The 56,876-nt window shown below is 62.7% G+C and carries 50 protein-coding genes (2 of these 50 cut by a window edge); 23 read left to right on the top strand and 27 right to left on the bottom strand.

Annotated features, from left to right (window positions below; genetic code table 11):
* The 7 genes from ACMTA2_RS00510 to ACMTA2_RS00480 form a co-directional block, all read left to right on the top strand.
* A protein-coding gene (locus ACMTA2_RS00510; RefSeq protein ID WP_413793264.1) for a phosphate ABC transporter substrate-binding protein PstS crosses the window boundary here: on the top strand, positions 1-92 show its final stretch. Its footprint begins 907 nt before the window's first position; only the last 92 of its 999 coding nucleotides appear in the window; its start codon lies off the left edge, out of view; its stop codon occupies positions 90-92.
* Positions 93-500: 408 nt separating this feature from the next.
* Positions 501-2,534: an ABC transporter permease subunit gene (locus tag ACMTA2_RS00505; RefSeq protein ID WP_413795759.1), complete on the top strand. Its 2,034-nt coding sequence runs from the start codon at positions 501-503 to the stop codon at positions 2,532-2,534.
* A 15-nt stretch (positions 2,535-2,549) separates the two neighbouring features.
* Complete coding sequence (gene pstA / locus ACMTA2_RS00500) at positions 2,550-4,220, top strand: phosphate ABC transporter permease PstA (RefSeq protein WP_413793263.1); 1,671 nt, start codon at positions 2,550-2,552, stop codon at positions 4,218-4,220.
* A 167-nt stretch (positions 4,221-4,387) separates the two neighbouring features.
* A complete protein-coding gene (gene pstB, locus ACMTA2_RS00495; RefSeq protein ID WP_072411200.1) occupies positions 4,388-5,221 on the top strand; it encodes a phosphate ABC transporter ATP-binding protein PstB in 834 nt (277 codons plus the stop codon).
* A 78-nt stretch (positions 5,222-5,299) separates the two neighbouring features.
* Positions 5,300-6,061, top strand: a complete 762-nt coding sequence (gene phoU, locus ACMTA2_RS00490) for a phosphate signaling complex protein PhoU (protein ID WP_413793262.1) — start codon at positions 5,300-5,302, stop codon at positions 6,059-6,061.
* 170 nt (positions 6,062-6,231) lie between these two features.
* Positions 6,232-7,149: a response regulator gene (locus ACMTA2_RS00485; RefSeq protein ID WP_413793261.1), complete on the top strand. Its 918-nt coding sequence runs from the start codon at positions 6,232-6,234 to the stop codon at positions 7,147-7,149.
* 221 nt (positions 7,150-7,370) lie between these two features.
* Positions 7,371-8,267, top strand: a complete 897-nt coding sequence (locus tag ACMTA2_RS00480) for a peptidoglycan DD-metalloendopeptidase family protein (protein ID WP_413793260.1) — start codon at positions 7,371-7,373, stop codon at positions 8,265-8,267.
* A gap of 187 nt (positions 8,268-8,454) precedes the next feature.
* Here ACMTA2_RS00480 and ACMTA2_RS00475 read toward each other — a convergent pair whose 3' ends face one another.
* From ACMTA2_RS00475 to phoB, 3 genes are all read right to left on the bottom strand, one after another.
* Positions 8,455-9,795 carry a hemolysin family protein gene (locus ACMTA2_RS00475; protein WP_030138217.1) on the bottom strand — a complete coding sequence of 447 codons (1,341 nt, stop codon included), beginning with the start codon at positions 9,793-9,795 and terminating at the stop codon, positions 8,455-8,457.
* Between the two features lie 111 nt (positions 9,796-9,906).
* Positions 9,907-11,193 (bottom strand): phosphate regulon sensor histidine kinase PhoR, encoded by a 1,287-nt coding sequence (phoR, locus tag ACMTA2_RS00470; protein ID WP_413795758.1) that lies wholly within the window; start codon positions 11,191-11,193, stop codon positions 9,907-9,909.
* A gap of 80 nt (positions 11,194-11,273) precedes the next feature.
* A complete protein-coding gene (gene phoB / locus ACMTA2_RS00465; protein WP_003177195.1) occupies positions 11,274-11,963 on the bottom strand; it encodes a phosphate regulon transcriptional regulator PhoB in 690 nt (229 codons plus the stop codon).
* Between the two features lie 152 nt (positions 11,964-12,115).
* On the opposite strand from phoB, the gene ACMTA2_RS00460 reads away from it, so the two are divergent.
* Positions 12,116-12,499 carry a COG4315 family predicted lipoprotein gene (locus ACMTA2_RS00460; RefSeq protein WP_413793259.1) on the top strand — a complete coding sequence of 128 codons (384 nt, stop codon included), beginning with the start codon at positions 12,116-12,118 and terminating at the stop codon, positions 12,497-12,499.
* A gap of 165 nt (positions 12,500-12,664) precedes the next feature.
* On the opposite strand, the gene ubiA is transcribed toward ACMTA2_RS00460, so the two are convergent.
* On the bottom strand, positions 12,665-13,555 hold the full coding sequence (ubiA, locus tag ACMTA2_RS00455) for a 4-hydroxybenzoate octaprenyltransferase (protein WP_413793258.1): 891 nt from the start codon (positions 13,553-13,555) through the stop codon (positions 12,665-12,667).
* On the bottom strand, positions 13,555-14,118 hold the full coding sequence (locus ACMTA2_RS00450) for a chorismate--pyruvate lyase family protein (RefSeq protein ID WP_413793257.1): 564 nt from the start codon (positions 14,116-14,118) through the stop codon (positions 13,555-13,557). The genes ubiA and ACMTA2_RS00450 overlap by 1 nt, the downstream gene beginning before the upstream one ends.
* Before the next feature lie 175 nt (positions 14,119-14,293).
* Here ACMTA2_RS00450 and ACMTA2_RS00445 point away from each other — a divergent pair, with 175 nt between their 5' ends.
* The 3 genes from ACMTA2_RS00445 (at position 14,294) to ACMTA2_RS00435 (ending at position 16,101) form a co-directional block, all read left to right on the top strand.
* A complete protein-coding gene (locus tag ACMTA2_RS00445) occupies positions 14,294-14,461 on the top strand; it encodes a rubredoxin (RefSeq protein WP_003177199.1) in 168 nt (55 codons plus the stop codon).
* Between the two features lie 24 nt (positions 14,462-14,485).
* Positions 14,486-15,634 (top strand): NAD(P)/FAD-dependent oxidoreductase, encoded by a 1,149-nt coding sequence (locus tag ACMTA2_RS00440; RefSeq protein ID WP_413793256.1) that lies wholly within the window; start codon positions 14,486-14,488, stop codon positions 15,632-15,634.
* A gap of 191 nt (positions 15,635-15,825) precedes the next feature.
* Complete coding sequence (locus ACMTA2_RS00435) at positions 15,826-16,101, top strand: HU family DNA-binding protein (protein WP_060739802.1); 276 nt, start codon at positions 15,826-15,828, stop codon at positions 16,099-16,101.
* Positions 16,102-16,379: 278 nt separating this feature from the next.
* Here ACMTA2_RS00435 and ACMTA2_RS00430 read toward each other — a convergent pair whose 3' ends face one another.
* Entirely contained in the window at positions 16,380-17,471 is a 1,092-nt protein-coding gene (locus ACMTA2_RS00430; RefSeq protein ID WP_413793255.1) for an aminopeptidase, read from the bottom strand.
* Positions 17,472-17,529: 58 nt separating this feature from the next.
* On the opposite strand from ACMTA2_RS00430, the gene ACMTA2_RS00425 reads away from it, so the two are divergent.
* On the top strand, positions 17,530-17,943 hold the full coding sequence (locus tag ACMTA2_RS00425; protein WP_413793254.1) for a PA0061/PA0062 family lipoprotein: 414 nt from the start codon (positions 17,530-17,532) through the stop codon (positions 17,941-17,943).
* A gap of 40 nt (positions 17,944-17,983) precedes the next feature.
* Positions 17,984-18,409 carry a PA0061/PA0062 family lipoprotein gene (locus ACMTA2_RS00420; RefSeq protein WP_413793253.1) on the top strand — a complete coding sequence of 142 codons (426 nt, stop codon included), beginning with the start codon at positions 17,984-17,986 and terminating at the stop codon, positions 18,407-18,409.
* A gap of 6 nt (positions 18,410-18,415) precedes the next feature.
* Here the strand turns inward: ACMTA2_RS00420 and ACMTA2_RS00415 are convergent, their stop codons facing one another.
* Together ACMTA2_RS00415 and ACMTA2_RS00410 are read right to left on the bottom strand one after the other, a co-directional pair.
* A complete protein-coding gene (locus tag ACMTA2_RS00415) occupies positions 18,416-18,649 on the bottom strand; it encodes a DUF1161 domain-containing protein (RefSeq protein ID WP_413793252.1) in 234 nt (77 codons plus the stop codon).
* Between the two features lie 150 nt (positions 18,650-18,799).
* A complete protein-coding gene (locus ACMTA2_RS00410; RefSeq protein ID WP_413793251.1) occupies positions 18,800-19,231 on the bottom strand; it encodes an OsmC family protein in 432 nt (143 codons plus the stop codon).
* 237 nt (positions 19,232-19,468) lie between these two features.
* On the opposite strand from ACMTA2_RS00410, the gene ACMTA2_RS00405 reads away from it, so the two are divergent.
* Complete coding sequence (locus ACMTA2_RS00405) at positions 19,469-20,470, top strand: LLM class flavin-dependent oxidoreductase (protein ID WP_413793250.1); 1,002 nt, start codon at positions 19,469-19,471, stop codon at positions 20,468-20,470.
* A gap of 54 nt (positions 20,471-20,524) precedes the next feature.
* Here ACMTA2_RS00405 and ACMTA2_RS00400 read toward each other — a convergent pair whose 3' ends face one another.
* Together ACMTA2_RS00400 and ACMTA2_RS00395 are read right to left on the bottom strand one after the other, a co-directional pair.
* Positions 20,525-20,746, bottom strand: coding sequence for a DUF1161 domain-containing protein (locus ACMTA2_RS00400; protein ID WP_413793249.1), 222 nt, complete (start codon positions 20,744-20,746; stop codon positions 20,525-20,527).
* 114 nt (positions 20,747-20,860) lie between these two features.
* Complete coding sequence (locus ACMTA2_RS00395) at positions 20,861-21,076, bottom strand: dodecin (protein ID WP_003177209.1); 216 nt, start codon at positions 21,074-21,076, stop codon at positions 20,861-20,863.
* Between the two features lie 157 nt (positions 21,077-21,233).
* On the opposite strand from ACMTA2_RS00395, the gene ACMTA2_RS00390 reads away from it, so the two are divergent.
* Complete coding sequence (locus ACMTA2_RS00390; RefSeq protein ID WP_025211165.1) at positions 21,234-21,560, top strand: ElaB/YgaM/YqjD family protein; 327 nt, start codon at positions 21,234-21,236, stop codon at positions 21,558-21,560.
* Here the strand turns inward: ACMTA2_RS00390 and ACMTA2_RS00385 are convergent.
* On the bottom strand, positions 21,533-22,450 hold the full coding sequence (locus tag ACMTA2_RS00385; RefSeq protein ID WP_413793248.1) for a LysR family transcriptional regulator: 918 nt from the start codon (positions 22,448-22,450) through the stop codon (positions 21,533-21,535). The two genes, ACMTA2_RS00390 and ACMTA2_RS00385, sit on opposite strands and share 28 nt — an antisense overlap.
* Before the next feature lie 112 nt (positions 22,451-22,562).
* Between ACMTA2_RS00385 and trpB the strand changes: the two genes are divergently transcribed.
* Both trpB and trpA read left to right on the top strand, forming a co-directional pair.
* Positions 22,563-23,795 (top strand): tryptophan synthase subunit beta, encoded by a 1,233-nt coding sequence (gene trpB / locus ACMTA2_RS00380; protein WP_413793247.1) that lies wholly within the window; start codon positions 22,563-22,565, stop codon positions 23,793-23,795.
* A complete protein-coding gene (gene trpA / locus ACMTA2_RS00375; RefSeq protein WP_413793246.1) occupies positions 23,795-24,607 on the top strand; it encodes a tryptophan synthase subunit alpha in 813 nt (270 codons plus the stop codon). Before trpB ends, trpA begins: the two co-directional genes overlap by 1 nt.
* A gap of 86 nt (positions 24,608-24,693) precedes the next feature.
* On the opposite strand, the gene ACMTA2_RS00370 is transcribed toward trpA, so the two are convergent.
* The 16 genes from ACMTA2_RS00370 to tssA form a co-directional block, all read right to left on the bottom strand.
* Positions 24,694-25,104: an SMI1/KNR4 family protein gene (locus tag ACMTA2_RS00370; protein WP_413793245.1), complete on the bottom strand. Its 411-nt coding sequence runs from the start codon at positions 25,102-25,104 to the stop codon at positions 24,694-24,696.
* The gene (locus ACMTA2_RS00365; RefSeq protein ID WP_413793244.1) at positions 25,095-29,513 is read right to left on the bottom strand and encodes an RHS repeat-associated core domain-containing protein; all 4,419 of its coding nucleotides are present in this window, start codon (positions 29,511-29,513) and stop codon (positions 25,095-25,097) included. The genes ACMTA2_RS00370 and ACMTA2_RS00365 overlap by 10 nt, the downstream gene beginning before the upstream one ends.
* A 72-nt stretch (positions 29,514-29,585) precedes the next feature.
* Positions 29,586-29,864: a hypothetical protein gene (locus ACMTA2_RS00360; protein WP_413793243.1), complete on the bottom strand. Its 279-nt coding sequence runs from the start codon at positions 29,862-29,864 to the stop codon at positions 29,586-29,588.
* Between the two features lies 1 nt (position 29,865).
* Positions 29,866-34,311, bottom strand: coding sequence for an RHS repeat-associated core domain-containing protein (locus tag ACMTA2_RS00355; RefSeq protein ID WP_413793242.1), 4,446 nt, complete (start codon positions 34,309-34,311; stop codon positions 29,866-29,868).
* Positions 34,312-34,323: 12 nt separating this feature from the next.
* Positions 34,324-34,758 (bottom strand): DcrB-related protein, encoded by a 435-nt coding sequence (locus tag ACMTA2_RS00350; RefSeq protein WP_413793241.1) that lies wholly within the window; start codon positions 34,756-34,758, stop codon positions 34,324-34,326.
* Between the two features lie 17 nt (positions 34,759-34,775).
* Positions 34,776-36,707 carry a type VI secretion system Vgr family protein gene (locus ACMTA2_RS00345; protein WP_413793240.1) on the bottom strand — a complete coding sequence of 644 codons (1,932 nt, stop codon included), beginning with the start codon at positions 36,705-36,707 and terminating at the stop codon, positions 34,776-34,778.
* A 158-nt stretch (positions 36,708-36,865) separates the two neighbouring features.
* Positions 36,866-39,556 carry a type VI secretion system ATPase TssH gene (gene tssH, locus ACMTA2_RS00340; RefSeq protein WP_413793239.1) on the bottom strand — a complete coding sequence of 897 codons (2,691 nt, stop codon included), beginning with the start codon at positions 39,554-39,556 and terminating at the stop codon, positions 36,866-36,868.
* Entirely contained in the window at positions 39,549-40,601 is a 1,053-nt protein-coding gene (gene tssG, locus ACMTA2_RS00335; protein WP_413793238.1) for a type VI secretion system baseplate subunit TssG, read from the bottom strand. The genes tssH and tssG overlap by 8 nt, the downstream gene beginning before the upstream one ends.
* Positions 40,565-42,424, bottom strand: coding sequence for a type VI secretion system baseplate subunit TssF (gene tssF, locus ACMTA2_RS00330; RefSeq protein WP_413793237.1), 1,860 nt, complete (start codon positions 42,422-42,424; stop codon positions 40,565-40,567). The genes tssG and tssF overlap by 37 nt, the downstream gene beginning before the upstream one ends.
* Positions 42,421-42,933 (bottom strand): type VI secretion system baseplate subunit TssE, encoded by a 513-nt coding sequence (gene tssE / locus ACMTA2_RS00325; RefSeq protein ID WP_058542707.1) that lies wholly within the window; start codon positions 42,931-42,933, stop codon positions 42,421-42,423. Before tssE ends, tssF begins: the two co-directional genes overlap by 4 nt.
* Positions 42,927-43,376, bottom strand: coding sequence for a hypothetical protein (locus ACMTA2_RS00320; RefSeq protein WP_413793236.1), 450 nt, complete (start codon positions 43,374-43,376; stop codon positions 42,927-42,929). Before ACMTA2_RS00320 ends, tssE begins: the two co-directional genes overlap by 7 nt.
* Complete coding sequence (locus tag ACMTA2_RS00315) at positions 43,373-43,828, bottom strand: T6SS effector amidase Tae4 family protein (RefSeq protein ID WP_413793235.1); 456 nt, start codon at positions 43,826-43,828, stop codon at positions 43,373-43,375. The genes ACMTA2_RS00320 and ACMTA2_RS00315 overlap by 4 nt, the downstream gene beginning before the upstream one ends.
* A 79-nt stretch (positions 43,829-43,907) precedes the next feature.
* On the bottom strand, positions 43,908-44,396 hold the full coding sequence (locus tag ACMTA2_RS00310; protein WP_003206927.1) for an Hcp family type VI secretion system effector: 489 nt from the start codon (positions 44,394-44,396) through the stop codon (positions 43,908-43,910).
* A 229-nt stretch (positions 44,397-44,625) separates the two neighbouring features.
* Positions 44,626-46,122 carry a type VI secretion system contractile sheath large subunit gene (tssC, locus tag ACMTA2_RS00305; RefSeq protein ID WP_063323773.1) on the bottom strand — a complete coding sequence of 499 codons (1,497 nt, stop codon included), beginning with the start codon at positions 46,120-46,122 and terminating at the stop codon, positions 44,626-44,628.
* A 2-nt stretch (positions 46,123-46,124) separates the two neighbouring features.
* Complete coding sequence (gene tssB, locus ACMTA2_RS00300; RefSeq protein WP_413793234.1) at positions 46,125-46,631, bottom strand: type VI secretion system contractile sheath small subunit; 507 nt, start codon at positions 46,629-46,631, stop codon at positions 46,125-46,127.
* An 81-nt stretch (positions 46,632-46,712) separates the two neighbouring features.
* A complete protein-coding gene (tssA, locus tag ACMTA2_RS00295) occupies positions 46,713-47,750 on the bottom strand; it encodes a type VI secretion system protein TssA (protein WP_413793233.1) in 1,038 nt (345 codons plus the stop codon).
* Positions 47,751-48,156: 406 nt separating this feature from the next.
* Between tssA and tagH the strand changes: the two genes are divergently transcribed.
* The 6 genes from tagH to tagF form a co-directional block, all read left to right on the top strand.
* Positions 48,157-49,632, top strand: coding sequence for a type VI secretion system-associated FHA domain protein TagH (gene tagH, locus ACMTA2_RS00290; protein ID WP_413793232.1), 1,476 nt, complete (start codon positions 48,157-48,159; stop codon positions 49,630-49,632).
* A 65-nt stretch (positions 49,633-49,697) separates the two neighbouring features.
* Positions 49,698-50,204, top strand: a complete 507-nt coding sequence (gene tssJ, locus ACMTA2_RS00285) for a type VI secretion system lipoprotein TssJ (RefSeq protein ID WP_413793231.1) — start codon at positions 49,698-49,700, stop codon at positions 50,202-50,204.
* A 15-nt stretch (positions 50,205-50,219) separates the two neighbouring features.
* The gene (gene tssK / locus ACMTA2_RS00280) at positions 50,220-51,554 is read left to right on the top strand and encodes a type VI secretion system baseplate subunit TssK (RefSeq protein WP_413793230.1); all 1,335 of its coding nucleotides are present in this window, start codon (positions 50,220-50,222) and stop codon (positions 51,552-51,554) included.
* Between the two features lie 6 nt (positions 51,555-51,560).
* The gene (locus tag ACMTA2_RS00275; RefSeq protein WP_413793229.1) at positions 51,561-52,871 is read left to right on the top strand and encodes a DotU family type VI secretion system protein; all 1,311 of its coding nucleotides are present in this window, start codon (positions 51,561-51,563) and stop codon (positions 52,869-52,871) included.
* Positions 52,868-56,368 carry a type VI secretion system membrane subunit TssM gene (gene tssM / locus ACMTA2_RS00270; protein WP_413793228.1) on the top strand — a complete coding sequence of 1,167 codons (3,501 nt, stop codon included), beginning with the start codon at positions 52,868-52,870 and terminating at the stop codon, positions 56,366-56,368. The genes ACMTA2_RS00275 and tssM overlap by 4 nt, the downstream gene beginning before the upstream one ends.
* Positions 56,365-56,876: the 5' portion of a type VI secretion system-associated protein TagF gene (tagF, locus tag ACMTA2_RS00265; RefSeq protein WP_413793227.1), read on the top strand. 142 nt of this gene lie beyond the right edge of the window; the window shows 512 of its 654 coding nt (coding positions 1-512); its start codon is at positions 56,365-56,367; its stop codon lies off the right edge, out of view. The genes tssM and tagF overlap by 4 nt, the downstream gene beginning before the upstream one ends.

Here is a 56,876-nt window from a genome sequence, read left to right as displayed (position 1 = left end):
AGGACGGTTACATCCCGCTACCTGCCAAAGTCGCCGCCAAGGCACTGGCTGACCTGGGTCTGCAAGAAGGCGGCAACGTCGCCAAGCAGTAAGGTCTGCTGAGCCCGGGCCGACACCCGGGCTGCCGGGGGAGTGGACGCCGCTTCCCCAGGCAAATTTTCCGTCCGCTGCCGCTTCTAGCTGGCGGCGGATTTGTTGCGTCACTTCGCTGTCATCTTTCTGTCATACAGGATCGCTAGGGTGTGCGCATGAATGATCTGGCCAACTCCACAATGACTACGACTTCCCCTCCCAAGCGCATTGACTTCAATACGCCTGAGCTGCAACGCAAGCGCCGCATCCGCGCGCTCAAGGATCGCTTGACCCGCTGGTACGTGCTGGTCGGCGGCCTCGCCGTTCTCGCCGCCATTACCTTGATCTTTTTCTTCCTGGCCTACGTGGTACTGCCCCTGTTCCAGGGCGCGGACCTGACCGCCAAGGACTCGATCACGCCCGCCTGGATGCAAGATGCCGGCAAACCGCTGATGATCTCTATCGAAGAACAGAACCAGGTGGCCCTGCGGGTTTCCGACAAGGGCCAGGCGCTGTTTTTCAACGTTAACAGTGGTGCCGAACTGCGCCGCGTCGACCTGCCGATCCCGGCCGGCGCCAGCGTGACCGCCATTGGCGAGGACCAGCCTGGCAGCCCATTGGTGGCGATCGGTCTGTCCAACGGCCAGGCCCTGGTGTTCCGTCACACTTACAAGGTCAGCTACCCGGACGGCAAGAAGACCATCTCGCCCGCCATCGAATACCCTTATGGCGAGACGCCGATCCCGTTGAACGAACAGGGCGCGGCCCTGGAGCATGTCAGCCTCAACGCCACCGATTCGACGCTGCTGCTGGCCGGCTCCAGCGGCGCTCAGTTGCAGGTGTTGTCGCTCACCAGCGAAGAAAACATGATGACCGGTGAAATCACCAGCGAGCAGACGCGTATCGACCTGCCGCAGATGACCGAGCCGGTGAAGCACATTTTCGTCGACCCGCGCCAGCAATGGTTGTACGTGGTCAACGGACGTGCCCAGGCCGATGTGTTCAGCCTGCGGGACAAGAGCCTCAATGGCCGCTACAAACTACTGGAGAACGGCGACGCCCAAGTCACCGCCGCTGCCCAGCTGGTGGGCGGGATCTCGCTGATCATCGGCGACTCCAAGGGCGGCCTGGCCCAGTGGTTCATGGCCCGTGATCCGGACGGTGAGCTGCGTTTCAAACAGATTCGTACCTTCCAGATGGGCACCGCGCCGATCGTCGAAATCAGCGCCGAAGAACGTCGCAAAGGTTTCGTGGTGCTCGACGCCGCTGGCAAGCTGGGTGTGTTCCACAGCACCGCCCACCGCACCCTGCTGGTGGACCAGGTGGTCGACGGCCAGGGTCTGTTCGGCATGTCGCCACGGGCCAATCGCCTGATCGTCGAACAGGGCGGCAAGTTGCAACCGTTGACCTTGGACAACCCGCATCCGGAAGTGTCGTGGAGCGCGTTGTGGAGCAAGGTCTGGTACGAAAACTACGACGAACCTAAATATGTCTGGCAATCGACCGCCGCCAACACCGACTTCGAGCCCAAGCTGAGCCTCTCGCCGCTGACCTTCGGTACCCTGAAGGCGGCGTTCTACGCGATGCTGCTGGCTGCGCCGCTGGCGGTGGCCGCGGCGATCTACACCGCCTATTTCATGGCCCCGGGCATGCGCCGCAAGGTCAAGCCGGTGATCGAGCTGATGGAAGCGATGCCGACGGTGATCCTCGGCTTCTTCGCCGGCCTGTTCCTGGCGCCATACGTCGAAGGGCACTTGCCGGGCATCTTCAGCCTGTTGATGCTGCTGCCGATCGGCATCCTGGTCGCTGGTTTCGCCTTCAGTCGCCTGCCGGAATCCATCCGCCTGAGAGTGCCGGACGGCTGGGAAAGCGCCCTGTTGATCCCGGTGATCCTGTTCGTGGGCTGGCTCTCGTTGTACATGAGCCCCTACATGGAAGCCTGGTTCTTCGGCGGCGACATGCGCATGTGGATCTCCCATGACCTGGGCATCACCTACGACCAACGCAACGCCCTGGTGGTCGGCCTGGCGATGGGCTTCGCCGTGATCCCGAACATCTACTCCATCGCCGAAGACGCTGTGTTCAGCGTGCCGCGCGGCCTGACCCTGGGCTCGCTGGCCCTCGGCGCCACGCCGTGGCAGACCATGACCCGCGTGGTGATCCTTACCGCCAGCCCGGGCATCTTCTCGGCGTTGATGATCGGCATGGGCCGTGCAGTGGGCGAGACCATGATCGTGCTGATGGCCACCGGTAACACGCCAGTCATGGAAATGAACCTGTTCGAAGGCTTGCGCACCCTGGCGGCCAACGTGGCGGTGGAGATGCCCGAGTCGGAAGTCGGCGGCAGCCATTACCGCGTGCTGTTCCTGTCGGCCCTGGTGCTGCTGTTGTTCACCTTCGTCATGAACACCCTCGCCGAGCTGATCCGTCAGCGTCTGCGCAAGAAATATTCGTCGCTTTAAGAAAGGTAGAAGTCTGTGAAACAGAACTCCCTGAAAGGATGGTTCAAGAGCGGCGCCCCCGGCGTCTGGATCAGCGGTGGCGCGGTGTCCATCGCGGTCATCATGACCATCGGCCTGCTGGCGGTGATTGCCGTGCGCGGCCTGGGCCACTTCTGGCCGGCTGACCTGATCCACGCCAGCTACACCGTGCCGGGCATGCCTGCGCACCTGGTGGTCGGCGAAGTCGTGCAGAAAGAAGAAGTGCCTCGTGAGCGCTTGAAAAGCGCCGGCCTGCCGGTGCCGGACGAAGGCCCCGAGTTCATGACCCGCGAACTGATCAAGGTCGGCAATCGGGACCTCAATGGCACCGACTTCACCTGGATCGTCGGCGATTGGCTGACCAACCAGACCACGCCGCCGCAGCTGATGGCCATCGAGCGTCGTGAGTGGGGCAACTTCTATGGTTACCTGGTCAACGTCAAGGAAAGTGGCAAGGTCATCGCCGAAGGCGAGGCCGCCTGGCCGCAACTGCAGGCTCGCGTAGAGCGCGTCAACCAGTTGGCCGCCGAGCTCAAGACCCTGGAAAAAACCGACATCGGCGCCATCAACGCCGGCCTGGAGCGTATTCGCCTGCACGGTCGCAAACTGGAGCTGGACGGCAAGCTCGACGCTGCCGCCCAGGCCGATCTGGAAAGCGAGCGCGCCGAACTCAACGCCCGTTACAAGGACATCGAAGCACGCCTGGCCGACCTGCATGCGCAGTTCAACCGCGACAGCCTGACGGCCCGGGATGCCAACGGCAAGGAAGTGGAAATCGAAATCGGCAAAGTGGTGCACGCCTACCAGCCAAACGGCATGGGCACGTTCGCCAAGATGGGTTTCTACTTCAGCAAGGTCTGGGAATTCCTCAGCGATGACCCCCGCGAAGCCAACACCGAAGGCGGTATCTTCCCGGCGATTTTCGGCACCGTGATGATGACCCTGATCATGGCAATGATCGTGACGCCGTTTGGCGTGCTGGCGGCGGTCTACCTGCGTGAATATGCCCGCCAAGGCCCGATGACCCGGCTGATCCGCATCGCGGTGAACAACCTCGCGGGCGTTCCGGCCATCGTCTACGGGGTGTTCGGCCTGGGCTTCTTCGTCTACGTGTTGGGTGGCTCGGTCGACCGTTTGTTCTTCCCCGAGGCCCTGCCGGCACCGACCTTCGGCACCCCGGGCCTGCTCTGGGCGTCGCTGACCCTGGCGCTGCTGGCGGTGCCGGTGGTGATCGTGGCCACCGAAGAAGGCCTGGCGCGGATTCCGCGTACCGTGCGTGAAGGCTCCCTGGCCCTCGGCGCGACCAAGGCCGAGACCCTGTGGAAAATCGTCCTGCCCATGGCGAGCCCGGCGATGATGACCGGGATGATCCTCGCCGTGGCCCGGGCCGCCGGTGAAGTGGCGCCGTTGATGCTGGTGGGCGTGGTGAAACTGGCCCCGTCGCTGCCCTTGGACGGCAACTACCCGTACCTGCACCTGGACCAGAAAATCATGCACCTGGGCTTCCACATCTATGACGTCGGCTTCCAGAGCCCGAACGTCGAAGCGGCGCGCCCCTTGGTCTATGCCACGGCGCTGCTGCTGGTGCTGGTGATCGCCACGCTCAACCTGTCGGCGGTGTGGATCCGTAACCACCTGCGCGAGAAGTACAAAGCACTGGACAGTTGATGACACGCTGACCCCCTGTGGGAGCGAGCTTGCTCGCGAAGCTTTTGGCGGCCTTGATGGCCCCTTCGCGAGCAAGCTCGCTCCCACACTGATCGGCGTTCACTGGAATTTAATGGAGCCGCCACTCAGGCGTTCCGAACCGAATTTGTTAGCACAGGGAGCCTCCCATGCAACACGAAGCACATACACACGGCATCAACATGTCGGCCCTGGGCCGCGACAAGCAAAGCCTGGACCTGGCGCAGGAAACCGTCGCCATCGAAGTGCCCGGCCTGAATCTGTTCTATGGCGAGAAGCAGGCGCTGTATGACGTCAGCCTGAATATCCCGAAACAGCGTGTCACCGCGTTCATCGGCCCGTCGGGCTGCGGCAAGTCAACCTTGCTGCGCACCTTCAACCGCATGAATGACCTGGTGGACGGCTGCCGCGTTGAAGGTGAAATCAACCTCTACGGCAACAACATCTACCGCAAGGGCGAGGATGTGGCCGAGCTGCGTCGTCGCGTCGGCATGGTGTTCCAGAAACCCAACCCGTTTCCGAAAACCATCTACGAGAACGTGGTCTACGGCTTGCGCATCCAGGGCATCAACAAGAAGCGCATCCTCGACGAAGCCGTGGAGTGGGCCCTCAAGGGCGCGGCGCTGTGGGATGAGGTCAAGGACCGCCTGCACGAATCGGCCCTGGGTCTGTCCGGCGGCCAGCAGCAACGCCTGGTGATCGCCCGCACGATCGCCGTTGAGCCGGAAGTGCTGCTGCTCGACGAACCCTGCTCGGCCCTCGACCCGATCTCGACACTGAAGGTCGAAGAGCTGATCTATGAGCTCAAGTCCAAGTTCACCATCGTCATCGTGACCCACAACATGCAACAGGCGGCGCGGGTGTCCGACTACACCGCGTTCATGTACATGGGCAAACTGGTGGAATTCGGCGATACCGATACGCTGTTCACCAATCCGGCCAAGAAACAGACTGAAGACTACATCACCGGTCGTTACGGCTAGTCGGTGCGCTCTCAGGATCAACATTTAACTGCTTGAAGCTTGCAGCTTGAAGCTTGCAACTTTCGCGGAGCGAACAAGATGATTTCGAAGGAAGGCCTTACTCACCACATTTCCGCACAGTTCAACGCCGAGCTGGAGGAAGTGCGCAGTCACTTGCTGGCCATGGGCGGGCTGGTGGAAAAGCAGGTCAACGACGCGGTGACCGCGCTGATCGAGGCCGACTCCGGCCTGGCCCAGCAGGTGCGCGAAATCGACGACCAGATCAACCAGATGGAACGCAACATCGACGAGGAGTGCCTGCGTATCCTGGCCCGTCGTCAACCGGCGGCCTCCGACCTGCGCCTGATCATCAGCATCTCCAAGTCGGTGATCGACCTTGAGCGGATCGGCGACGAAGCCACCAAGATCGCCCGCCGTGCCATTCAGTTATGCGAAGAAGGCGAGGCGCCGCGCGGTTACGTCGAGGTTCGCCACATTGGCGACCAGGTGCGCAACATGGTCCGCGATGCATTGGACGCCTTTGCCCGCTTCGACGCCGACCTGGCGTTGTCGGTGGCCCAGTACGACAAGATCATCGATCGCGAATACAAGACCGCGCTACGTGAGCTGGCGACCTACATGATGGAAGACCCGCGCTCCATTTCCCGGGTGTTGAGCATCATCTGGGTGCTGCGTTCTTTGGAGCGTATCGGCGATCATGCGCGCAACATCTCGGAACTTGTCATCTACCTGGTGCGCGGCACCGATGTGCGCCATATGGGGCTCAAGCGGATGAAGGAAGAAGTTGAGGGCACCCCGTCCGAAACCGCTAATGTTCCGGGCGAAGCTGACGATAAGTAAGATTGCCAAGAAAAGCGCCCGGCCTTCTGGTCGGGCTTTTTTTTTTGGGTTTTTTTTAATCGAAAGCAGCACCCCGCGAACGAAAAGTCCCGGCGTGACTGAAGGTTTTTTGGCAATGTGCCATCAGTAAAAGCGGTATGCTTGCCGGGATTTTTTAGAGGTGTATCTGGATGAGTAAGGTCAGTGTGTTGGTCGTGGACGATGCTTCGTTCATTCGTGACCTGGTGAAGAAGTGCCTGCGCAACTACTTCCCGGGCGTGCGTATCGAAGATGCGGTGAACGGCAAGAAAGCCCAGGCCCTGCTGGCTCGCGAGGCATTCGACCTGGTGCTGTGCGATTGGGAAATGCCGGAAATGTCCGGCCTGGAACTGCTGACCTGGTGCCGTCAGCAGGACACCCTCAAGGGCATGCCGTTTGTGATGGTCACCAGCCGCGGCGACAAGGAAAACGTGGTCCAGGCGATCCAGGCCGGCGTTTCCGGCTACGTCAGCAAGCCGTTCACCAACGAACAGTTGCTGACCAAGGTCAAGCAGGCCCTGCACAAGGTCGGCAAGCTCGACACACTGATGAACAGCGCTCCGACCAAGATGAACTCGGCGTTCGGCAATGACTCCCTCAGCGCCCTGACGGGCGGCAAAGCTCCGGTGGCGGCCGTTGCGCCGGCCCCTGCCGCACCTGCCCCGGCCGCCCCGGCGCGTGGCCTGCTCAACAGCCCACCGGTCAAGGCGCCGGTAGCCGCGGCTTCGACGACCAACCGTGGCCAAGGCCAGTTGCGCCTGTCCAGCGGCACCCAGCAATGCGTGATCAAAGCCCTGAGCCTCAAGGAAGCGCTGTTGGTGGTCAAACGCTCCGACACCCTGCCGCAAGTACTCGAAGGCGCCGTGCTGGACATGGAACAGGGCGACAACGCTGAAACCGCTCGTCTCAACGGCTACCTGCACGCCATCGTCGCCCATGAGCAGACGCCCGACAGCGAATGGCTGCAACTGACCTTCCGCTTCGTCGACAAAGACCCGCAGAAGCTCGACTACATCTCCCGCCTGATCGCCCGCGGCACCGCGCAGAAGCACTTCGTGCCGGGCGCCTGATTCGGCGGCGCCTTCGAGTCCGCTATCGCGAGCAAGCTCGCTCCCACACGGGATCTTCAGTATTCACTGGATCGAGTGTGGGAGCGAGCTTGCTCGCGATGGGGCCATCAGATCCAACACCGATCGCTGATCCAATTTTGAAACATCCGTCGACGACGCGGGTCCATCCCAGCTGCTAGGCTGCTGTGCAGGCCTTCATCTTTCGACAGAACCTTTTGCCTATGCTCGTGCCCCTGCTGTTTGCCTGTGGTCTTGTCCTGGCCTCCACTTCGGCCGTGGCCATGACGATCTACAAATCCACCGATGCCAATGGCGTGGTGTCCTACAGCGACCGACCCAGCCGCGGGGCCCAAGTGTTCGTGTTCCGCGACCGCATGGTCGAACGCCTGGAGCGCCAGGTGTTCCTCGATATCAAGAAGCAGGGAGGTGCGGACGCGGTATTCGTGCGCAATGACCTGTACGCACCGGTGGAGATCGAGTTGAGCTTCGCCGGGCTGCGCAACGTCAGCGGGGCGCCGAGCCGGCCCATTCGTCGGGTATTGCCGGCACGCAGCAACCTGCGCCTGGCGCTGCTGACGGCCACCCGGCCCGGCAGGCCGCTGGTGTATACCCCTCGGTTCGAATATTCCCTGGGTGACCCTGCTGGTGCGGCGCAGGTCTATCGCTACCCGCTGCCGTGGCGTGGCGGGCCGTTCCGGCTGAGCCAGGGTGCCAATGGCCAATACAGCCATTATGGCCCGAAGAACCGCTACGCCATGGACATCGCCATGCCCGTAGGCACGCCGATCATCGCCGCGCGGGGTGGCGTGGTCATCAAGACCGAAAACGAACAGACCGGCCGCGGGGACGACCCTGCGGGCAACTTCGTGCGGGTGCTGCACGATGACGGCACCATGGGCGTCTACCTGCACCTGCAGAAAGGTTCGGTGAGCGTACGGGAAGGGCAGCGGGTCGGGGTGGGCACGCCGCTGGCATTGTCGGGCAATACCGGCAACAGCTCAGGCCCGCACCTGCATTTCGTGGTGCAGCGCAATACTGGGTTGGGGCTGGTGTCGATTCCCTACCAGTTCAATCAACCAGTGGGCGACTTGCCCAACTTTGCGTTGGGCAAGCAGTAGCCCCTGCAGAAGCGAAGGCGCTTTTTGTGGCGAGGGGATTTATCCCCGCTGGGTCGCGAAGCGGCCCCGACACTGCCGACTCAATTCACCAGGTCAACTGGAATTTCAGGTTTTAGGGCTGCTTCGCAGCCCAGCGGGGATAAATCCCCTCGCCACAGGAGGGCAGTCGCCGGAAAGTGGCTGACACTCAATCGAGCATCAACACCTTCGCCAGGATGATCTTCGGCCCTTTCATCTTCTTGATGATGATCCGCAGGCCTTCGACTTCCAGCACTTCTTCCTCTTCCGGCACGCGCTTGAGGGTTTCATAGACCAACCCGGCCAGGGTTTCGGCTTCGATGTGGTCCAGGTCGATCCCCAGCAGGCGCTCGACCTTGAACAGCGGCGTGTCGCCGCGTACCAGCAGCTTGCCCGGCTGGTACGCGAGGATGCCGCGTTCGGCCTTGCGGTGTTCGTCCTGGATGTCGCCCACCAGCACTTCCAGCACGTCTTCCATGGTCAGGTAGCCGATGATGTTGCCGTCGGCTTCCTCGACCACGGCGAAGTGCGAGCCGCCCTTGCGGAACTGTTCCAGCAATTGCGACAGCGGCATGTGCCGCGACACGCGCTCCAGCGGCCGGGTCAGTTCGGCCAGGTTGAACGACTCGGGAATGTGGTCCAGGGCCGCCAGTTCCAACAGCAGGTCCTTGATGTGCAGCAGGCCGACGAACTCCTGGCGCTCGCTGTCATACACCGGATAACGGCTGAACTTGTGGCGACGGAACATCGCCAGGATTTCCTTGAGGGGTGCGTTGAATTCCAGCGTCACCAGGTCTTCCCGGGAGTTGGCCCAGTCCACCACTTCCAACTCGCCCATCTCCACGGCCGAGGCCAGCACGCGCATGCCCTGGTCGCTCGGGTCCTGGCCGCGGCTGGAGTGCAGGATCAGCTTCAGTTCTTCGCGGCTGTAATGGTGTTCGTGATGGGGGCCGGGCTCGCCTTGGCCGGCGATGCGCAAGATGGCGTTCGCGCTGGCGTTGAGCAGGTAGATCGCCGGGTACATGGCCCAGTAGAACAGGTACAGCGGCACGGCGGTCCACAGCGACAGCAGTTCGGGCTTGCGAATGGCCCAGGACTTGGGCGCCAGTTCACCGACCACGATGTGCAGGTACGAAATGATGAAGAACGCGGTGAAGAACGACACGCCCTTGATCACTTCCGGCGATTGGACACCCACCGCGCCCAGCAACGGCTCGAGGATGTGGGCGAACGCCGGCTCACCGACCCAACCCAGCCCCAGGGACGCCAGGGTGATACCCAACTGGCACGCCGACAGGTAGGCGTCGAGCTGGCTGTGGACGGTACGCAGGATGTGCCCCCGCCAGCCGTTCTGCTCGGCAATGGCTTCGACCCGGGTCGAGCGCAGTTTGACCATGGCGAATTCGGCCGCAACGAAAAAGCCGTTGAGCAAAACCAGGATCAGAGCAAAAAGAATCATGCCGAATTCGGCGAAGAGTGTAACGAGGGACAAGCCAGGGGAAGGGTCCATGATGGAGTTTTGCGGGTTCCGTATAGTCGTGGGAATTGGAAATGAGCGCCTGAAAAGCAGGCGCAAGTCGGTCAATGTAGCGGCTGACTCGGCGATTGCCTAGGGGCGTTCTCAATCGGCGGGGTTGGCAAGGCGTGTGCGAACCACCTGGGCCGGGGCGAAATGGCAGGTAAAGGTGCTGCCATGGCCGGGCACGCTGCTGATTTCCATGCGGGCGCGATGGCGCAGCAGGACGTGTTTGACGATGGCCAGGCCCAGCCCGGTGCCCCCGGTATTGGAGTTGCGGCTGGAGTCGACGCGGTAGAAGCGTTCGGTCAGGCGCGGCAGGTGCTTGCTGTCGATGCCGATGCCTGAATCGCGCACGCTCAGGTGCGCGCCTTGCTCATCGCCCCACCAGCGCACATGAATCCGGCCGTGCTCCGGCGTGTACTTGACCGCGTTGAACACCAGATTGGAAAACGCACTGCGCAGTTCCGCCTCGCTGCCTTTGAGCTGCACGGCCGGATCGGCTTCCAGGGTGATGGTCTGTTGCTTGGAGCCGGACAGTTCCTGGGCATCTTCGGCAATGATTTGCAGCAGGTCGTTGATCGGCACGGGCTGGTTGTCCGACGGGTAATCGGTGGCTTCCAGCTTCGCCAGCAGCAGCAAGTCGTTGAGCAGGGTCTGCATGCGTCCGCTTTGCTGGTGCATCTGCTGCAAGGCCCGGCTCCAGCGCGGGTTCACCTCCTCGACGTTGTCGAGCAGGGTTTCCAGGTAACCGCAGATCACCGTCAATGGCGTGCGCAGTTCGTGGGAAACGTTGGCGACGAAATCCTTGCGCATCTGTTCCAGCTGATGGATCCGCGTGACGTCGCGCACCAGCATCAAATGCTCATTGTTGCCATAGCGCGTGATGTACAACTGGATACGCAACCGATCATTGGTGGGCGAAGGAATTTCCAGCGGCTCGGCGTAATTGGCCTGCTCGAAATATTCCTTGAAGCGCGGATGGCGCACCAGGTTGGTCACCGGCTGGCCGCTGTCCTGGGGCGTCTTGAGGCCCAGCAGGGTCTCGGCGGCGCGGTTCCACCACTCCAGGTTGCCATCGCTGTCGAGCATGATCACCGCGTCCTTGAGCGCGGCGGTGGACTCCTGGACCCGGTCGATCACGGCTTGCAGGCGTCCGCGAACGCGCTGGTCGCGCCGTTGCAGGTGGTAGATGCTGTCGAACACCTCACCCCACAGGCCATAGCCGTCGGGCGGGGCTTCGTCGGGCTGATGCAGGCGCAGCCATTCATGCAGGCGCAGCAGCTGCTTGAGGGTCCAGGCCAGGTAAAGCCCGAGCCCGGCGGCCAGGCTCCAGCCGTAATAGCCGGTGATCAGCCCGATCAGCAAACAGCCGGTCACCAGCAACAACATGTGGCGAATCAGGGTGCCATGCCAGTTTTGATTCACGTGACGCGCGTCCTTGTCAGCTTGTCGGGCGGTAAGGGCTCGGATCAGGCCTTGGTCGAAAAACGATAACCGGTGCCGCGCACGGTTTGTACCAGATTCTCATAGGCATCGCCGAGCGCCTTGCGCAGGCGTCGGATGTGCACGTCCACGGTGCGTTCCTCGACGTAGACGTTGCCGCCCCAGACCTGGTCCAACAACTGTCCACGGGTGTAGGCCCGTTCCTGGTGCGTCATGAAGAATTGCAGCAGGCGGTACTCGGTCGGGCCCATCTCGGCGGGTTTGCCGTCGATGGTCACGCGGTGGCTGATCGGGTCGAGCAGCAGGCCACCGACTTCAATCGGCGCTTCGCCATCGGTCGGCCCGGCGCGGCGCAGCACGGCCTTCAGGCGCGCCACCAGCTCCCGTGGGGAGAACGGCTTGGTGATGTAGTCGTCGGCACCGACTTCCAGGCCCTGGATCTTGTTGTCCTCTTCGCCCTTGGCAGTGAGCATGATGATCGGAATATCGCCGGTCAACTCGTCGCGCTTGAGGCGCCGGGCCAGTTCGATGCCTGAGGTGCCAGGCAGCATCCAGTCCAGCAGGATCAGGTCGGGCTTGCGGTCGACGATGATGGCATGGGCCTGTTGAGAGTTTTCTGCTTCCATGCAGTCATAGCCGGCCATCTCCAACGCAACGGCAATCATCTCGCGGATGGGCGCCTCGTCGTCGACGATCAGAATGCTCCTGCCAACCATGGGGTAATCCTCTTGTCATTTAACTGTCTTGCGCCGCATTAGATAACGGAATTATTGCAGTCGTGTGACACTTATTTCATCGCCCGGCAGCAAGGGGGATCCTGGGCTACGCTTTTCAGTCCGAATCCTGACAACTACAAAGGAAGGTTTCCATGACACAAATGACTGTTTCTTTCAAAGCCCTGCTGATGGCTGCTGCCCTGACGCTGCCTGGATTGGCGATGGCAGCCGATCCTGCAATGGAAAAGGATGGCATGTTCACCGACCATAAGGGCATGACGCTTTACACCTTCGCCAAGGACTCGGCCGGCAAGTCGGTGTGCAATGACAAGTGTGCTGCCAATTGGCCGCCGCTGATGGCTGAGGCGGGTGATAAATCCATGGGTGACTGGACCGTGATCAAGCGTGAGGATGGCTCAATGCAGTGGGCCTATCAGGGCATGCCGCTGTACACCTTCGTGATGGACAAGAAGGCCGGAGACATGACCGGCGACGGCAAAATGGACGGTGCCTGGAAAGTTGCCAAGCCTGACTGACTCAGGTCTGCCAAGAGACGATGTGGCGAGGGGATTTATCCCCGTTGGGCTACGAAAGCAGCCCCAAGGCCGCGATCCCAGTCTGCCTGACACTACGAGATGTCAGGTTTCAGGGCTGCTTCGCAACCCAGCGGGGATAAATCCCCTCGCCACAAAAAGCGCCGCTCAGCGCAGCGCGTAATCCAGCACGATCCCCACGAAAATCGCCAGGCCGGCCCAGTGGTTGTGCAAGAAGGCCTCGAAACAGCGCATCCGGTCCCGGCCACGGGTGTACCAGAACTCCCAGGCGAAGCACGCGGCAGCGGCCACCAACCCCAAGTGGAACCAGCCACCCAGCTGGAATTTCGACCCGGCCAACAACAGGCAGCCCAAGGCCAGGCCTTGCAGCGTCAGGATGATCACCCGGTCGGCGTCGCCGAACAGGATCGCCGTGGACTTCACGCCGATGCGCAGGTCATCGTCCCGGTCGGTCATTGCGTAGTAGGTGTCGTAGCCCACCGTCCACAGCAGGTTGGCGATGTACAGCAACCAGGCGGCCGCGGGCAGATGCCCGGTCTCGGCGGTGAACGCCATCGGCATGCCCCAGGAGAACGCCGCACCCAGCACCACTTGCGGGTAGTAGGTATAGCGCTTCATGAACGGGTAACTGAACGCCAGCGCCAGGCCACCGAGGGACAGCAGGATGGTCGGGGCATTGGTGCACAGCACCAGCAGGAAGCTCACGCTCATCAGCACGGCGAAGAACACCAGCGCCTCTTTCGAACTGATCTTGCCGCTCACCAGCGGGCGCTGCTCGGTGCGTTTGACGTGGCCATCCACCTTGCGGTCGGCCCAGTCATTGATCACACAGCCGCCGGCGCGGGTCAGCACCACGCCGAGCACGAAAATCACCACGTTGGCGATGGACGGCGATCCTTCACCGGCAATCCACAACGCCCACAATGTCGGCCACAGCAGCAGGTAGATGCCGATGGGCTTGTCCATGCGAGTCAATTGCACGAAGTCCCACGCCCTTGGGTTCAGGCGATTCAAGGATTTGAGCAGTTGCACGTACATCAGCAATTCTCCGAATAGGCGCGGGCGACGGTCCACAAGCGCGGCAGGAAGATTTCCGCCACCAGCACGCTCAACGCACCGCGATCGAAACGTGAACGGCGACCCCACAGGCCGCTGGCGCGTACGTCTTGCGGCAATCCGGCCTCGGGGTAATGGCAAACTTCGATGGCCCTGCGCTGGAACGCCTGGTCGCAAAACAGCAGTTCGCCCAGGGAGCGGCTGCCCAACTCGTCCATCTGCAACCCGTCACCCTGCAAGGCGCTGCGCGCCGCCACGCTGCGGGCGAACACCCAAGGCTGGTCGCGGCCGCGCAGATACACTTCGCGTACCCAGCCCTCGCTGCCCTCGGCCAGGTCCAGCGCTGCACATTCGTCGGCGCGCAATGGCTGCCAGCCTTCGAACAAGGGCGTCACGTCGAAGTGGCCGTCCGAGAGACGTGTGAGGCGCCGGGTCAGGGATCCTTCGTCGAACAGCCAGTCGAGTACACCCGCGTCGGGACGGGGCGACAGCAGGTGCTGGGGCAGCCATTGGAGTGTAGGAAATATCGAATTTGTATGCGGCACAGAGGTCTTGAATGGCAGCAAATGAGGTCGCGAGCTTACCATGTCGGGCGCGGGTTTTGACGGGGCCGGCCTGTCGCCTGCCGATCGTGCTTGCATCTGTGGCAAGCGATCAGTACAAAACGGCCCTGAGCCGGAAAATATCGGCCAAGGCCTGACATATCGAGGAAGAATTGGAATGAAGAAGTGGCAATGTATCGTCTGTGGCCTGATCTACAACGAAGCTGATGGCTGGCCTGACGATGGCATCGCGCCCGGCACCCGCTGGGAGGACGTACCGGCAGACTGGCTGTGCCCGGACTGCGGCGTCGGCAAGATGGATTTCGAAATGATCGAAATCAACTGATCGTTTCATCAAGGGGAGAGCAACATGAGTGCACCTGTCGTTATCGTCGGTACTGGGCTGGCCGGTTATAACCTGGCCCGGGAGTTTCGCAAGCTCGACAGCGAAACCCCGTTGCTGCTGATTACCGCGGACGATGGTCGCTCGTATTCCAAGCCGATGCTTTCTACGGGCTTTGGCAAGAACAAAGACGCCGACGGCCTGAGCATGGCCGAACCGGGGGCCATGGCCGAGCAGCTCAAGGCCGAAGTACGCACCCACACCCGTATCAGCGGCATCGATCCGGGGCACAAGCGGCTGTGGATCGGCGAGGAGGCGGTGAACTACCGCGACTTGATCCTGGCCTGGGGCGCCGAAACCGTACGCGTGCCGGTGCAGGGCGATGCAGCGGACCTGATCTTTCCCATCAACGACCTGGAAGACTACGCCCGCTTCAGGGCCGCGGCCGCCGGCAAGCGCCGGGTGTTGCTGCTGGGCGCCGGCCTGATTGGCTGCGAGTTCGCCAACGACCTGAGCCTGGGGGGCTACGAAGTGCAACTGGTGGCGCCGTGCGAGCAAGTCATGCCGACGCTGTTGCACCCGGCCGCTGCGGCAGCGGTCCAGGCCGGGCTGGAAAGCCTTGGCGCGCGTTTCCACCTGGGCCCAGTGCTCAACCGCTTGCAGAAGGTCGCAGATGGGCTGGAGGCGCACTTGTCCGACGGCCAGGTGATCGCCTGCGACCTGGTGGTCTCGGCCATCGGCCTGCGACCACGCATCGATCTGGCCGCCGCCGCTGGCCTCGTGGTCAACCGCGGCGTCGTGGTCGATCGTCACCTGAAAACCTCCCACGCCAACATCTACGCCCTGGGCGACTGCGCCGAGGTGGACGGTTTGAACCTGCTGTATGTCATGCCGCTGATGAGCTGCGCCCGGGCCCTGGCTCAAACCCTGGCCGGCAATCCGACTGCCGTCAGCTACGGCGCCATGCCGATTACCGTGAAAACCCCGGTGTGCCCCTTGGTGGTGTCGCCTCCACCGCGAGGCAGTGAGGGTGTATGGAGCGTCGAAGGGCAGGGCGCGGATATCAAGGCCCTGTGCCGTGACGCGCAAGGCAATCTGTTGGGCTACGCCCTGACAGGCACGGCGGTGATGGAGAAACTGGCGCTGAACAAGGAGCTTCCAGCTCTGCTGGCGTAAATACTGGTCGTTCTGTCGCAAAAACCCTACTTTTGGCCCCACAAAGGTCGCCCGCCCACTGGCGCGGTTTTCGGCACCGTGCCATCCTCACTCCCGTCTGCCGCAGAGTAGAGCCTGCGGCGCCTTAGGGGTTGTTCCAAAGAGAACAGCACGGACATAACAACAAAAAAACCGTCAAAGGGGCTTCATTCATGCGTAAACCAGAACTCGCCGCCGCCATCGCGGAAAAAGCAGACCTCACCAAAGAACAAGCCAACCGCGTCCTCAACGCCGTCCTCGAAGAAATCACCGGCGCCCTGCACCGCAAGGACAGCGTGACCCTGGTGGGCTTCGGCACTTTCCTGCAACGCCACCGCGGCGCCCGCACTGGCAAGAACCCGCAGACCGGTGAGCCAGTGAAGATCAAGGCCAGCAACACCGTTGCCTTCAAGCCAGGCAAGTCCTTGAAAGAAAGCGTCAACCCATAATTGCTACGAGTACCTCGGCCAGGGGGAAGCAAGCAGCAATCAAAAGGGCATACCGATGAATCGGTATGCCCTTTTTTGTGCGGGGTTGCTGGCTGTGGCCCGGCATTCAGTGTGGGAGCGAGCTTGCTCGCGATAGCGGTGGGTCAGCTTGCTTCAATGGTTGTCGGTACTGTCGTCATCGCGAGCAAGCTCGCTCCCACATCGGAACGGCGTCAAGCCTGATGGCATGCATAACGACAAACAAGTGTGGGAGCGAGCTTGCTCGCGATGACGTCCGCCTAGTCAGCGGAAATCTTCGGCTGCGCCAATCGCTTCAAGGCCGCCTTGCGCTCTTGGATTGGCAATTTGCCCAGCTTTTCCACCGCCGCATAAAACGCAATCCAATCACCGTCCTCTTGCTTGAACAGCGCCGCAAACGCCGGCACCCACTGGTCATACAGCCCGAACGGCAGCAACCGTGCATTGTTCAATGGGGCATAGACCCAGGCGTCGTAGCGTTTGTCGCCCGCCCATTGGGTATCGCGCAGGTGTTCATAGTCGATGCGCAAGCGTTCGAATTGCGCTGCTTTGCGTTGGCGCATCTGTTCGGCTGTCAGCGGTTGGGCGTAGAGGGTTTCCAGGCGCTGGCGGGTGCCGAGGATCAGTTGGATGAATTGGTCGCGCTGACGTACCTGCTTGCCGTTATCCGGCGCCAGTGCGCGGCTGGCACGCCATTGCCGGGTGCCTTCCTGTTCGACGAAGGTGGCGAAAGACTCATTGAATTCGGTGTCGTCCTTTACATAAAACCGCTGGTGCGCCAGTTCATGAAAGATCAGCGTCGCCAGGCGCTCGTCGCCCCAATGCATCATCGAGCTCAGGATCGGGTCGTTGAACCAGCCCAGCGTCGAATAGGCCTCTACACCGCCGATCGCCACGTCCATGCCCTGCAAGCGCTGCAAGGCGGCCTCGCCACGGGCGGCGCCCTGGCTGTAATAACCGCGATAGGCCACGCAACCGGCAATGGGAAAGCAATGATTTTGCGGCGCCAGGGAAAACTCTGGCGTGGCGAAGACATTCCAGACGACGAACGGCCGGCCAATGTCTGCGTACAGGCGATAGCTTTGATTGTCCGGTAGATGCAAGTGATCACTGGCAAACGCCCGTGCCTCGCGCGCCTGGGCCAGGTGTGCCTTGAGTCGGGTATCGCGAGCAGGGTCGGCAATGACCTGGTCGATAGGCTCCCGGGCCTGCAACAACCGCAACTGCCCGCCGACCAGTTGGCTGTAATAACCGACGCTGGCGCAACCGTTCAGTAACAAAAGGAGGAGGCCTGGAAACAAAATCTGGAAAACACGGTCGAGTAACCGATGGCTTGAACGCGGCCTGATCAATTGGAATCACCCTGGGAAGTCTGCCCACAAGACTATCTCGCCTGCCTGGAGCTTCGCTATGCGCGTGTTGATGCTGACGAGTGGCCTGTTGTTGCTCACCGGTTGTGCCGGCTTGCCTGACCCCGATCCCTCCCAAGCGTGGATCGACCTGGGAAACCAGCAGGACACCGCGCTACAAGCGCTGGAAGTCGATGACAAGATGTCCGTCGACCGACGTTATTTCGAAGTGCAACCCGGTAGCCATGAACTGACGGTGCGTTATCAATTTGCCGTCGAACCCGGCAATATCGGCCCGGAGGCCGAGCCGCTGTGGCGCGATTGCCGATTGAACGTGACGTTCAAAGACTTCAATGCCGGCCAACGCTACCAACTGCAGGCCGGCAGCATTGGTTTCCGGCCGTGGGCCAAGCTGTACGATCAGCAGCGCAAAGTGGTGGGGCAAGGTACACCGGCGGGCTGCCAACAGACGTGATTGGCGCTATGCTCAGTGCCTGATCTTCAGGACATACACCATGCGCTTATCCCTGCTACTACTGGCCCTGGTCTCCATGAGCGGTTGCGCGACGAGCCCGCTGCCCCAGGTTGACCCGAACATGGCGTGGGTTGATTTCGCGACCCCCATGCCGGGCGGCAAAATGCTGATGGCTGAAAGCCTGGACGGCCAGCGATTGCGAGACGGGCGGTTCTTCCAGGTTTCGCCCGGCAGCCACGAATTGAAAGTGCGCTTCGACTTCGAAGTGTTCAGTGGCGGTGGCCTGGGCATGCAAGCCGAACCGCAAGAGCGGCTGTGCTACATGCTTGTGCGTTACGATCATTTCGAGGCCGGCCAACGCTATCGGCTGGAGGCTCGCAACCTGGCATTCACACCCAGCGCCCGGCTCTATGACGCCAAGCGTCAAATCGTGGCCGAAGAGCGGCAAGTCAACTGCGTTCCGTAGGGCGTCCTAGCGGTCGTTCTTCTGGTAGATGATCTTCTTCGTGCCGTTTTCGCAAGTGCCCACCACCATGTTCTGGTCGTGGACTTCGGCATTCGTGACGATTTCCAGCGTGTAGGACGCCACGTTGTTTGCCTGGATCTTCGCTTCGATTTCCGCTTTCAGCTCTTCACAGGATTTGGGTGCTGCAAGGGCTGATGCAGCGAATGCGCAGCCGATGACTACCAGGGCTGATCGTTTCATGTTCGAATTCCTCATGGCAGCGTGCACTGCCTGTGCACTGAAACTGCGGCTTCATTCGATCATCATTGTGCCAGGGTAAACAGCTCCACCGCATTCAATAAAATCGCAGCCTTCGCCAGCGCCTGCCAAGGCTGCGATCCGTTTCACGCGTCAGTTCACCAGCGTCGCATCCAGGGTGATCCGGGCGTTCAGCACCTTGGAAACCGGGCACCCTTCCTTGGCTTTCTTGCTCAGCTCATCGAATTGCGCCTGGCTGGCGCCGGGGATTTTTGCCTTGAGCACCAGCTTGACCGCCGTGATCGCGAAACCGCCCTCGACCTGGTCCAGGGTCACTTCGGCGTTGGTGTCGATACTGTCGGCCTTGAGCCCGGCTTCGCCGAGGATCATCGAAAAGGCCATGGAAAAGCAGCCGGCATGGGCCGCGCCGATCAATTCCTCGGGGTTGGTGCCCTTGCCGCCTTCGAATCGCGCCTTGAAGCCATAGGGCGCTTCGCGCAACACACCGGTTTCCGTGGAAATGGAACCGATACCGGTTTTCAGGTCACCTTCCCAATGAGCCGATGCTTTCTTGATGATAGCCATGTCTGCCTCCTGAAGATCCGGCGCGAGAGACGCGCCTGTGTATTTTTTAGCTGCCTGGGTTGTGAGGATAGACCGCCTGTAAAAGTTCACCTTGTCGATTAGCCGACGAATTTAGTAGGAAATTTCGTCGCAACTATTGAAACTCGGGTATATGCCCACATTGCATGGCACACACCTTTAGAAACGGCAGGCTTTGCCCGTAGGAAAAGCCCGGAACGCCGTTGGAGATCCTGGCCCATGAAACAGCTGTCCGACGTGAAATTCTCAACCCTCGATCTGGTGCCTGTCCGCGCCGATGGCAATGCCGCCCAATCCTTGCGTAACTCGCTGGACCTGGCGCAGCACGTGGAACAATACGGCTACACCCGCTTCTGGGTGGCCGAGCACCACAACATGGACGGTATCGCCAGTTCGGCCACGGCGGTGCTGCTGGGTTACCTGGCGGGGGGCACGTCGACCATTCGCGTCGGCTCCGGCGGCGTCATGCTGCCCAATCACGCACCGTTGATCATCGCCGAACAGTTCGGCACGTTGGAAAGCCTCTACCCGGGTCGAATCGATTTGGGCCTGGGACGTGCGCCAGGTTCCGACCAGATGACCGCCCGGGCGCTGCGTCGCGAGCGCTCCGGCAGCGCGGACGATTTTCCCGAGGACGTGGCCGAACTGATGCGCTACCTGGGCCCGCGTACCCCGGATCAACGCATCATCGCGATGCCCGGCACGGGGACCAACGTGCCAGTATGGCTGCTGGGCTCGAGCCTGTTCAGCGCCCAGTTGGCTGGTGAGCGCGGTTTGCCCTACGCATTCGCCTCCCATTTCGCACCGCGCTATATGCACGAGGCGATTCGCATCTACCGTAACCACTTCAAACCGTCGGCGGTGCTCGACAAGCCTTATGTGATGCTCGGCGTGCCGCTGGTGGCAGCGGATACCGACGAACAGGCTGATTACCTGGCAACGTCGGTGTACCAACGAATCCTGGCGTTGATGCGTGGCCAGAGCCTGGTGCAGCGTCCGCCGGTCGAGACCATGAACGGTCTCTGGTTGCCCCATGAGAAAGAGGCGGTCGGCGATTTCCTGGGCTTGGCCATGGTCGGCGGCCCGCAGAAAATTCGCGCCAGGCTGCAAGTGCTGATCGAGCAGACCCAGGCCGATGAGCTGATTTTCACCAGTGACCTTTACGAGCACGCCGATCGCCTGCACTCCTACGAGTTGTTGGCGCAGGTCATGAAAGGCTGAATGACACCCACGAAAAAGCCGACGCGTTGCGTCGGCTTTGATGTTCGAAAAGAATCACTTTTTATAGATGATTTCTTTCGTACCGCCCTCACAGGTGCCGACGACTTTTCCGTCAGCCGCTGCGCCTTTATCGACGACTTCCAGCGAATAACCTGACACGCCCTTGGCGTCCAGCTTCGCCGCGATTTCGCTCTTCAGCTCTTCGCAGGGCTTACCGGCCGCAAACGCACCACCGGCGAGGCTCAGCAAACCCAGGGCCACCATCAACTTTTTCATCGCTCGCACTCCTTGGTCGGATCAAATAGGGCAGGTATTGGAAAGCGTATTGCGCAGACCATAGCGCATCGCCACTCCCTATGGCACTCCGCCAGCGTGCAAGTTCAAAGAACCTCAGCTATTGGCAATACGGAAGCCGACTTTGATGGTCACCTGAAAGTGTGCGGCCCGGCCATTTTCGATGTGTCCCCGGGTTTCCGTGACTTCGAACCACTCCAGATGCTTGAGGCTTTTGCTGGCCTCGGCCAGGGCATTGTTGATGGCATCTTCAATGCTGGTGGGAGACGAGCCGACCAGTTCGACTTTTTTGTAGGTGTGGTGATCACTCATGGGGATTTCTCCTTGGTTGTGTTTAACAGCCTAGCAGCGATTTTTCGTCTTACGTGTGTCGTCGTTGGCGCGCTGAAGTTCAGATTTACTGCACTTTCAGAAACGACCGGAGTCCCAATTCACACACGCCACTCAACCACTGCAGGAGAGAGCCACCATGGCCAGCAATTCGTTACGCAAAGCCTCGTTGCAAAGCATGGAAGCCGAGATCGAGAGTCTGCTCAAGTCGTTGGAAAGCCTGAAGGATGACGCTTCGGACGAGTCGCGTAAGACCCTCAAATCGCTCAAGGCCAATGCCGAGAGCGCGCTGAAACATTCCCGCCATCTGCTCAGCGACGCCTATGAAGAGGTCAAGGTGAAAACCCGTGAAACCGGGATCGCCACCCGCGACTATGCGCAGGAACACCCATGGACCACGGCCGGTGTCGCGGTCGGTGCGCTGGGTTTGCTGGCTGCTTACTTGCTGTGTAAACGCGGTGACTGAGTCGGTTGGCTCAGCTCATGCCTGAGCCACTGGGCCAATTGTCGAGCGCGCCCGTCCGCGGCGCGCTTGGGTAGCCATAACGCCAGTCGCGCCGTGGTTTCATCGAAACCCCACGGCGCGACCAGGCGACCGGCGCGCACATCCTCGGCCACCAGCGGCTCGGGCGCGATCGCCACGCCTAACCCCGCTACGGCGGCCTCCAGCAAGTAATACAAATGCTCGAATCCTTGCCCGAACTTCAGTGCCTGGGGTTCCAGGGCGTTTTGTCGTGCCCAGGTCGGCCACGCCTGAGGGCGGGACGTGGTGTGCAGCAACGGCTCGTCCAGCAGCGCCCTGGCCGGTGCCGCCTGCAAGCGGGCGAATCCGGCGTAGTGGGGGCTCATCACGGGGCCGATCCGCTCGCTCACCAGTTCGTACACTTGCATGTCGGCCGGCCAGGGCGGCTCGGCGAATACCAGCAAGGCGTCCAGCCCCGGTCGCCTGGGGTCCAGGTCGCCTTCGCCGGCGGACAGGTGCAGGCGCAAATCCGGAAGGTCGGCGTTGAGCCTGCCCAGGCGGGGAATAAACCATCGCGCCAGCAGGCTACCCGAGCAGCCCAGGACAAACGGGGCGTCTGCCGTGCTTTGCTTCAGCTGCGCGCAAGCGCTGCGTAACCGCTCGAACGCTTCGGCGCTGGCGTCTCGCAGGCGCAAGCCGGCATCTGTGAGTTTCAAGCCGCGCCCGTCCTTGATGAACAAGCTGACGCCCAAATGCTCCTCCAGCACTTTCAGCTGTCGACTCACGGCCCCATGGGTAACGTGCAGGTGTTCGGCCGCCTGGCTTACGCTATTCAGGCGGGCGGTGGCCTCGAAGGCGCGCAAGGCGTTGAGGGGGGGCAGGTCCTGGCTCATGTTATCTGTGAGTTTTCCTGACAGGTTGTGGCGATCTTATCGGTTTTCACTGAGAGATGTCAGGGGTAGAGTGAGCGTCATTGTCTTTCAACGCATTTGCCTGGAGCGCCCGATGACCCAGCCTACGACCCCTTTCAACCTGCGCAGTGGCCCCGATGCCAACGGTCTGTTCGGTGCATTCGGCGGCCGCTATGTGGCCGAGACCCTGATGCCGCTGATCCTTGATCTGGCCCGTGAATACGACGTGGCGAAGGACGATCCTGCCTTCATTGAGGAACTGGCCTACTTCCAGCGCGACTACGTCGGTCGTCCGAGCCCGCTCTACTTCGCCGAGCGCCTGACCGAATACTGCGGCGGCGCCAAGATCTACCTCAAGCGTGAAGAGCTGAACCACACCGGCGCGCACAAGATCAACAACTGCATCGGCCAGATCCTGCTGGCGCGGCGCATGGGCAAAAAACGCATCATCGCCGAGACCGGCGCCGGCATGCACGGCGTGGCGACCGCAACCGTGGCCGCGCGTTTTGGCCTCGATTGCGTGATCTACATGGGCACCACCGACATCGAACGCCAACAGGCCAACGTGTTCCGCATGAAGCTGCTGGGTGCTGAAGTCATCCCGGTGGTCGCCGGCACCGGCACCCTGAAAGATGCCATGAACGAGGCCCTGCGCGACTGGGTCACCAATGTCGACAGCACGTTCTACCTGATCGGCACGGTGGCGGGCCCGCATCCGTACCCGGCCATGGTGCGCGATTTCCAGGCCGTGATCGGCAAGGAAACCCGCGATCAACTGCAAGCCCAGGAAGGTCGCCTGCCGGACAGCCTGGTGGCGTGCATCGGCGGCGGCTCCAACGCCATGGGCCTGTTTCACCCGTTCCTGGACGACAAGGGTGTCGAGATCATCGGCGTCGAAGCCGCCGGTTATGGCATCGAGACCGGTAAGCACGCGGCGAGCCTGAACGGCGGCGTCCCCGGTGTGCTGCACGGCAACCGTACCTTCTTGCTCCAGGACGACGACGGCCAGATCATCGACGCCCATTCGATTTCCGCGGGGCTCGACTACCCCGGTATCGGCCCGGAACATGCCTGGTTGCACGACATTGGCCGCGTCCAGTACACCTCGGTCACTGACGCCGAAGCCTTGGAAGCCTTTCACAAATGCTGTCGTCTGGAAGGGATCATTCCTGCACTGGAAAGCGCCCATGCCCTGGCGGAAGTGTTCAAGCGCGCACCTGACCTGCCGAAGGATCACCTGATGGTGGTCAACCTGTCCGGCCGTGGCGACAAAGACATGCAAACCGTGATGCACCACATGGAACAGTCCCAGCAGGAGAAACACTGATGAGCCGCCTGCAAACCCGTTTTGCCGAACTCAAGGAACAGAACCGCGCCGCCCTGGTGACTTTCGTCACGGCTGGCGACCCGGACTACGACACGTCGCTGGCGATCCTCAAGGGCCTGCCGGCGGCCGGTGCCGACGTGATCGAGCTTGGCATGCCGTTCACCGACCCGATGGCCGACGGCCCGGCGATCCAGTTGGCAAACATCCGCGCCCTGGGGGCCCAGCAGAACCTGGCGAAAACCCTGCAAATGGTTCGCGAGTTCCGCAAAGACAACACGCAGACACCGCTGGTGTTGATGGGCTATTTCAACCCGATCCACCGTTATGGTGTGCAGCGTTTCATTGGTGAGGCGCTGGATTGCGGGGTGGATGGCCTGATCGTGGTGGACCTGCCGCCCGAACACAACAGCGAACTGTGCGAGCCCGCCCAGGCGGCAGGCCTGGACTTCATCCGCTTGACGACGCCGACCACTGACGATGTGCGTTTGCCGACGGTGCTCAACGGCAGTTCGGGTTTTGTGTACTACGTGTCGGTGGCCGGCGTGACCGGCGCGGGCGCCGCGACACTGGAGCACGTGGAAGAAGCCGTGGCGCGCCTGCGTCGCCATACCGACCTGCCCATCAGCATCGGTTTCGGTATCCGTACGCCGGAGCAGGCCGCTGCCATCGCACGGTTGGCCGACGGGGTGGTGGTGGGTTCGGCGCTGATCGACCATATCGCCAGCGCCGACACATCGGAACAAGCGATCGATGGTGTGTTGAGCTTGTGTGCGGCCCTGGCTGATGGTGTGCGCAAGGCGCGTCTGGGCTGATTCCTGGTTCGGCTCGCAGCCAAAATAAAAGGGTTCGGAACAGGGTTCCGAACCCTTTTTTGTGCGCTGCAAGAAGACGCATGGCGCTATTGGCCAGTGAGTTCAGCGAGGAACGCTTCAAATGATTCGCATACGAACGCCAGATCCTCTTCATCCATCAAGTACAGGTAAATATTCCCGAAGTCAGCTTCCTTGACGGATAAGAGGAAGGAATTGCCACCGTGATCGTACGCAAAGGGGATCATTTGTTTTAGCGACGGAACATCGTCCGTCAAGTCGCGATAGACCGTTTCGATAGGCGCTTGTCCGTATTTGATCGGAGTGAACCCACCCAGCAAGAAATCATTCTCGCTGCTGCTCTCAGACAAATCGCCGCCGTTGTGCTTTAGATAAAATTGCCTAAAGGCTGTCGGTAATTCCACATTGAATTGTTCTTGGAACTCATTCAACTCTTGCACCGAGAGGGCGCGTTCGGATTCTTCGAGGGTCAGCTGCATTTGGATACTCCTTTTGTTCTGCTCTTGAAGCGAGCTGGGTGGGTATAGGCCTTGCCTGTAGCTGCTTTGTACTGAGCGACGCCGCCGTTATGGCTTATGCCATTGTGGGCGTTTTGCTTGATGAGCTGCATCGTGCCTGTGTTGGTCTTGGGATCGTAATCATCCAGGTGGTGCCATACATGACCGGACGGCGTAGTTTTTTGACTCAAGTTGGCCGCCTTGTTTGCGGCCTCGAAGTCTTTCCCGTAGTCCCCGGTGTATTCAATTCTAACGATTGGGTTCACGCCGGGTTTCTTGTTGTAAAGCGCGTCACTTTCAGAATAGTCGAGACCTCCACCGGGTGTCTTCGTGACGCCTGTGTACCCACGGTCTTTCAGTTTTATCAGCGGGTCGACTGCAAGGCCTAGAGGGTCTGCATAGCCGATAGGGTTGGGCGCATAGGCATAAAAATTAAGACCCCCGGCCAAGCCTATTGGGTCGGGCGTAGTGAAGCGACCCACGTCTGGATCGTAAAACCTGAGAACGTTGTAGTGCAGCCCAATTTCTCGATCGAGGTACTGTCCTTGGAACCTCAGGTTTTGCTCTTCGATGAAGTAGGGTTCACGAATTTCCTGAAGGGGGTTACCCCACACCTCAAAGCGAGCTTGCCAGACGCTACGCCCGTCGGCCTCTGTGAGTTGTTCTGGCAGGCCGTTCAGGTCGTTGTGGTAATAACGGACTTTCTGATGCGCGCCGTATCCATCGATCCGCGCAAGGGGGTCGTAGGTGTTATCCGTATAAAGATAAAGGCTGGTCTGGTTGTACCGACTTTCCTGCAACAAGCGCATGCCATCCCAGGTGAAGCGGGTTTCGCCCAGCGGGTAACCATTGTTGTCGTGTTCGGTCTTGGCGATGCGCCGGCCCAGCGGGTCGTAGGCCATTTTCACCACGCTGCCATTGTCGTTGCGCACTTCAATCAAGCGGCTGTTGGCGTCGTAGGCAAAGTGCTGTACGCCGCGTTTGGCGCTGCGCTTCTCGATCATCCGGCCGAAGGCGTCGTAGCGGTAGCGCTTGTCCTGGTAGGTCAGCAGTTTGTTGTGCACCACCAGCCCGGCGCCGGGGGCCGGGCCGTCCAGCAGGTTGGCGGCGGCGTCGTAGGTGAAGGTCTCGCGCTGGCCGTGCAGGCTGTCCTGGCTGGCGATGATGCGGCCGGTGGCGTCGTAGTGCAGTAGCTGGCGCTGTTGCCCGGTGGGTTGCTGGTCGAGTTTGCCGATCAGGTTGTCGGCGGGGTCGTACTCGAAGTGTTTTTGCACCGCCGCCGGCAACAGCGAGGGTTGACTACTGTGACGGCGTTGCCGTGCGCGCAGGCGGCCGCTGCGGTCGTATTCGCTGCGGGTGCTGATCTGCCCTTGGGTGCGCAGCACTTCGCGGTGCAGGCGGTCGCGTTCGAAGTCGCTGATGACCTGGCCGTCGAGGTTGATCTGGTGCAGGTGGCCGCTGCCGTAGTACAGGCGGTTGACCCAGCGGCCATCGGGCAGTTGGGTCTGGATCAGGTTGCCGAGTTCGTCGTAGTGGTGTTGCAGGCTGCCGCCGGCACTGTTCTCGGCGAGCAACTGGCCGAGGGCGTCGTAGACGAAGCTCAGGGTCTGGGCGTTGCCCTGCAGGTCGGTGAAGGTGACGGCGGTGAGTCGGTCCAGCGGGTCGTAGCTGTATTCAGTGCGGCCATCGTCGGTGACTTTGGCGATCAGCCGGCCCACGGCGTCGCGTTCCAAGCGATGGACGATGGGCGCCGGCGGTGTTTCGGGAATGAGCGCCAGGCCCGTGCCGTACGGCGCAGGCATCGCCGTCACCGCTGCGACGTTGTCGAGGCGGTCGTAGTCGTAGCGCTTGGCACTGCCATCCAGGTCTTGTTGTTCGGTCAACCGATCCCCGGCATCCCAAGCAAACCGGTAGCTCTCGCCATTCTCGTTGGTCAGCTCTTGCAGCCGGCCGAAGCTGTCGTAGGCGAACTGCACTTGCCGGCCCTGGGCGTCGGTGCGTTGGCGGACCTGGCCGCGGCGGTTGTGTTGGTAAAGCGTGGTGTGCCCGGCCGGGTCGGTGTAGCCGATGAGGTGGCCGGCGGTGTCGCGCAGGTAGTATTCGGTGCGGCCGTCCGGTAATTGGCTGCTGAGCAAACGTCCCTGGGCGTCGTAGCTCAATTGGGTGCGCTCGCCGAGGGCGTCGGTGATGGTGTGCAGGTAACCGCGGGCGTCGTAGCTCAAGCGCGTCGGGTAACCCGAGCAATCGACGTGTTCCACCAATTGGCCGAACGGGTTCCAGCGCAGCTTTTTGCTCTTGCCGGTGGCGTCGATGATCTCCACGACCTGGCCATGGGCGTCGTAGCGGTAGCGGGTGATGTGGCCCAGAGGGTCGGTTTGCGCCGTGCAGTTGCCGCGTTGGTCGTAGCGGTATTTCCAGCTGTTGCCGGCGGCGTCGGTGTCTACCAGCGGCAGGGCCCAGTGTTCGAGCCATAACGTCGAACTGCTGCGGCCCAGCGGGTCGGTTTCGCTGAGCAGGTTGCCGGCTTCGTCGTAGCTGAATTGGTATTGGCCGCCCTGTGGATCGGTGGCGCCGAGCATCTGGCGCTCATCGTTCCATTCGAACAGCCAGGTCTGGCCGAGGTTGTCAGTGAACTGGGTGATCTGGTGCTGGCTATTCCAGTGCCGGGTGCTGACGCGTTGCAGGCTGTCGCTGATGCGCGTGGTGCCAGCCTTGAGGTCATAGTCGAACTGGTAGGCATCGCCTTCGTCGGTCCAGTGCCGGACCACGCGCCATTCCTGATCGTCGATCAGGGCCCATTCGTAGAAGCAGTGCAGGCCGGTGGGCAACTGGTGCTCGACCATCCGTTGCCCGGCGTCGTAGCGGAAGCGCCGTTGCACCTGGCCGGTGGCGTCGCGCACTTCGGCGAGGGTGTTGGCCGCGTCGTAGACGTAGCTGACCAGCACTTCCCGCGATTGGTCGGGGTAGAGGCGTTCAATGTGGGTGACGCGTTCGCCTTCCCGGATCAGCTCGACTTGCACCCGCTCGAAGGTGTCGCGCAGTCGCACCAGGCGTCCGGCGTCGTCGTAGTCGAGGTGGATGCGGTTGTCGTTGCGGTCGCCCAGTTGGCTCAGGCGCAAGTGTGATGGGTTGGCCGGCGAAGGTTCGAACAAACGGTACAGGCCGTCTGCGCTTTCGATCAGCAATTGCCCGTTCACATGGCGGCGCACGGCCAGGCCTTCGCCGGCGCTGAACACCGCGCCGCCCAAGGGGATGGAACCCATGTCGATGGGCCGGCCCTGTTCGTCGGTGTAGACCAGGGTTTCGCCACCCTCGGGATGAGGCTGGATTTGCACCTGGACTTCGTAGGCGACGCTCCAGCCGGTGCCGAACAGGCTGTTCCGGCGTTCGTCACGGCTGTTGTAGACGCGCTGCCAGTCAATCGGCAGGATGCCGGGCAAGACGAAATCCAGTTCCTCGTCACCGCCCAATACTTTGGCGCCTGTGGCGGCGTGCACCGGGTTCGACGAGCCCATGGCGGCGTTGGCGGCCGCGTTCGCCGCGCTGCTGGCGGCCATGGACACCGCGCCGCCCACCAGCATGCACGGCAGTTTGCTGAAGAACTTGCCCTTGCCGCCCTTGAGCATCAGCAGTGCGGTGACTGCCAGGCCTACGCCGGGGGTCTTGCCGCTGCGAATCTCGCGCACCACCACCGAACCGCCGCCAATGGTCACGTTGGGCGAAATCAGCCCGGACGACACCACCGTCGCATCGCAAGTACTGCGGTCGCCGCTGCGCACGGCGGGCTGGCCGTTGATGGTCACTTTGTCGGAGCCTTCGGCCATGAACTGCGGTGGCATCGGTGGATGCTTGGTGCAGATGACCAGGTCTTCGGGCTTGGGCACGGCACCGGGGGCGGGCGTGGCGACGGTGGGGCGCCACATCTGCGAGAAAAACTCCCCGGCCATGTCCAGGTAGCTGGGCTCTTGTTCAGGCTCCGGCGTTTCAAGCTCGGTGCCGGCCGGGGCAACGTGGGATTCAATCGCCCCGGCGGCGCGGGCAGCGGGAATGTTGTTGGTGAGGGTGTCCTTGGAACCGGTGAGGATGTTGGCCTGCACCGTGGGTGGAAAGAGGGCGTTGCCGATGCCCTCGCATAAATTGCTCAGGCCTTTGTCGGCCCCGGTCTTGCTCATGGCCAGGCCGACGATGGTGCCCACCACCAGGCCCAGGACGAAGCAACCCAGGCCGCCAGTAACGACGGTGATGCCCGTGGCCGCGACCACGGCGGCGGTCGCCAGGGCGGTGATCGCGATGTTCGCCGCCACCTCCAATACGCCGCCCAGGATGTCGGCCATCATTGAGGTGTGGTTCAGTGCATCGCCCAGGCGAGCGGCCCAGAGTGCGTCAGACATGGCGAATAGTCATGCACAAGGCTGAGCGCTTACGTGATGCGATGCCTTCCATTGGCTTTTTTTCCTGGTCGGTTACGGCATGCTCATCAAGGCCATTCTCAGGCGCTTGATCAGTTTTGGGGTCTTGAGGCAGTCGGCCGGGCGTTTGTTGCCCAAGGCGGGCACGGTCTGTTCCAGCCACCATAGGCCTTCCTTGAGCCCCCTTTTGCCGTAGAGCACCACGGCCATGTCGAGCTGGTCGTCCATGGCCTTGGCCAGCGTGCGAGCGTTATCGTCCAGGTAGTCCTCTTCGTACAGCCGCACGAACGTTTGCCAATCGGCGTCGCCGACGTATTCGTCTTCCAGTCCCATTTTAAAAACCTGCAAAGGAAATCAAGTTGCTGCCGGTCGGGTTTCGCGCCGACGGCGCCAGGATCCCATCATATCCATTAGCTTTGGCCCAGGCGCCGATTTGATGGGTCTGGGTGTATTTGTCGCCGGTGATGCTCTTGAGGGAAACACCCAACTGCTTGCGCACATCGGCCCGGGTCAGATCCAGGACATTGTTGAGCTGCACTTTCTTGCTCACCAGCACCCGTGTGGAGAGGTCCACCCCCCAGTGATTGACTTCGCCCATGGCGGTCTTGCGTGAGTTGGCACCATAGACGCCGCCCAGTCCCGGGGCGGTGTAGCGGTGCCGGGAGGCAACGTTCCACTTGTGCGCCGTCCATGTGGTGCTGATGCGCCCGGGCTCTTCAAAGCGATACACCGTCCGGTTGACCTTGCGGCCCTTGGGGGGTGTCGAGCATTTCATCAGCCCTGACGGGTCGATCCAACTCACCGGGTTCGGCGCGTACTGGTAGAGGTTCAGCCCACCCGCCAGGCCGATGGGGTCCGGTGTGGTGAAACGGCCTATGTCCGGGTCGTAGAAGCGCAGGGTGTTGTAGTGCAGCCCGGTTTCGCGGTCCAGGTATTGGCCCTGGAAACGCAGGTTCTGCTCTTCGATGTAATACGGTTCGCGCAACTCTTCGGCCGTGCCGCCCCATACCTGGTGACGGGCACGCCAGAGTGTGTGGCCATCGGCCTCCGAGAGCTGTTCGGGCAGGCCATTGAAGTCGTTGTGGTAATAACGGACCTTTTGCTGCTCGCCCAGGCCGTCGACGCGCGCCAGGGGTTCGTAGCTGTCGTCGGCATAGATATAGAGGCTGGTCTGGTTGTCGCGCTGTTCCTGCAACAGTTGCAGTGCATCCCAGGTGAAACGGGTGCGGCCGAGCAACGTGCCGTGGCGGTCGTATTCGGTTTTCTCGATGCGTCGACCCAGCGGGTCGTAGGTCATTTTCACGACCGAGCCATTGTCGTTGTGAACCTCCACCAGGCGTTGCTCGGCGTCGTAGTGAAAACGCTGGACGCCACGCCGGGCACTGCGTTTTTCCACCATGCGGCCGAAACCGTCATAGCGGTAGCGCTTGTCCTGGTAGGTCAACAGGCGGTTATGCGCGACCCGCCCGGCACCGGCCGAGAGCCCGTCGAGCAGGTTGGCGGCGGGGTCATAGGCAAAGCCTTCACGCTGGCCCTGGAGGTTGTCCTGGCTGGCGAGGATGCGGCCGGTGGCGTCGTAGTGCAGCAACTGGCGATGGGTGGCGTCGGGCTGGCTATCGAAACGTTCCACCAACTGGTCGCTGGCGTCATAGCCAAACAGCGATTGCGCCGCTGGAGGCAGCAATGTGGATTGGTCTTGCTGTCGACGCTGGCGGGCGCGTAGGCGGCCGCTGCGGTCGTATTCGCTGCGAGTGCTCAGGCGCCCCTGGGTACGCAGCACTTCGCGGTGCAGGCGGTCGCGTTCGAAATCGCTGATGACGCGGCCATCAAGGTTGATCTGGTGCAGGTGGCCGCTGCCGTAGTGCAGGCGGTTCAGCCAACGGCCATCGGGAAGCAGCGTCTGGGTCAGGTTGCCCAGTTCGTCGTAGCGATGTTCGAGGCACCCGGACCAACCCTGCTCGGTCACCAGTTGTCCCAATGCGTCGTAATCGAACCCCACGGTTTGCACTTCGCCGGACGGGTGAGTGAAGGTGATGGCGTGGACTTGGTCGAGCGCGTCATAGCTGTACTCGGTACGCCCGTCTTCGGTGACTTTTGCCACCAGCCGTCCCACCGCGTCGCGTTGCAGTTCATGAATGATCGGCGCTTGCGGTGAGCCCTGCAGGTCAGTGCTGCCGGGCACCGCGAGGGCCTCTATGCGGGTGACGTTGTCCAGGGGGTCGTAGGCGTAGCGCTTGAGGCTGCCGTCCAGGCTGTGCTGGGCGCTCAGGCGGTCGGCGGCGTCCCAGGCAAATCGGTAGCACTCGCCATTTTCGTTGGTCAGCGCCAGCAGGCGCCCGTAGTTGTCGTAGCTCAGTTCCACCCGGCGGCCATGGGCGTCGGTGCGCACCTGCAGTTGGCCGCTTGGGGTGTGCTGGAAATGCGTCGTGTGCCCGGCGGGGTCGCTATAGCCGATCAACTGTCCGCTCGCATCGCGCTGGTAGTGCTCAGTGCGCCCGTCCGGCAGTTGTTTGCCAAGCAACCGGCCTTGATCGTCGTAGCTGAACAGCGTCCGCTCCCCCAGCGCATCGGTGCTGCTGAGCAACAGCCCGCGCTCGCAGTAGCTCAAGCGTGTGGTGTAACCAGAGCAGTCGGTGTGTTCGCTGAGTTGACCCAGGGGCGTCCAGCGCAATGTCTTGCTTTTGCCGGTGGCGTCAATGATTTCCACGACTTGGCCGTGGGCGTCGTGGCGGTAGCGGGTGACGTGGCCCAGCGGGTCGGTTTCCCGAATGCGATTGCCCCGTGAGTCATAGCGATATTGCCAGGTGTTTCCCGCGGCATCGGTTTCAGCCAGGGGCAGGGCCCAGTGCTCGAGCCACAGGGTTGATTCGCTGCGCCCCAGCGGGTCGCGGGTTTCGCAGAGGTTGCCCGCCTCGTCATAGCTGAACTGATGTTGCCCGCCGTTGGGGGCGGTCGCCCCCAGTAGCTGGCTTTCGTCGTTCCACTGGAAGGTCCAGGTGCGACCCAGCGCGTCGGTGGCTTCGGTGATCTGATAGCGGGCATCCCAGCGACGGGTGCTGATGCGATTCAAACCGTCGGTGATGCGCGTGGTGCCGGCGGCCAGGTCGTAGTCGAAGGTGTAGGTATCGCCGGCGTCGGTCCAGTGACGAACAACCCGCCACTCCAGGTTTTCAACCAGTGCCCATTCATAGAAACAGCGCAGCCCGGTGGGCAGTTGGTGTTCCACCATTCGCCGCCCGGCATCGTAGGCATAGCGACGCTTCACCTGGCCGTTGGACTGACGGACCTGTTCCAGATTGCCCTGGCCGTCGTAGCCATAGTGCATCAGCACTTCCCGGCGTTGATCGGCATAGAGGCGGTCGATCCGGCTGACCCGTTGCGGCCAGCGCGGGTCATACGCCAGCGCGATGCGAGTCAGGTCGAAGGTGTCTCGCAGTTGCGCCAGGCGTCCGGTGTCGTCGTAGTCCAGGTGGATGCGATTGTCGTTGCGATCACCCAGTTGGTTCAGGCGCAGCAGCGATGCATGGGTGGGCGTGGGTTCGAACAGCCGGTACAACCCGTCTGCGCTCTCGATCAGCAGTTCGCCGTTGACATGGCGCCGTACACTGAGGCCTTCACCAGCACTGAACACGGCGCCGCCCAAGGGAATCGAGCCCATGTCGATGCGTCGGCCCTGTTCATCGGTGTAGACCAGGGTTTCGCCGCCCTCGGGGTGAGGCAGGATTTCGACACGCACCTCATAGGGCACGCTCCAACTCGCCCCGAACAGGCCGTCATGGCGTTCGTCGCGGCTGTTGTAGAAACGCTGCCAGTCGATCGGGAAGATGCCGGGCAGGACGAAGTCCATCTCCTCGACATCGCCCAGTACCTTGGCCCCGGTGGCAGCATGCACGGGGTTCGACGAGCCCATGGCGGCATTGGCGGCGGCGCCCATCGCGCTGCTGACGGCCATCGAGGCCGCGCCGCCGACCAGCATGCACGGCAGGTTACTGAGGAATTTGCCTTTGCCGCCCTTGAGCATCAGCAAGGCCGTGACGGCCAATCCTACGCCTGGTGTCTTGCCGCTGCGGATCTCGCGCACCACCACTGAACCGCCACCAATGGTCACGTCAGGGGAAATCAACCCGGACGACACCACGGTCGCATCGCAGGTGCTGCGGTCGCCACTGCGCACGGCGGGCTGGCCATTGATGGTCACTTTGTCCGAGCCTTCGGCCAGGAACTGCGGCGGCATCGGCGGGTGTTTCATGCAGGTGATCATGTCCAGTGGCTTGGGCACGGCACCGGGCGCGGGCACGGCGACGGTGGGACGCCACATCTGCGAGAAGAAATTTTCGGCCATGTCCAGGTAGCTGGGTTCGGCTTCGGGTGCTTCAAGTTCGGTGCCAGCCGGCGCGACATGGGACTCGATCGCCCCGGCGGCGCGGGCGGCAGGGATGTTGTTGGTCAAGGTGTTGGTGGAGCCGGTGAGGATGTTGGCCTGCACCGTGGGCGGGAAGAGGGCATTGCCGATGCCCTCGCATATATCGCTCAACCCCTTGTCGGCCCCGGTCTTGCTCATGGCCAGGCCCACGACGGCGCCCACCACGGCGCCGAGCAGGAAACAACCCAACCCGCCCGTGGCAACGGTGATGCCCGTCGCGGCCACCACGGCAGCCGTCGCCACGGCGGTGATCGCAATGTTCGCGGCCACTTCCAGGACGCCGCCAAGGATATCGGCCATCATCGAGGTGTGGTTCAGCGCATCGCCCAGCCGGGCGGCCCAGAGTACGTCAGACATGCAAGGCGCTCATCAAACCGGAACGTCGAACACCAGCGAGCTTTTGATCGTCGCCCAATGCGCCGCCTCGGCGTCGCCGAGTTTTTCCGCTTTCACGTAGCTCAAGGCAAGCATCTTGCGGGTGCCAGGCAGTACCAGCGCCAATTGGTACTGGAAGACCTTTTCGTTGCCTTTGTTGAACTGGCTACGCAGCTCGATGGCTTCGACTTCCTGGTTGGCGCCCACGCGCAGGGTGGCGCCCGGTTGGCAGCGCAAGTCCTGGACCTGTTTTTCCAGGCGCTTGAGCTGGTCGTCGAGGTTGCTTTGCAGGGTCTCGCCTTCGGCCAGCAGGCTGCGGCTGACGATCAAGGAGGTGCCCAGTTCAGGGAACTTGAGGATGTTGATCGTCGCGTCCAGCAACTCGCTGGGCGGCAACTGGAGCTGGAATTCATTGAGGCGGTAAGTCATGCGCATAAATCTCGAAGTTAGCCCTTGGGGAACGCGGCGTTGATGTTGGCGTCGATGCTGCCCTTGACGCCCTGGCCATCAGGCGTGGCGCCGGGGCCGCCGCCATTGTTCAGGTGCAGCACGCCGCCGGTGTTGAACTCGGCATCGCCGCTGGCGTAGAAGCTGATCTGCACGCCGGTCAGGTTGATCTGGCCGCTGGCGTTGAGCTCCAGGATGCTTTCACCGCATACCAGGCGCAGGTTCTCGCCCACTTCGATGACGTAGCTCTGGCTGATGCTGTCGGTCTTGCGCTGGCCCACCGAGAGGATGTCCTCCTGCTTGACGATGCGCAGGCGGTTGTTGCCGATGGTCACCGTTTCGTTGTGGCCGATGCTCTTGTTGCGGTCATGGCCCACCGAATGGCTTTCGTCCACCTCGACCACGATGTCCTGGTTGCGCTCGGCATGGATGTACAGCTGCTCGGCGCCTTTCTTGTCTTCCATGCGGATTTCGTTGAAGTTCGCCGGCGTGCCGCCCTTGCTCGAACGGCTTTTCATGCCGCTCTGGGTCGCGTTCTCAGGCAGGTCGTAGGGCACGGTCTGCTCGGCGTTATAGACGCGACCGGTGATGATCGGCCGGTCCGGGTCGCCCTCGAGGAAGCTCACGATGACTTCCTGGCCGATGCGCGGGATCTGCATCGAGCCCCAGTTTTTTCCAGCCCAGGATTGCGACACACGAATCCAGCACGAGCTGTTTTCGTTGGACTGGTCGTGACGGTCCCAATAGAAATGCACCTTCACCCGGCCAAACTGGTCGGTCCAGATTTCCTCGCCCTTGGGGCCCACGACCAACGCGGTCTGCGGGCCCTTGACGATGGGGCGGTGGGTAGTCGCCAGCGGACGATAACTCTGCTGGGCATCGATGCAGGTCAGGCTGCTTTCGAACTGCGCGGTCGGCGCGCCGCCACCGGTCTCGCCACTTTCCTGGGAAAGGTAGTAGCGGGCGCCGACGATCAGGTATTCGCGGTTCTGGTCCTGGCGGCTGAAGCCGGTGAGGCTGAACAGATGCCCCGAGCCCAGGCCTCGGGCGTTACCCGCCAGCTCGACCTGTTCGTGCAGGGTCTGCAAGGCTTCGATGCGGGTGCGGGCATAGTGTTCGCCGTCGGCGCTTTGCACGTAGGTGCCGGGGTAGTCGTACAGCGGATAGTCGCCAGCCGTGTGTGGGCGCGGCATGGCCGAGCGCACATCGATGCGCGCGCTGGGGCGCTGGAAGTCGTAGTCGTTGAGTTCCAGCGAACCCGGCTGGACCTCCTGGGCCAGGTGCCAGTCGTGGATGTGGTCGCGCTCGCGCTGCTGCTCGTTCTTCGGGTAGTACGGCACCGAGCCGTAACCGGGGGCCGTGGTGTGGGCGCCGTAGGCATCGGCCAGCACCAGCACATGACGGCCCTGCTCATGGCGGAAGAAGTAGTAGATCCCTTCCTGTTCCATCAGCCGGCTGACGAAATCGAAGCTGGTCTCGCGATACTGCACGCAGTATTCCCACTCGCGATACGTCTGGCTCAAGGTGTCTTCGAAATCGGAAAAGCCCAGGTCGCGGAACACCTGCTTGATGATCTGCGGGATGGTCAGGTTCTGGAAAATCCGGCAATCGGAGGTGCGGGTCAGCAACCACAGCCACGGTCGCAGCGTGGCTTGGTAACTGGCGAACTGGCCCTGGTCTACGTTCTGGCTGCAACGGGCGACGATGCCATGGAAGTAGCGCTCGCCACCGCCATCGAGCTGCAGGCTCACGCACATGGGCTTGCCGAGTAGCTGGTTGAGGTCGATGGCGTTGTCCAGCGAGTGCAGCTGCAACTCGTAGTTGAACAGCCTTCCCAGCTCTTCGCCGCCGCCCATGTCCTTGAGCAACAACACCTCGGGGCCCAGGGGGCTGGTGATCTTGGCCAGGCGTGAGGCTTGGTTGAATAACATCGGTTATCTCGTCGTTGTAATGGCTGCGCCGCTGATTGGAACAACTGTGGGAGCGAGCTTGCTCGCGATGGCGGTGTGTCAGTCAACACGGATGTTGGATGTGACTGCGCTATCGCGAGCAAGCTCGCTCCCACGGGGTCTTGCAGTGTTCCTTACCGTCAGGCCGCGTCGCTGAAATCGTACTGCAATTCGTTGTCCACGGCGCTGATCCGCACCCCGGCCAAGGCCTTGCCTTCGAGCATGCGGGTCAGGAACTCGCGGCTCATGTCCGGCAACAGGCTGTTGGTCAGGATGGTGTCGATCATGCGCCCGCCGCTTTCGGTCTCGGTGCAGCGCGAGACGATCAGGTCGATCACTGCGTCGTCGTAGTCGAAGGCGACTTTGTGGGTGCTCTCCACCCGTTTCTTGATGCGGTTGAGTTGCAGGCGGGTAATGGCCTTGAGCATCTCGTCGCTGAGCGGGTAGTACGGGATCGTCACCAGGCGGCCGAGCAAGGCCGGCGGGAAAATCTCCAGCAGCGGCTGGCGCAGGGCCTTGGCGATTTCTTCCGGCTCGGGCACGTCCTGCGGGTTCTTGCAGACGTCGGCAATCAGCTCGGTGCCGGCGTTGGTGGTCAGCAGGATCAAGGTGTTCTTGAAGTCGATCACCCGGCCTTCGCCGTCCTCCATCACGCCCTTGTCGAACACCTGGAAGAAGATTTCATGCACGTCCGGGTGGGCTTTTTCCACCTCGTCCAGCAGCACCACGCTGTACGGTTTGCGCCGCACGGCTTCGGTCAGCACGCCGCCTTCACCGTAGCCGATGTAGCCCGGTGGCGCGCCCTTGAGGGTCGACACGGTGTGGGCTTCCTGGAACTCGCTCATGTTGATGGTGATGACGTTCTGCTCGCCGCCATACATGGCTTCGGCCAGGGCCAGGGCGGTTTCGGTCTTGCCCACGCCGGAGGTGCCGGCGAGCATGAACACGCCAATCGGCTTGCTGGGGTTGTCGAGGCCGGCGCGGGAGGTCTGGATGCGCTTGGCGATCATCTGCAAGGCATGGTCCTGGCCGATGATGCGTTTTTTCAGGTGCTGGTCGAGGTTGAGCACGGTTTCCAGTTCGTTGCGAGCCATGCGGCCCACCGGGATACCGGTCCAGTCGGCGACCACCGAGGCCACGGCCTGGTAATCCACGGTCGGCAGGATCAGCGGGTTTTCGCCTTGCAGGGCGGTCAGGCGCTGTTGCAGGTCCACCAGTTTCTCGCGCAGGGCGTGGCTTTCGTTGTCGGAAGCTTCGCTGCTGTCCTCGCTGTCCACCACGCCAACGCGTTCGCGCAGGGTGGCACGGGTGGCGAGCAGTTCATCCACCAGGGTTTTCTCTTCGGCCCAGCGGTTTTCCAGCTCGGCCAGGCGCTCGCGTTCGGCGCTCAACAGGGTTTCGCTCTGGGTCTGGCGTGTGCCGATGACCACGCCGATCGCGTGTTCACGGGCAATGATTTGCAGCTCGGTTTCCAGTGCTTCGATGCGCCGACGGCTGTCGTCCACTTCGGCCGGCACGGCGTGCAGGCTGATGGCGACGCGGGCGCAAGCGGTGTCCAGCAGGCTCACGGATTTGTCCGGCAACTGGCGCGCGGGGATGTAGCGGTGGGACAGCTTGACCGAGGCTTCGAGGGCTTCGTCGAGGATCTGTACCTGATGGTGTTTTTCCATGGTCGAGGCCACGCCGCGCATCATCAGCAGGGCCTTGTCTTCCGACGGCTCGGCCACTTGCACCACTTGGAAACGCCGGGTCAGGGCCGGGTCTTTTTCGATGTGCTTCTTGTACTCGGCCCAGGTCGTGGCGGCCACGGTGCGCAAGGTGCCGCGGGCCAACGCCGGTTTGAGCAGGTTGGCCGCGTCGCCCGTGCCGGCGGCGCCACCGGCACCCACCAGGGTGTGGGCTTCGTCGATGAACAGGATGATCGGCTTGGGCGAGGCCTGGACGTCTTCGATGACCTGGCGCAGGCGCTGTTCGAATTCGCCTTTCATGCTCGCGCCGGCCTGCAGCAGGCCAACGTCGAGGCTGCGCAATTCCACGTCCTTGAGCGACGGCGGCACGTCGCCGGCGACGATGCGCAGGGCGAAGCCTTCGACCACGGCGGTCTTGCCCACGCCGGCTTCACCGGTGAGGATCGGGTTGTTCTGCCGGCGGCGCATGAGGATGTCCACCAGTTGGCGGATCTCTTCGTCACGGCCGACGATGGGGTCGAGCTTGCCGCTGCGGGCCTGCTCGGTGAGGTCGACGGTAAAGCGCTTGAGGGCTTCCTGCTTGCCCATGGCGCTGGGGGCCATGGCACCGCTGGCTTCGCCCGGCACGGCGCCGGCATTGAAGCCGTCGCTGGCGGTCAGGGCGTTTTCCGGCGAGTCGCCGACGTATTCGTCAAAGCGCTCGCTCAGGGCCTCGACCTTGACCTTGTCGAACTCCGACGACAGGCCCAGCAGCGCGTGGCGCAGGCTTGGCGTCTTGAGGATGCCCAGCACCAGGTAACCGGTGCGCACCTGGCTTTCGCCGAACATCAGGCTGCCGTAGACCCAGCCGCGTTCCACGGCTTCTTCGACGTGGGAGGACAGGTCGGTGATGGACGTCGAACCCCGTGGCAGGCGGTCCAGGGCGTCGGTCAGGTCGCGGGCCAGGCGTGCCGGCTCGATGTTGAACTGGCGGATGATGCGATGCAGGTCCGAGTCCTGCAGTTGCAGCAACTGGTGAAACCAGTGGGCCAGTTCCACATAAGGGTTACCGCGCAACTTGCAGAACACGGTGGCGGCTTCGATGGCTTTGTAGGCCACGCTGTTGAGTTTGCCGAACAACGCGGCGCGACTGATTTCACCCATGCTCATGGCTCCTTGAGGTCTGTGAGGTGTTGGCCTGCTCGGCGTAATGCCGGGCCAGTATTAAATCGTTGGCATCTGTTTCGGGGCGGCCCAGCCAGGTGTTGAAACCCAGGCGGAAACGGCCATTGAGTTGCAATGCCGGGACTTCGGGCTGCTCCAGGACCAGGTTCAGGTCCCAGTCCAGCTCGTGGCCCAGGTATTCGGCGACCCAGGCCACCAGCTCGTTGAACGGTTGGCTGCCGGGTAGCATGCCCATGTAGTCGACGAGCTTGAGTGGCCCCAGGCGAATGCGGAATTTGTGCTGGCGATCCCACACGTAGCGGCCCAGGCAGAAGTCCACGCCCAATTGGTGGGCGCTGACCCCGACGCGGCTGCGTTCGGGCAGTTCCAGCCATTGGCCGACGTATTCCTCGATCTCCACCGGCAGGCCGAAATACTCGCCAAGGATCGCCTTCAAACCGTCCGGGTAGCGGGTTTGTGCCGACAGGTGGCCGCTGTAGTGCAACTTCGCCGTGTCGGGGATCAGCCCCTGCTTGAGCAGGCTCGGCATGCCCCGGCCGCTGAGTGCCGCCAGGCGCGCCGACCAATAATCGTCGTCCGGGCGGTCATGGCTGACTGTCGGCCGCGCTTCGGCCCAGGCCCGGTAGAACAGGCTGAGCAGGCGATGGTGAAACACATCGAGGAAGCGCTTGCTGGTGCTGTCGGCGTTGTTGCGCTGGCGTTCGCGCACGTACTCGGTGATATGCAACGGCATCGGGCCGTTGGGGCCGCCGAGGCCGAAGAAAAATTGCTCCAGGCGCGCCGGCGTACCGTCGCCGCCCGGTTGCACCGAGGCGAGGGTGGCCGGGGCGAAGGTGCAGTCGGCCTGTTGCCCGAGGCGCAACGGGTCATCGGCCAGGCGCAGGGAATGGCCCAGGCGCGGCAGCTCGGGGGATTCGCACTCGATGCGCCGCAACGCCTGGAAGAAGTCGTATTCCCAGGGCTCCTGGTGCATCGCCTCCAGGGTACTCACAGGGTCGGACGACGTCCGGGCTTGGCTTTCCATCGCATGATCTCGCCGCGTTCGGTGGTACGGATCACCGTCTCGGTAAAACTGTTGATCGACACGTAGCGTGCCAGGAAGCGCTCGAACACCGCACCGAGCAGGAATACCCCGGTGCCGCGAAACGCGTTTTCATCGAATTCCAGGGTGATCTCCAGGCCCCGACCGAACACGATCGGACCGGGCATCGGCAGACGCCGGGTGCAGGCCTTGCTGCTGACGTCCCGCAGGCCTTCGATCTGCAATTGCAGCGCCGCGTCGTTGCTGTCGCCGTACAGGCGCAGCAGTTCGCGCAGGGCGGCGGCGCCTTGGCCTTGTTCGCTCAACGACAAGTAGTTCAGCGACAACTGGCTGATCAGTCGCCAGGCCTTGGCGTCGTGGGCATGGCTGGCCCGGGGGCGACTGGGGCCTGCCACACAGCGCACCGCGCCTACCGGCGCACTGTCGGCCAGGGTGAAATCGGTTTTGCCGTTGCCCACGCTCATGAACAGTGGCAGGTCGCGGTTGGTGCACAGCGCGGTCACGCCCAATTGGCGCAGGTCATGGCGGTAGGGCGCCTGCTGGCTGTCCACCAGGCTGACGAAGGTTTCGCTGCCAATGTAGGTCGAGCGCGGGCCGTTGCGCCGTTGGTCGCTGGACAGCACGCGCGGTTCGCGGCGTACGGTGTAGTAGGCCTGGTCGCGGCCATAACGGGATGGATCGCGCACGGCGTAGAACGGCAGGAACGGCTGTTCCGGCCCGGTGCCGTGGCCGGTGAGACCGCTCAACGAATGCACTTCGAAATCCATCGGCCGGGTGCGGTCGGCGATCACGTGGTGTTCGTTGACCCGCTCCGACAAGTGGATGCGGTCCAGGCGCTTGGGAAACAGATTGATGGCCGGGGTGCAGAACGGCAGGAACTGCGAAGCGCCGACGCTGCCCTCCAGGCTCGGATCGTGACGGTCGAACAGCACGATCAGCTCCAGCTCCTGGCCGTCGCAGCGCTTGACCGCGCGGCTCAACTGGGTGAAATCGACAAACAGGAAGCGGTGGGGCAGGGCGAAGTATTCCTGCAACAGGCGATAGCCCTGGAAGGCCCGCGACACCACCGGTAGTGCGGCGTCGGCATCGTCGAAGCCGCGCGAGCGCAACGCATCCTGGGGCAGCCGTTCGACCCAGTCGCCGCCGGGCTTGCGGGCGAACACCGCGCAGGCATTGCCCAGCAATTGTTCGTAGAGGCGGAAGGGCTGTTCGTCGGCGCCGCTCAAGTACAGTGGCAGGTTGTCCAGGGCCAGGCTGTTGAACGGCAGTTCGGCACCGGTGCGCAGGGTCAGGCGCAGGCCGGCCTTGGCTTTCGGTTCACTGGCGGCCAGGCGCCCGAGCACGGCGGACGGGTTGCCGAAGTATTCGGCCTGGCTGACCTGCAACGGCCACAACGTCACCGCGTGGGCGGTACGGTACTCGCAGCAGGTCTGGGTTTCGCGACCCAGGGCCGCGCGCAGGACGCTGTCGCGAGGCAGCGGGAAACCACTGCTCAGCGAGCCTTCGTCCGGGTCGGCCTGCATCTGCACCACGGTCATCGACGGCGTGGGCGCCAGGTAATGGGGGTAGGCGATTTCCAGCAGGTTGTGGGTGAAGGTCGGGTACTCGGCGTCGAGCTTGAGCTGCACCCGCGCCGTCAGGTAGGCGAAGCCTTCCAGCAGACGCTCCACGTACGGGTCGGCGCAGTCCATGCCGGACAACGTCAGCCGGCTGGCGATCTTGGGGTATTCCTTGGCGAACTCCGCCGCGCTTTCGCGCACATGGTGAAGTTCCTGGTTGTACAGGTCCAGCAAACGCGGGTTCATGAACGTCTCCGCTGGTCGGCATTGACCACCCGCACGTGGCCGGTTTCCAGGTCCAGGTCGGTTTGCAGCATCAGGCGCAGGGGCACCGGCTGTGCCCAGAGGTCGCCCTCGATTTCGAAACTCAAGGCGTTGTGGTTCATCTCGGCCGTCGCCCGGGCCCGCACCCGCAGAGTGTGGCGCAGGATGCGCGGTTCGAAGGTGGCAATGGCCTGGTGGATCAAGGTTTCCAGGGCCGAGACATCGACGTTCGACGCGCTGTTGCCGGCCAGTGCCGGCAGGCCGAAATTCACCACCGAGGTGCCCGCCGGGGTGTGCAGCGTGGCATCGGCGTCGAGCAATGACGTGGTGTTGAGCAGCCACGCCAGGTCACGCAGCACCGAGGCTTTCAATTGGGTCAGGGACAGCACGCGTTTGTCGGCGCTTTCCTTGGGGTTGGTCGGATCGTCGTCGGTCAACCGGTCCAATAGGGAGGGCTGGAGGCGATCGCGGGTGGCGATTTCGGTTACCAAGTGAAAAGGCCTGTGTAATTCTTCTGGTCACCTGTGCCGCGCATGCAACTGGCATTGCGAGCGATGACCGAAGGTTCGAGCTGCCCATTGATCTGGCGTATGGCGCGGTACTCGGAGCGACATGCCTGGCTGTCATGAGGGTCAGCCGCCACATGGACAACGATGACGATGGGCACCTTGCCGAAGGTCTCGACATGGGGGTTGCCTTGTCGATCGACCGTGAACTGGCAGGGCCACGCCAAGTCGAGCGGCATCAGGGTGTGGTCGGGCTTGCGCAGCACGCAGCGCGCCTGGTCGTTCTCCAGCATCAGCGTTTGCCCGCCCAACGAGACAACCTGCTCCGCCGTCGTGGAGGGCGTTGCCGATGGGGATTGCTGCTGGGCACAGGCGGTCAGGCTGGTTAACAGGCAGCCCACCCATATCGCGCAGTGAGCCTTGATCATAGAAGCTCCCAGAACCAGATCGCTCGGGATCGATAGGCCGGATCGTCATACCCGAGGGTCAGGCCACGGTTCCAGAGGTCGATATGGTCGCCGGTGCGACCGTCCGGAGACTCTCCCAATTGCTGGAAGCAATCCTTGAAGAAAATCAGGCCGGTCTTGTCTTGCAGCTTGCGTCGGTCCGCGGCAGTTCCGCCGAGGATCAACGGGCGGCCCAGGTGATGTTTCCACAACCAATTCGCCAGCGATTCGGCCCCCCTGGCGTGCTCATGTGCACACTTGGGTTCGGTGTAGGTGGACTTGTTGACCTTGATGGTCAACTCGGTATTGAGTGTGATGCTCATGCGAATCGCGCACTGGTTGGCCCACGGACCATCACAGGGTTTCGCGTCGGGGTAGGTCACCAGCAGATCGGAATAGGCTTTCCACAGATTGATAAACGAAGGCTTGGCCATGACTCACACCGCGCGGTAAAGAATTGGATTCGAGCAAGCACCAAACACCCCCGGCGCGTGGCACCGGGAGTATTTTCGATTACACCTTGACGTTCTGACGGATGTTCCAGCCGAACTTGACCGGGCCGCCTTCCTTGGTGCCGTCGGCTTTCTGTGGCTGGTAGTCCACCAGCACCTTGGCGAAGTTCAGGGTGACGTTTTCGGTCAGGCGATCATCGCCGCCCGAGCCGCCAGTGCTCAGGGAAGTAACCAGCACTTCTTCCAGGTTGATGATCATGTACTCGACCTGGCTTTCACCGCCGGCCTTGCGCACGGTCAGCTTGACCTTGTCGATGTGCTTGCCGCTGGCGCAGTGCATCATCAGGTTCGGCGAAGCCTTGTCGACGTACTTGGTCAGGGACAGGTCCTGGACGTTGACCTTGCCGGCACCACCGCCGCTGCCCACGTGCATGTTGCCGGACTGGGACATGCCCCAGCTCCAGTTCAGGACGTCGATCTCGTCCTTGTGGGCCTTGTCCATGGACTCGCCCTTGATGTCGCCGATCTTGATGAAAATATCAACAGCCATGTTTTCTCCCTGTGTGGTTTCTAACCACATTGTTTGGTTGACGCTGACCTTGCGAAATTACGGGTGCTGAACGGGGTGGAAGACGATCTCCAGCCTGCCGGAGATCCCCTGTGGGAGCGAGCTTGCTCGCGATGGCTGCGTCACATCCGACATCAATGCAAGCTGATCCACCGCTATCGCGAGCAAGCTCGCTCCCACAGGGTTCCCGGCCACCCGTTTCAGTAAATCCTTACGCGCCCTTGGCCGACGGCAGTTTCGATACCAGGCGCAGCGACACGGTCAGCCCTTCGAGCTGGTAGTGCGGGCGCAGGTAGAACTTGGAGTTGTAGTACCCCGGGTTGCCTTCGACTTCTTCGACGATCACCTCGGCGGCAGCCAGTGGATGCTGGGCCTTGGTGGTCTCGGTGGAGTGCGCCGGGTCGCCGTCGACGTAGTTGAGGATCCAGTCCTGCAACCAGCGCTGCATCTCGTCCTTCTCTTTGAAGGAGCCGATCTTGTCGCGCACGATGCACTTGAGGTAGTGGGCGAAACGGCAGGTGGCGAACAGGTACGGCAGGCGCGCCGCCAGGTTGGCGTTGGCGGTGGCGTCCGGGTCGTCGTATTCGGCCGGTTTCTGCAGCGACTGGGCGCCGATGAACGCGGCGAAGTCGGTGTTTTTCTTGTGCAGCAGCGGCATGAAACCGTTCTTCGCCAGTTCCGCTTCACGGCGGTCCGAGATGGCGATTTCGGTCGGGCACTTCATGTCCACACCACCGTCGTCGGTCGGGAAGGTGTGGGCTGGCAGGTTTTCCACTTCGCCGCCGGACTCCACGCCACGGATGCGCGAGCACCAGCCGAAGTGTTTGAACGAACGGTTGATGTTCACGGCCATCGCATAGGCTGCGTTGGCCCAGGTGTACTTGGAGCTGTCGGCACCGTCGGTGTTTTCTTCGAAGGCGAAGGCTTCCACCGGGTCGGTCTTGGCACCGTACGGCAGGCGTGCCAGGAAACGCGGCATGGTCAGGCCGATGTAGCGCGAGTCTTCCGATTCACGCAGCGAGCGCCAGCCGGCGTATTCCGGGGTGGTGAAGATCTTGGTCAGGTCGCGCGGGTTCGACAGTTCCTGCCACGAGCCCATGCCCATCACGGTCGGCGATGCCGCAGCGATGAACGGGGAGTGCATGGCCGCGCAGACTTTCGACAGTTCGCCCAGCAGCTCGACATCCGGTGGCGATTGGTCGAAGTAGTAGTCGCCCACCAGGCAGCCGTAAGGCTCGCCGCCGAACTGGCCGTATTCTTCTTCGTACATCTTCTTGAAGATCGGGCTCTGGTCCCACGCGGTGCCCTTGAATTTCTTCAGGGTCTTGTGCAGGTCGGTCTTGGAGATGTTGAGCACGCGGATCTTGAGCTGCTCATCGGTCTCGGTGTTGTTGACCAGGTAGTGCAGGCCACGCCAGGCGCTTTCCAGTTGCTGGAAGTCGGGGTGGTGGATGACCTGGTTGACCTGGGCGGTGAGCTTGGCGTCGATGGCGGCGATGATCGATTCGATCGACTTGATGGCGTCGTTGGACACCAGGTCGGTCTGCGCCAGGGCCTGTTCAGCCAGGGTGCGCACGGCCGTTTCAACGGCTTCGCGGGCACGCTCGGTCTTGGGTTTGAATTCTTGCAGCAGCAGGGACGCGAACTCGCTGGTTTCTTCGGTTGCGCCCAGGTTCTGAACGCCTTCGCGGGCTGTATTGTCAGTCATGATCATTGGTCCTGTGCTGGCTTCGGCGCGTTCGCCAGGGCCTGCAACAGCGCTGGGTCCTTGATCGCCTTCATGATGATTTCTTCGGCGCCGGTCTTGCCGTCCATGTAGGTCAACAGGTTGGCCAACTGGGTGCGCGCTTCGAGCAGCTTGTTCAGCGAGTCGACCTTGCGGGCCACGGCCGCCGGGCTGAAGTCGTCCATGCTTTCGAACGTCAGGTCCAGGCTCAGGTTGCCTTCGCCGGTCAGTTCGTTAGGCACATGGAACGCCACGCGCGGCTGCATGGCCTTGAGGCGCGAGTCGAAATTGTCGACGTCGATCTCGAGGAACTTGCGGTCGGCCACCGGTGCCAGAGGCTCGGCGGGCTTGCCGGCGAGGTCGGCCATGACGCCCATGACGAAGGGCAACTGGACCTTTTTCTCGGCGCCGTAGAGCTCGACGTCGTACTCGATCTGCACTCGAGGCGCGCGGTTGCGCGCGATGAATTTCTGAGAACTTTGCTTCGCCACGTTGCTGCTCCTGGTCGCTTGAGCGACGGTGTTGGCGTCATCGGGGGTGCCGGTGACGTGACTGCGTGATCCGCTCGCTTTTTATTCGCTGTCTGGGCCGCGCAGGTTTTCAAATTGGCTCATGCCGTCGGGAATCAGGTTGCGCACAATGGCCGCGAAGTCGGCATGCACCAGATTCTTGGCCCGGTTCAACAGCACCGGCAGCGGGCTGGAGGGCTCATGACGGGTGTAGTAAGCGAGAATCCGATCCAGGCTGCGCAGCACGTCGTCGCGGTTGTTGATTTCACCACTGACGGTGCTTGTGCCGGCGTTGCGCGGTGCGCTTGGGGCGCTGGCCTGTTCGGTCGGCGCGGTGCTGTCGTCGCTGGCGGAGTCGGCCGGGGCGCTGTTGCCACTCTGCGGGGCGAACTGGCCGAGAATCTGCAGGGCCATCTTCAACGGTTGCTTCAACGGGCCGAGGTCCACGCCTTGGGCGGAACCGACCTGGTCGCTGACCTGTTGCTCGATGGCTTCGGCGGCGCTGCGGGCTTCGAGCAGGGCGGCGCGGGTGATTTCCAACTGCTCGGGATCGCTGTCGAGCAGGGCCCCGGCGAGCTGTTCGGCGCCGAGGTTTTCATCCGGGAAACTTTGCAGGCCACTGGCATTGGCGGCGGCGCGCAGGCTGACGGCACCGAAGGTTCGCGAACGGGTCAGGATGCTTTCGCGCAGCAGGCGGAGGGTGACGTCGGACGTCAGGCCGGCGAGGGCATTGATACGCACGGTGGGGTCGTTGTCGTCATCGGCGTCCAGGCGCGGATGCAGTTCGGCCCAGTATTGCTTGAGCAGCTCGCTGATCAGCGTCAGCACGCGGGCCATGCCCGGCAAGCCTTCGAGGGCCAGGGCGCTTTGCATCAGGAAATGGGTGATGCGCAGGTCTTTACTGCGCTGCAGCAAGTCCAGGCTCTGTTGCTGGATGCTGCGCCATTCAGGGGGTTCGGCAGGCAGGGTCGAATCGCCCATGCTGCGCTCGGGTTGGCCCCGCGAGTCGCGTTCCAGGCGCAGGAAATCCGCGTCATATTCCAGGTCTTCACCACATGGCGAAGTCGCGGAAACGGCGGCGAGCAACAAAGGCACATCCACTTCGATCGATCTCCCTATCACCCGCTTGAAGAAGTCGGGCAGTTCACACGCAAGTTTCGGATGAAACTTCACATGTTCCTTGGCGGTAATGGCCCGTTAGATCTGGAGTGATCTTAAAGTGCCATCACTTATATTCAAGAAGTTGTGCATTTTTGGTGTAGTACTTATCGCTTGTCAAGGTAAGCTATTTCGCCTGTGTATCCCCCATGTAACAGTTGTGATGCGCTTAACAGCCTGCCCGACTCATCGGTCGAAGCGGCGACTGACGTGGGGTTTTTGTCACGCAAGCCGGTTATGATGCTGGCAAAAAGCCGTTTCCACGGTGGTTGGCAAGGTTGCCGGCGGGTCGGTCAGGGCCTGAACCCTCACTCCCGCCCGCGCGCGAAGTATTCAGCAAGGAGGCAAGATGCCGCTGTGTTTGACTATCACTAGTTATCACAAAATTACTCCAGGCCAGTGTTCTGAAAAGTCCATGGACCAGGGGGTGATGGCAATTGGCCGTAGTTCCGATAATGACTGGGTATTACCGGACCCTGAGCGTTTGGTTTCCGGTAAACATTGCGTTATCCAATACAAAGACGGGCGTTATTACCTGACCGATAACAGCACCAATGGTGTGGAATTGGTCAAGGCCGGGGTACGCCTGCGCAAGGGTAACAGCGAGCCCCTGCAAGACGGCGAAGTGATCCGCATCGGTGATTATGAAATCCAGGCGCGCGTGGATTTCAGCCTGCCGGTCACCGACAGCAACCCCTTCGCCGAGTCGCCCAGCAGTTTCGAGGCCTTGATGGGGCAACAGAGCGCCCCCGTGTATACGCCGTCGCCGATTCCTGGGCCGTCACCGGTCCAGGTGCCTGCGCATTTGCAGGGTGTCTCGGCCATGGATACCTTGCCGGACCTGTTCGATTTCTTGACCCCTAGCAGTGTCCCGCCGGCCACCCAGCCCGACCATGTCCCAGCCGAGCAACACGATTTCCGCCCGCCAACGCCGATTCCGCGGCCGAGCCCGCCGCCAGTGGTCGAACCGGTGATACCGCCGTCCGCCTCGGTGATCCCGGACGACTGGGATCCGTTCAGCGACAAGCCTGCCCCGCTGCCCGTGACACCGCCGCCGCTACCGCCGACGGTTGAACCGGTCGCGACGCCTGTTGTGCCGCCGCTCGCCGACATCTTTGCTGATATCGGTGCTCCGCCGCCGGCCCCCGTGCCTGAAGCGCCGGTGACCCGCGTCGAACCCCCGGTCGCACCTCCCGTTGCTCCCGTTGCTCCAGCCGCCCCGGTCGAGGCCGCCCAACCCGACTTGCTGCAAGCCTTTCTGCGCGGTGCCGGGCTGGACCAGTTGCGCCTGGACAAGGCCAACGCCGAAGCGCAGATGGAAAGCATCGGGCGCAGTTATCGGTTGATGGTCGAAGGCCTGATCGATGTCTTGCGCGCCCGCAGCAGCCTCAAGGGGGAGTTCCGCATCCAGCAGACGATGATCCAGCCGGTGGAAAACAACCCGCTGAAGTTCGCCCCCAATGTCGATGAAGCCCTGTTGCTGCTGTTGCGTCACGGCAACCAGGCGTTCATGGCCCCGGATGCGGCAGTGCGCGACAGTTTCGATGACGTGCGGGCCCACCAACTGGCGGTCATGGCCGGCGTGGAAGCGGCCATCAAGCATTTGCTGGGGCGCTTCGAACCGGCACAACTGGAAGAGCGCATGGCCAGGCCGGGTGGACTGTCGGGTATTTTCAGCGGCTCGCGCCAGGCCCAGTACTGGCAGCAGTTCACCGAGCTCTACAGCAACATTTCCCGGGAAGCCCAGGAGGATTTCCAGGACCTGTTCGGTCGCGAGTTCAGTCGCGCCTACGAAGAACACAGTACGCGACAGCGACGCCGTTGAGCGGCGCTGCCCTATAACAAGATTGATACCACAACGGATAGCTTAAACGTCATTGAGGACGCAGGATGATTCCCAGGTTTTTACTCGCAGTCGCCACCGCGCTTCTGTTGACGGCGTGCGCCAAGGATGCGGGCAACTCCCAGGCCGAAGAGGCTGAGGCCGACACCGCCGCCATCGAGCTGCATTTCCATGCCATTGCCGGCCTCAACCCCGGCGCCACCGGCCAGCCGGCCCCGGTCCGGGTGCGTATTTTCGAACTGAAAAATGCCGCGACCTTTGGCCGTTCCGATTACTTCGCCCTGGCCGAACGGGCCCAGGCCACCCTGGGCGCCGACCTGATCGACCAGGACGAGGTGCTGATCCAGCCCGGCCAGCAACTGAGCCTGCAACGCGACCTCGATCCGGCCACGCGGCACATCGGAATACTGGTGGGCTATCGCGAACTGGACCAGTCGCTGTGGCGCACGGTGATGAATGTCCCGGCGCGCGAATACACCGAATACCAGATCAGCCTCGATGTGCGCGCCGTGCGCAGCGCCGTCGTCGTCCCCCCATCCAGCCCTGCCCAATAAGCAATCGGAGCCCCCATGTCCTGGAACAATCGCGTGGTCTGGTCGGAAGGCATGTTCATTGGAACGCAGCACTTCCAACAGCATGACCGTTACCTGGAAAACCTCATCGACGCACGCAGCCGCCCGTTGTCGGCCGGCGCCTGGGGGTTTTCCGAACTGCTGATCGACCAGGGCCTGCTGGCCCAGGGCAAGCTGGCGATCCTCTCGGCGCGGGGCCTGTTGCCGGACGGTACGCCGTTCAATATTCCCCAGGATGACCTGGCGCCAACCCCGCTGAATGTCGACGACAACCTGCGCGATGGCCTGGTGTACCTGGCCCTGCCGCTCAAGCGTGCCGGTGCCCGTGACACCGTGGACGAAGGCGAAGACCTCGGCGCCGCGCGGTATGTGAGCCAAGTGTGCGAAGTGCGCGACGACAACGCACCGTTCGAAAACCGCGCGCCGGTGGCCCTCGGTTCCCGGGCCCTGCGGTTGTTGACCGAACAGGATGGCATCGGTGACTACGCCGCCATCGGCGTGGTGCGCATCAAGGAAAAACGCGCCGACCGTGCGTTGGTGCTCGACGACGCCTACATCCCGCCGCTGCTGGATGTCATCGCCTCCAAGCCGCTGGCGGCGTTCCGCAGTGAACTGCTGGGCCTGCTGCACCAACGCGGCGAAGCCCTGGCCGGGCGGGTGGTGGCGTCCGGTGCCGGTGGCGCCTCGGAAATTGCCGATTTCATGCTGCTGCAACTGGTCAACCGCGCCCAGCCGCTGATCCAGCACCTGAGCCAGTTGAGCCCGCTGCACCCCGAGCGTTTCTACAGCGAACTGGTGAGCCTGGCCGGGGAGTTCTCCACGTTCACCGCGTCCGGGCGCCGACCGCAGCAATACCCGCCTTACCAACACGATGACCTGGCGCTCAGCTACGCACCCGTGATGCAGGCCCTGCGCGAAGCCCTGTCGATGCTGATCGACAGCAAGGCGACGCCGATTCCGATTGTCGAGAAAGCCTACGGCATCCACGTGGCGATGCTGGCCGACAAGACCCTGCTCGACAGCGCCAGTTTCATCCTGGTGGTGCGTGCCGATGTGCCGGCCGAAACCCTGCGCAGCCGTTTCGGCCAGCAGAGCAAGGTCGGTTCGGTGGAGCACATCCGCGACCTGGTCAACCTGCAACTGCCGGGCATCGGCCTGTTGCCGTTGCCGGTGGCGCCACGGCAACTGCCGTACCACGCCGGTTCCACCTACTACGAACTCGACCGGGGCAGCGACCACTGGCAGCAGTTGAGCAACTCCGGCGGTTTTGCGTTCCACATCGCCGGCCAGTTCCCAGGGCTGAACCTGGCTTTCTGGGCGATCCGAGGATAAACCGCGATGAGTAACGACGATCGTACCCAGTTCATGCCGACGCCCGGTGGCCGTGGTGGAGATCCCTTCCGCCCGGACGCTGGCCGGCCACAGCCGACGCCTGCGCCTGCACCGCTGTCGATGCCGTCCGCGCCGGTGCTCACCGGCAAGGCCGAGGGGCTCAACCCGCTGGAAAGCGCTGCCGGCCCGCTGCTGGCGCTGCTGACGCGCCTGCGCAACACCATTGCTCACCCGGCGCCGGCCAGTTTGCGCGCACAACTGCTGGCTTACCTGCGCCAGTTCGAAGAGCGCGCCGAGGCCGCCGGTGTGGTGCGCAACGATGTATTGCTGGCCCGCTACGCCTTGTGCACCGCGCTGGACGAAGCGGTGTTGAGCACGCCGTGGGGCGGCACCAGCGATTGGGGCAAGCAAAGCCTGTTGATCACCGTGCACAACGAAGCCTGGGGCGGCGAGAAGGTGTTCCAGTTGCTGGAGCATTGCCTGCAAAGCCCGCGCGAGCGCCTGTATCTGCTGGAGCTTTTGTACCTGTGCATGTGCCTGGGTTTCGAAGGGCGCTACCGGGTGATGAACGACGGCCGCAGTCAATTGGAAGCGTTGCGTGAACGCACCGCCGCCGTCATCCGCAGCGCCCGGGGCGACTACGAGCGCGAGTTGTCGCCGCACTGGCGCGGCGTCACGGTGGCCCGGGATCGACTGGCGCAATTCATGCCGCCTTGGATCGCCGTGGCCATCGGCGTGGCGCTGTTGCTGGCGCTGCTGTTCGGCCTGCGGATGAAACTGGCGTCCGATGCCGAACCGGTGTTCAAGAACATTCATTTCCTGGGCGAAATTCCGGTGCAGACCATCGACCGCCCCGTGGTGCAGCCCAAAGTGATCGAGCGTCCACGCCTGGCCGGCTTCCTCGCCGATGAAATCCGCGCCAACCGGATTGCCGTGGAAGACGCCGTCGACCGCTCGGTGGTGACCATCCGCGGCGATGAACTGTTCGCCTCGGGCAGCGCCAGCATCAAGGACGACTTCCAGCCGCTGATGCTGCGCATCGCCGATGCGGTGGGCAAGGTCAAGGGCCAGGTCCTGGTCACCGGCCACAGCGACAATCGGCCGATCGCCACGCTGCGGTTCCCGTCCAACTGGGCACTGTCCGAGGCCCGGGCGCGCTCGGTGCTGGACATTCTTTCGGCCAAGACCGGCCAGCCCGAGCGCTTCAGCGCCGAAGGCCGCAGCGATACCGAGCCGTTGGCATCCAACGCCACCCCAGAGGGGCGTGCGCGCAACCGTCGGGTTGAAATCACAGTATTGGCGGAGGGGGTCGAGTGAAGGCGCTTTTCAGTTTTATGACCCGCTGGGTCATCCCATTGCTGGGGCTGATCGCCCTGAGCCTGATCATCTGGTTCGTTGGCCCGCTGCTCGATTGGCTGGTGCCCGAAGGCCGCCGCTGGACCTTGATCATCCTGGTGTTCGCGGTATGGATCGCCTACCGGGTGTTCCGCATCATCCAGGCGCGCCGCCAGGCCGCCGAAGTGATGCGCAGCCTGGCCGCGCAAACCCCGCCCGACCCCACCAGCATCGCCACCGCCGAAGAGCTCGAAACCCTGCGCCAGCGCATGGACGAAGCCTTGGCTCTGCTCAAGAAAGCCAAGCTGGGCGGTGACGAGCGTCGTAATCTCTACGAGCTACCGTGGTACGTGATCATCGGGCCGCCGGGTTCGGGCAAGACCACCGCGCTGGTCAACTCCGGGCTGCATTTCCCACTGGCCGCGCAACTGGGCGCCGGTGCGGTACGTGGTGTCGGCGGTACACGCAATTGCGATTGGTGGTTCACCGACCAGGCTGTCCTGCTCGACACCGCCGGCCGCTACACCACCCAAGACAGCGACGCGACCGTCGACAAGGCCGCCTGGCTGGGCTTCCTGGGCCTGTTGAAAAAACAACGGGCCCGGCGCCCGATTGACGGAGCGTTCATCGCCATCAGCCTGTCCGACCTGCTGCTGGGCAGCGACGCCGAGCGCGCCGCCCATGCCGCGGCGATTCGCTTGCGGATCCAGGAGCTCTACACCCAACTGGGCGTGCGCTTCCCGATCTACCTGATGCTGACCAAGCTCGACCTCGTACCGGGGTTCATGGAGTATTTCGACACCCTGAGCAAGGAAGAGCGGGCCCAGGTCTGGGGCATGACCTTTGCCCTGGACGATGGCAAGAGCAGCGACAGCCCCCTGGCGCACCTGCAAAGCGAATTCACCGGCCTTGAGCAGCGCCTCAACGACCGCTTGGTGGAACGCCTGCAACAAGAGCGCGACCCGGCGCGGCGCGATCTGATCTATGGCTTCCCGCAGCAGTTCGGCGCCTTGAAAGATTGCCTGCGGAGCTTCCTTGAAGGCGTGTTCAAACCCAACGCCTTCGAAGAGCGCGTGTTGCTGCGCGGCGTGTATTTCACCAGCGGCACCCAGGAAGGCAGCCCGATCGATCGCCTGATCGGCTCCATGGCCCAGAGCATGAACCTGGACCGTCAGCACCTGGCGCGCCAGACCGGCACCGGGCGCAGCTACTTCATCGAAAAACTCTTCACCGCCGTGGCCTTCGCCGAGCGCGGGCTGGTGGGCGTCGATCCGAAAGTCGAGCGGCGGCGCAAGTGGATCGCCCGCGGGGTACTGGCCTCCACCGTGGTGCTGGTGTTGGTGGTCAGCACGCTCTGGTGGGTCAGCTACCGCGCCAACCAGGCCTACATCGCCCAGGTCGATCAGAAGGTCGCGCCGTTGGGGCAAACCGTGCAGAACCTCAGCCCGGCCCAACGGGATGTGCTCGCGGTGTTGCCGTTGCTCAACGCCGTGAAACACCTGGCTGATGACGCACCGAGCTGGGCCGAAGGCCTGGGCCTCTACCAGGGCGACATGCTCGAAGCCGAGTCTGGCAGCGTCTACCGCAAGCTGCTGATCGCGGTGTTCGCGCCACGCCTGCTGACACGCATCGAAGAGCAACTGCACAGCGGCGGCAACTCGGATTTCCTCTACGAAGGCCTGAAGGCCTACCTGATGCTCGCCGACACCGAGCATTACGACGCCGACTTCATCAAGGCCTGGATCGCCCTGGATTGGGACCGCAGCCTGCCGCGCGATTTGCCGCCCGAGCAGCGCCAGGCCCTGACCGCGCATCTGCAGGCGCTGTTCGAGCGGCGTCCGCCCCTGGCGCGCCTCGACCCGCGCCTGGTCGAAGACCTTCGCCGCCAGTTGCAGCAATTGCCGGTGGCCCAGCGGGTCTATGACCGGATCAAGCGCCAGAAACTGCCCGAAGGTGTCCCGGATTTCCGCATCAACGAAGCCGCCGGGCGTGACGCTGCGCTGGTGTTCAGCCGCAAGAGCGGCAAGCCATTGGGCGAGCCGCTGAGCGGGTTCTTCACCGTCAAGGGTTACCGCCAGGGCTTCATGCTCAGCAGCCTGAGCCAGACCGGCACCCTGGCCGAAGAACAATGGGTGCTGGGCTTTGAGCAGGCCGATCAGCAGAACGTCGCCAGCCTGGCCGCCGATGTGCGTCGCCTGTACTTCCAGGACTATATGCGCCAATGGGACGCCTTGCTGGCGGACATCGACTTCGTGCCGATCACCAGCGTGGCCCAGGCCGCCGATGTGCTGCGGGTGATTTCCGGCCCGACCTCGCCGTTGAAGAAACTGCTGGTGGCGGTGGCGAAGGAAACCGACCTGCAACAGGATGAACGCCTGCTGGCCGCCCAGGGTGTGCCGGCGGACGGCGGTGTGGACAAGCTCAAGGAACGCCTGGGCAGCTTGCTCGGCCAGGAGCAGGCGACGCCAAACGCACCGGCGCAAAGCGATGACCCGATCACTGCGCACTTCGCCGAGCTCAACAGCATCGTCAGCAAAAGCGAAGGCGAGCCGGCGGCCATCGATGGCTTGCTGGCGGACATGAACGCCCTGTACGTGCAGGTCAGCGCCATGGTCGGTGCCAGCGGCGACGCCTTGCTCGGCGAAGCCAAGAACCAGGCCACGGCCGCCGCCACCCGCGTCAGCCTCAACGCTGAACGCCAGCCGCCGCTGGTGCAGGGCCTGGTCAAGTCGGTGGTCAACTCCACCACCAACAGCATGATGGGCGGGGTGCGCAACCAGCTGAACGCCGCCTGGACCAGCGAAGTGGTGAACATCTATCGCCAGTCCCTGGCCGGGCGCTATCCGATGTCGCCAGGCAGTGCGCGGGACGCCACCCTGGATGACTTCGGCCAGTTCTTCGGCGTCGGCGGGGTGATGGACAACTACTTCCGCAAGTACCTGCAACCCTACGTCGACACCTCGACCCCGACCTGGCGCTGGCAGCCGGGCGCGGCGCAGAAGCTCGGCATCGCCCCCGGCGTGCTGCAGACCTTCCAGCGCGCGGCGACCATCCGCGATGCGTTCTTCCGTTCCGGCGGCACCCAGCCGATGGTGCGTTTCGAGCTCAAACCGGTGGCGATGGACTCGACCATCACCCAGTTCCTGCTCGACCTCGATGGCCAGCAACTGAGCTACGACCACGGCCCGAGCCGCCCGACCGCCATGCAGTGGCCGAACCCGGGCAGCATCGGCGTGGTGCGGATCTCGATCATGCCGCCGTCGTCCAGCGGTCGCTCCGGCGTCACCCTGGATGGGCCGTGGGCCTGGTTCCGGCTGTTGGAGCAATCGGACCTGACCGCCGGCAACTCGCCGGACCGCTTCAACCTGCGGCTGCGGGTCGATGGCGCCAGCGCTTCTTATGAGCTGCGGGCCAACAGCGCCTTCAACCCATTCAAGAGCCGGGTGCTCAGCGGCTTCAGCCTGCCGGAGCGGTTATGAGTACGCCGGGCTTCTATGGAAAGTTGGCCAGCCGCGGGGACTTCGTCAGCCGTGGCTTGCCCCAGAGTTTTGTCGGCCCGTGGGATTCGTGGTTGGCGGCGGGTTTGCTCGCCAGCCAGACCAGCCTCGGCGAGCGCTGGCTGGATGCTTATCTGGTCAGCCCGTTGTGGCGCTTCATGGTCGCGCCGGGTGTGTGTGGGCCGGACGCCGCCGTCGGGGTGGTGATGCCGAGCATCGACCGGGTCGGCCGTTATTTCCCGTTGACCGTCGCGACGCTGCTGGAGCCCGACGCGGACCCGGCGTCGGTGGTGGGCGGTGCGGACGAGTGGTTTGAACGGGTCGAGAACCTGTTGCTCAGCACGTTGAGCGTGGAGGCCAGCTTCGAGGCGTTCAACGAGCAGTTGGAGACCCTCGGCAGCCCGATGTACCTGCCACGCACGCCGAGCAGCCGCTTCGCCAGCTTGCATCGCTTCGATGCCACCGACCCGCAGCGGCGCATGAGCGCCCT

The organism is Pseudomonas medicaginis, from assembly GCF_965119365.1.
Classification (GTDB): domain Bacteria; phylum Pseudomonadota; class Gammaproteobacteria; order Pseudomonadales; family Pseudomonadaceae; genus Aquipseudomonas.
Note: the sequence above shows the minus strand (reverse complement) of the source record. Positions and strands in the feature narration are given on the sequence as shown.

Excerpts from the sequence above, each read along its gene's own strand:
- ACMTA2_RS00505 (WP_413795759.1), top strand. The coding sequence starts at position 501 with ATGCAAGATGCCGGCAAACCGCTGATGATCTCTATCGAAGAACAGAAC.
- pstB (WP_072411200.1), top strand. The coding sequence starts at position 4,388 with ATGCAACACGAAGCACATACACACGGCATCAACATGTCGGCCCTGGGC.
- phoU (WP_413793262.1), top strand. The coding sequence starts at position 5,300 with ATGATTTCGAAGGAAGGCCTTACTCACCACATTTCCGCACAGTTCAAC.
- ACMTA2_RS00485 (WP_413793261.1), top strand. The coding sequence starts at position 6,232 with ATGAGTAAGGTCAGTGTGTTGGTCGTGGACGATGCTTCGTTCATTCGT.
- ACMTA2_RS00480 (WP_413793260.1), top strand. The coding sequence starts at position 7,371 with ATGCTCGTGCCCCTGCTGTTTGCCTGTGGTCTTGTCCTGGCCTCCACT.
- ACMTA2_RS00475 (WP_030138217.1), bottom strand. The coding sequence starts at position 9,795 with ATGGACCCTTCCCCTGGCTTGTCCCTCGTTACACTCTTCGCCGAATTC.
- phoR (WP_413795758.1), bottom strand. The coding sequence starts at position 11,193 with ATGTTGTTGCTGGTGACCGGCTGTTTGCTGATCGGGCTGATCACCGGC.
- phoB (WP_003177195.1), bottom strand. The coding sequence starts at position 11,963 with ATGGTTGGCAGGAGCATTCTGATCGTCGACGACGAGGCGCCCATCCGC.
- ACMTA2_RS00460 (WP_413793259.1), top strand. The coding sequence starts at position 12,116 with ATGACACAAATGACTGTTTCTTTCAAAGCCCTGCTGATGGCTGCTGCC.
- ubiA (WP_413793258.1), bottom strand. The coding sequence starts at position 13,555 with ATGTACGTGCAACTGCTCAAATCCTTGAATCGCCTGAACCCAAGGGCG.
- ACMTA2_RS00445 (WP_003177199.1), top strand. The coding sequence starts at position 14,294 with ATGAAGAAGTGGCAATGTATCGTCTGTGGCCTGATCTACAACGAAGCT.
- ACMTA2_RS00440 (WP_413793256.1), top strand. The coding sequence starts at position 14,486 with ATGAGTGCACCTGTCGTTATCGTCGGTACTGGGCTGGCCGGTTATAAC.
- ACMTA2_RS00435 (WP_060739802.1), top strand. The coding sequence starts at position 15,826 with ATGCGTAAACCAGAACTCGCCGCCGCCATCGCGGAAAAAGCAGACCTC.
- ACMTA2_RS00425 (WP_413793254.1), top strand. The coding sequence starts at position 17,530 with ATGCGCGTGTTGATGCTGACGAGTGGCCTGTTGTTGCTCACCGGTTGT.
- ACMTA2_RS00420 (WP_413793253.1), top strand. The coding sequence starts at position 17,984 with ATGCGCTTATCCCTGCTACTACTGGCCCTGGTCTCCATGAGCGGTTGC.
- ACMTA2_RS00415 (WP_413793252.1), bottom strand. The coding sequence starts at position 18,649 with ATGAAACGATCAGCCCTGGTAGTCATCGGCTGCGCATTCGCTGCATCA.
- ACMTA2_RS00410 (WP_413793251.1), bottom strand. The coding sequence starts at position 19,231 with ATGGCTATCATCAAGAAAGCATCGGCTCATTGGGAAGGTGACCTGAAA.
- ACMTA2_RS00405 (WP_413793250.1), top strand. The coding sequence starts at position 19,469 with ATGAAACAGCTGTCCGACGTGAAATTCTCAACCCTCGATCTGGTGCCT.
- ACMTA2_RS00400 (WP_413793249.1), bottom strand. The coding sequence starts at position 20,746 with ATGAAAAAGTTGATGGTGGCCCTGGGTTTGCTGAGCCTCGCCGGTGGT.
- ACMTA2_RS00395 (WP_003177209.1), bottom strand. The coding sequence starts at position 21,076 with ATGAGTGATCACCACACCTACAAAAAAGTCGAACTGGTCGGCTCGTCT.
- ACMTA2_RS00390 (WP_025211165.1), top strand. The coding sequence starts at position 21,234 with ATGGCCAGCAATTCGTTACGCAAAGCCTCGTTGCAAAGCATGGAAGCC.
- ACMTA2_RS00385 (WP_413793248.1), bottom strand. The coding sequence starts at position 22,450 with ATGAGCCAGGACCTGCCCCCCCTCAACGCCTTGCGCGCCTTCGAGGCC.
- trpB (WP_413793247.1), top strand. The coding sequence starts at position 22,563 with ATGACCCAGCCTACGACCCCTTTCAACCTGCGCAGTGGCCCCGATGCC.
- trpA (WP_413793246.1), top strand. The coding sequence starts at position 23,795 with ATGAGCCGCCTGCAAACCCGTTTTGCCGAACTCAAGGAACAGAACCGC.
- ACMTA2_RS00370 (WP_413793245.1), bottom strand. The coding sequence starts at position 25,104 with ATGCAGCTGACCCTCGAAGAATCCGAACGCGCCCTCTCGGTGCAAGAG.
- ACMTA2_RS00365 (WP_413793244.1), bottom strand. The coding sequence starts at position 29,513 with ATGTCTGACGCACTCTGGGCCGCTCGCCTGGGCGATGCACTGAACCAC.
- ACMTA2_RS00360 (WP_413793243.1), bottom strand. The coding sequence starts at position 29,864 with ATGGGACTGGAAGACGAATACGTCGGCGACGCCGATTGGCAAACGTTC.
- ACMTA2_RS00355 (WP_413793242.1), bottom strand. The coding sequence starts at position 34,311 with ATGTCTGACGTACTCTGGGCCGCCCGGCTGGGCGATGCGCTGAACCAC.
- ACMTA2_RS00350 (WP_413793241.1), bottom strand. The coding sequence starts at position 34,758 with ATGACTTACCGCCTCAATGAATTCCAGCTCCAGTTGCCGCCCAGCGAG.
- ACMTA2_RS00345 (WP_413793240.1), bottom strand. The coding sequence starts at position 36,707 with ATGTTATTCAACCAAGCCTCACGCCTGGCCAAGATCACCAGCCCCCTG.
- tssH (WP_413793239.1), bottom strand. The coding sequence starts at position 39,556 with ATGGGTGAAATCAGTCGCGCCGCGTTGTTCGGCAAACTCAACAGCGTG.
- tssG (WP_413793238.1), bottom strand. The coding sequence starts at position 40,601 with ATGGAAAGCCAAGCCCGGACGTCGTCCGACCCTGTGAGTACCCTGGAG.
- tssF (WP_413793237.1), bottom strand. The coding sequence starts at position 42,424 with ATGAACCCGCGTTTGCTGGACCTGTACAACCAGGAACTTCACCATGTG.
- ACMTA2_RS00320 (WP_413793236.1), bottom strand. The coding sequence starts at position 43,376 with ATGATCAAGGCTCACTGCGCGATATGGGTGGGCTGCCTGTTAACCAGC.
- ACMTA2_RS00315 (WP_413793235.1), bottom strand. The coding sequence starts at position 43,828 with ATGGCCAAGCCTTCGTTTATCAATCTGTGGAAAGCCTATTCCGATCTG.
- ACMTA2_RS00310 (WP_003206927.1), bottom strand. The coding sequence starts at position 44,396 with ATGGCTGTTGATATTTTCATCAAGATCGGCGACATCAAGGGCGAGTCC.
- tssC (WP_063323773.1), bottom strand. The coding sequence starts at position 46,122 with ATGACTGACAATACAGCCCGCGAAGGCGTTCAGAACCTGGGCGCAACC.
- tagH (WP_413793232.1), top strand. The coding sequence starts at position 48,157 with ATGCCGCTGTGTTTGACTATCACTAGTTATCACAAAATTACTCCAGGC.
- tssJ (WP_413793231.1), top strand. The coding sequence starts at position 49,698 with ATGATTCCCAGGTTTTTACTCGCAGTCGCCACCGCGCTTCTGTTGACG.
- tssK (WP_413793230.1), top strand. The coding sequence starts at position 50,220 with ATGTCCTGGAACAATCGCGTGGTCTGGTCGGAAGGCATGTTCATTGGA.
- ACMTA2_RS00275 (WP_413793229.1), top strand. The coding sequence starts at position 51,561 with ATGAGTAACGACGATCGTACCCAGTTCATGCCGACGCCCGGTGGCCGT.